Origin of the sequence: Haloarchaeobius marinus (genome assembly GCF_051207415.1) — an archaeon.
Taxonomy (GTDB): Archaea; Halobacteriota; Halobacteria; order Halobacteriales; family Natrialbaceae; genus Haloarchaeobius.
On the sequence record NZ_JBPKGD010000002.1, the window covers coordinates 379,250 to 434,558 of the forward strand.

General features: G+C 67.9%; 55 protein-coding genes and 1 pseudogene (2 of these 56 cut by a window edge). 31 read left to right on the forward strand and 25 right to left on the reverse strand.

All coding sequences use genetic code 11. The features are described 5' to 3' along the window. The 3 genes from ACSC1W_RS08055 to ACSC1W_RS08065 form a co-directional block, all read right to left on the reverse strand. Positions 1 to 606 carry the 5' portion of a beta-keto acid cleavage family enzyme gene (locus ACSC1W_RS08055; RefSeq protein WP_435346452.1) on the reverse strand. 231 nt of this gene lie to the left of the window's left edge, so 606 of the gene's 837 nt are visible here — the first part of the coding sequence; it begins with the start codon at positions 604 to 606; the stop codon falls past the left edge of the window. Positions 607 to 919: 313 nt separating this feature from the next. Beyond that, positions 920 to 1,129, reverse strand: coding sequence for a hypothetical protein (locus tag ACSC1W_RS08060; RefSeq protein ID WP_435346454.1), 210 nt, complete (start codon positions 1,127 to 1,129; stop codon positions 920 to 922). 1 nt (position 1,130) lies between these two features. After that, positions 1,131 to 2,963: a pectinesterase gene (locus ACSC1W_RS08065; protein ID WP_435346456.1), complete on the reverse strand. Its 1,833-nt coding sequence runs from the start codon at positions 2,961 to 2,963 to the stop codon at positions 1,131 to 1,133. A 371-nt stretch (positions 2,964 to 3,334) separates the two neighbouring features. Here ACSC1W_RS08065 and ACSC1W_RS08070 point away from each other — a divergent pair, with 371 nt between their 5' ends. Together ACSC1W_RS08070 and ACSC1W_RS08075 are read left to right on the forward strand one after the other, a co-directional pair. Next, positions 3,335 to 4,990, forward strand: coding sequence for an alkaline phosphatase family protein (locus ACSC1W_RS08070; protein ID WP_435346458.1), 1,656 nt, complete (start codon positions 3,335 to 3,337; stop codon positions 4,988 to 4,990). Beyond that, positions 4,987 to 5,991 (forward strand): lipid II:glycine glycyltransferase FemX, encoded by a 1,005-nt coding sequence (locus ACSC1W_RS08075; protein WP_435346460.1) that lies wholly within the window; start codon positions 4,987 to 4,989, stop codon positions 5,989 to 5,991. Before ACSC1W_RS08070 ends, ACSC1W_RS08075 begins: the two co-directional genes overlap by 4 nt. A gap of 27 nt (positions 5,992 to 6,018) precedes the next feature. Here the strand turns inward: ACSC1W_RS08075 and ACSC1W_RS08080 are convergent, their stop codons facing one another. Next, positions 6,019 to 6,423, reverse strand: a complete 405-nt coding sequence (locus tag ACSC1W_RS08080; protein ID WP_435346462.1) for a DUF5658 family protein — start codon at positions 6,421 to 6,423, stop codon at positions 6,019 to 6,021. 514 nt (positions 6,424 to 6,937) lie between these two features. Here ACSC1W_RS08080 and ACSC1W_RS08085 point away from each other — a divergent pair. The 3 genes from ACSC1W_RS08085 (at position 6,938) to ddfA (ending at position 8,283) form a co-directional block, all read left to right on the forward strand. After that, positions 6,938 to 7,432, forward strand: a complete 495-nt coding sequence (locus ACSC1W_RS08085) for an HTH domain-containing protein (protein WP_435346464.1) — start codon at positions 6,938 to 6,940, stop codon at positions 7,430 to 7,432. Between the two features lie 65 nt (positions 7,433 to 7,497). After that, positions 7,498 to 7,800 (forward strand): HalOD1 output domain-containing protein, encoded by a 303-nt coding sequence (locus ACSC1W_RS08090; protein WP_435346466.1) that lies wholly within the window; start codon positions 7,498 to 7,500, stop codon positions 7,798 to 7,800. Positions 7,801 to 7,983: 183 nt separating this feature from the next. Next, on the forward strand, positions 7,984 to 8,283 hold the full coding sequence (ddfA, locus tag ACSC1W_RS08095) for a DdfA family disk-determining factor (RefSeq protein ID WP_435346468.1): 300 nt from the start codon (positions 7,984 to 7,986) through the stop codon (positions 8,281 to 8,283). A 261-nt stretch (positions 8,284 to 8,544) separates the two neighbouring features. Here the strand turns inward: ddfA and ACSC1W_RS08100 are convergent. Together ACSC1W_RS08100 and ACSC1W_RS08105 are read right to left on the reverse strand one after the other, a co-directional pair. After that, positions 8,545 to 9,074, reverse strand: a pseudogene (locus ACSC1W_RS08100) (helix-turn-helix domain-containing protein); the annotation flags it as partial. Between the two features lie 197 nt (positions 9,075 to 9,271). After that, positions 9,272 to 9,883 (reverse strand): plastocyanin/azurin family copper-binding protein, encoded by a 612-nt coding sequence (locus ACSC1W_RS08105; RefSeq protein ID WP_435346470.1) that lies wholly within the window; start codon positions 9,881 to 9,883, stop codon positions 9,272 to 9,274. Between the two features lie 182 nt (positions 9,884 to 10,065). Here ACSC1W_RS08105 and ACSC1W_RS08110 point away from each other — a divergent pair, with 182 nt between their 5' ends. Further along, on the forward strand, positions 10,066 to 10,503 hold the full coding sequence (locus ACSC1W_RS08110; protein WP_435346472.1) for a hypothetical protein: 438 nt from the start codon (positions 10,066 to 10,068) through the stop codon (positions 10,501 to 10,503). 47 nt (positions 10,504 to 10,550) lie between these two features. Here the strand turns inward: ACSC1W_RS08110 and ACSC1W_RS08115 are convergent, their stop codons facing one another. Then, on the reverse strand, positions 10,551 to 12,512 hold the full coding sequence (locus ACSC1W_RS08115; protein ID WP_435346474.1) for an archaea-specific SMC-related protein: 1,962 nt from the start codon (positions 12,510 to 12,512) through the stop codon (positions 10,551 to 10,553). 53 nt (positions 12,513 to 12,565) lie between these two features. After that, complete coding sequence (gene rdfA / locus ACSC1W_RS08120; RefSeq protein WP_435346476.1) at positions 12,566 to 13,168, reverse strand: rod-determining factor RdfA; 603 nt, start codon at positions 13,166 to 13,168, stop codon at positions 12,566 to 12,568. A 1,305-nt stretch (positions 13,169 to 14,473) separates the two neighbouring features. Here rdfA and ACSC1W_RS08125 point away from each other — a divergent pair. Together ACSC1W_RS08125 and ACSC1W_RS08130 are read left to right on the forward strand one after the other, a co-directional pair. Continuing rightward, positions 14,474 to 14,725, forward strand: a complete 252-nt coding sequence (locus ACSC1W_RS08125) for a DUF8593 domain-containing protein (RefSeq protein ID WP_435346478.1) — start codon at positions 14,474 to 14,476, stop codon at positions 14,723 to 14,725. Positions 14,726 to 14,803: 78 nt separating this feature from the next. Further along, positions 14,804 to 15,091: a hypothetical protein gene (locus tag ACSC1W_RS08130; RefSeq protein ID WP_435346480.1), complete on the forward strand. Its 288-nt coding sequence runs from the start codon at positions 14,804 to 14,806 to the stop codon at positions 15,089 to 15,091. A 40-nt stretch (positions 15,092 to 15,131) separates the two neighbouring features. Here the strand turns inward: ACSC1W_RS08130 and ACSC1W_RS08135 are convergent, their stop codons facing one another. From ACSC1W_RS08135 to ACSC1W_RS08145, 3 genes are all read right to left on the reverse strand, one after another. Then, positions 15,132 to 15,491 (reverse strand): winged helix-turn-helix transcriptional regulator, encoded by a 360-nt coding sequence (locus ACSC1W_RS08135; RefSeq protein WP_435346482.1) that lies wholly within the window; start codon positions 15,489 to 15,491, stop codon positions 15,132 to 15,134. A 90-nt stretch (positions 15,492 to 15,581) separates the two neighbouring features. Further along, entirely contained in the window at positions 15,582 to 16,232 is a 651-nt protein-coding gene (locus ACSC1W_RS08140; RefSeq protein ID WP_435346484.1) for a cob(I)yrinic acid a,c-diamide adenosyltransferase, read from the reverse strand. Beyond that, positions 16,229 to 17,041 carry an MOSC domain-containing protein gene (locus ACSC1W_RS08145; RefSeq protein WP_435346486.1) on the reverse strand — a complete coding sequence of 271 codons (813 nt, stop codon included), beginning with the start codon at positions 17,039 to 17,041 and terminating at the stop codon, positions 16,229 to 16,231. The genes ACSC1W_RS08140 and ACSC1W_RS08145 overlap by 4 nt, the downstream gene beginning before the upstream one ends. An 86-nt stretch (positions 17,042 to 17,127) precedes the next feature. On the opposite strand from ACSC1W_RS08145, the gene ACSC1W_RS08150 reads away from it, so the two are divergent. The 8 genes from ACSC1W_RS08150 (at position 17,128) to ACSC1W_RS08185 (ending at position 23,886) form a co-directional block, all read left to right on the forward strand. Continuing rightward, entirely contained in the window at positions 17,128 to 18,033 is a 906-nt protein-coding gene (locus ACSC1W_RS08150; protein ID WP_435346487.1) for an alpha/beta fold hydrolase, read from the forward strand. Between the two features lie 21 nt (positions 18,034 to 18,054). Next, positions 18,055 to 18,870, forward strand: a complete 816-nt coding sequence (locus ACSC1W_RS08155) for a DUF7839 domain-containing protein (protein WP_435346489.1) — start codon at positions 18,055 to 18,057, stop codon at positions 18,868 to 18,870. A gap of 155 nt (positions 18,871 to 19,025) precedes the next feature. Continuing rightward, complete coding sequence (locus ACSC1W_RS08160; RefSeq protein ID WP_435346491.1) at positions 19,026 to 19,208, forward strand: hypothetical protein; 183 nt, start codon at positions 19,026 to 19,028, stop codon at positions 19,206 to 19,208. A gap of 571 nt (positions 19,209 to 19,779) precedes the next feature. Beyond that, a complete protein-coding gene (locus tag ACSC1W_RS08165) occupies positions 19,780 to 20,100 on the forward strand; it encodes a hypothetical protein (RefSeq protein WP_435346493.1) in 321 nt (106 codons plus the stop codon). A 302-nt stretch (positions 20,101 to 20,402) separates the two neighbouring features. Further along, positions 20,403 to 20,657, forward strand: a complete 255-nt coding sequence (locus tag ACSC1W_RS08170) for an MTH865 family protein (protein WP_435346494.1) — start codon at positions 20,403 to 20,405, stop codon at positions 20,655 to 20,657. Positions 20,658 to 20,799: 142 nt separating this feature from the next. After that, positions 20,800 to 21,666: an MBL fold metallo-hydrolase gene (locus ACSC1W_RS08175; protein ID WP_435346495.1), complete on the forward strand. Its 867-nt coding sequence runs from the start codon at positions 20,800 to 20,802 to the stop codon at positions 21,664 to 21,666. Positions 21,667 to 21,786: 120 nt separating this feature from the next. Next, positions 21,787 to 22,221, forward strand: coding sequence for a universal stress protein (locus ACSC1W_RS08180; protein WP_435346497.1), 435 nt, complete (start codon positions 21,787 to 21,789; stop codon positions 22,219 to 22,221). 87 nt (positions 22,222 to 22,308) lie between these two features. Next, entirely contained in the window at positions 22,309 to 23,886 is a 1,578-nt protein-coding gene (locus ACSC1W_RS08185; RefSeq protein WP_435346499.1) for a succinic semialdehyde dehydrogenase, read from the forward strand. A gap of 29 nt (positions 23,887 to 23,915) precedes the next feature. Here the strand turns inward: ACSC1W_RS08185 and ACSC1W_RS08190 are convergent, their stop codons facing one another. From ACSC1W_RS08190 to ACSC1W_RS08205, 4 genes are read right to left on the reverse strand one after another with little or no spacing between them, the layout of a single operon-like run. Continuing rightward, positions 23,916 to 25,514, reverse strand: a complete 1,599-nt coding sequence (locus ACSC1W_RS08190; protein WP_435346501.1) for a DUF7519 family protein — start codon at positions 25,512 to 25,514, stop codon at positions 23,916 to 23,918. Continuing rightward, the gene (locus tag ACSC1W_RS08195) at positions 25,511 to 26,839 is read right to left on the reverse strand and encodes a DUF58 domain-containing protein (protein WP_435346502.1); all 1,329 of its coding nucleotides are present in this window, start codon (positions 26,837 to 26,839) and stop codon (positions 25,511 to 25,513) included. The genes ACSC1W_RS08190 and ACSC1W_RS08195 overlap by 4 nt, the downstream gene beginning before the upstream one ends. Further along, positions 26,836 to 27,486 carry a DUF7269 family protein gene (locus tag ACSC1W_RS08200; RefSeq protein ID WP_435346503.1) on the reverse strand — a complete coding sequence of 217 codons (651 nt, stop codon included), beginning with the start codon at positions 27,484 to 27,486 and terminating at the stop codon, positions 26,836 to 26,838. Before ACSC1W_RS08200 ends, ACSC1W_RS08195 begins: the two co-directional genes overlap by 4 nt. Then, a complete protein-coding gene (locus ACSC1W_RS08205) occupies positions 27,483 to 28,598 on the reverse strand; it encodes a DUF4129 domain-containing protein (RefSeq protein WP_435346505.1) in 1,116 nt (371 codons plus the stop codon). Before ACSC1W_RS08205 ends, ACSC1W_RS08200 begins: the two co-directional genes overlap by 4 nt. A 158-nt stretch (positions 28,599 to 28,756) precedes the next feature. Between ACSC1W_RS08205 and ACSC1W_RS08210 the strand changes: the two genes are divergently transcribed. After that, entirely contained in the window at positions 28,757 to 29,809 is a 1,053-nt protein-coding gene (locus tag ACSC1W_RS08210) for a M48 family metalloprotease (protein ID WP_435346507.1), read from the forward strand. A gap of 14 nt (positions 29,810 to 29,823) precedes the next feature. Here the strand turns inward: ACSC1W_RS08210 and ACSC1W_RS08215 are convergent, their stop codons facing one another. The 3 genes from ACSC1W_RS08215 to hutH form a co-directional block, all read right to left on the reverse strand. Next, a complete protein-coding gene (locus ACSC1W_RS08215; RefSeq protein ID WP_435346509.1) occupies positions 29,824 to 30,600 on the reverse strand; it encodes an SDR family NAD(P)-dependent oxidoreductase in 777 nt (258 codons plus the stop codon). A 65-nt stretch (positions 30,601 to 30,665) separates the two neighbouring features. Beyond that, entirely contained in the window at positions 30,666 to 32,804 is a 2,139-nt protein-coding gene (locus tag ACSC1W_RS08220) for a DNA/RNA helicase (RefSeq protein WP_435346511.1), read from the reverse strand. 327 nt (positions 32,805 to 33,131) lie between these two features. Next, positions 33,132 to 34,700: a histidine ammonia-lyase gene (gene hutH, locus ACSC1W_RS08225; protein WP_435346512.1), complete on the reverse strand. Its 1,569-nt coding sequence runs from the start codon at positions 34,698 to 34,700 to the stop codon at positions 33,132 to 33,134. A 163-nt stretch (positions 34,701 to 34,863) separates the two neighbouring features. On the opposite strand from hutH, the gene ACSC1W_RS08230 reads away from it, so the two are divergent. After that, entirely contained in the window at positions 34,864 to 35,313 is a 450-nt protein-coding gene (locus ACSC1W_RS08230; protein ID WP_435346514.1) for a universal stress protein, read from the forward strand. A 54-nt stretch (positions 35,314 to 35,367) separates the two neighbouring features. On the opposite strand, the gene ACSC1W_RS08235 is transcribed toward ACSC1W_RS08230, so the two are convergent. Further along, complete coding sequence (locus tag ACSC1W_RS08235) at positions 35,368 to 36,183, reverse strand: DUF8054 domain-containing protein (RefSeq protein WP_435346517.1); 816 nt, start codon at positions 36,181 to 36,183, stop codon at positions 35,368 to 35,370. 112 nt (positions 36,184 to 36,295) lie between these two features. Between ACSC1W_RS08235 and ACSC1W_RS08240 the strand changes: the two genes are divergently transcribed. From ACSC1W_RS08240 to ACSC1W_RS08285, 10 genes are all read left to right on the forward strand, one after another. Further along, positions 36,296 to 37,375 carry a TrmB family transcriptional regulator gene (locus ACSC1W_RS08240; protein ID WP_435346519.1) on the forward strand — a complete coding sequence of 360 codons (1,080 nt, stop codon included), beginning with the start codon at positions 36,296 to 36,298 and terminating at the stop codon, positions 37,373 to 37,375. Positions 37,376 to 37,554: 179 nt separating this feature from the next. Further along, positions 37,555 to 39,060, forward strand: coding sequence for an extracellular solute-binding protein (locus tag ACSC1W_RS08245; RefSeq protein ID WP_435346521.1), 1,506 nt, complete (start codon positions 37,555 to 37,557; stop codon positions 39,058 to 39,060). A 12-nt stretch (positions 39,061 to 39,072) separates the two neighbouring features. Further along, positions 39,073 to 40,089: a carbohydrate ABC transporter permease gene (locus ACSC1W_RS08250; RefSeq protein ID WP_435346522.1), complete on the forward strand. Its 1,017-nt coding sequence runs from the start codon at positions 39,073 to 39,075 to the stop codon at positions 40,087 to 40,089. Next, positions 40,086 to 41,033, forward strand: coding sequence for a carbohydrate ABC transporter permease (locus tag ACSC1W_RS08255; RefSeq protein WP_435346524.1), 948 nt, complete (start codon positions 40,086 to 40,088; stop codon positions 41,031 to 41,033). The genes ACSC1W_RS08250 and ACSC1W_RS08255 overlap by 4 nt, the downstream gene beginning before the upstream one ends. A 2-nt stretch (positions 41,034 to 41,035) precedes the next feature. Next, positions 41,036 to 42,208: an ABC transporter ATP-binding protein gene (locus ACSC1W_RS08260; protein WP_435346526.1), complete on the forward strand. Its 1,173-nt coding sequence runs from the start codon at positions 41,036 to 41,038 to the stop codon at positions 42,206 to 42,208. Positions 42,209 to 42,210: 2 nt separating this feature from the next. Next, positions 42,211 to 42,414 carry a DUF8005 family protein gene (locus ACSC1W_RS08265; protein WP_435346528.1) on the forward strand — a complete coding sequence of 68 codons (204 nt, stop codon included), beginning with the start codon at positions 42,211 to 42,213 and terminating at the stop codon, positions 42,412 to 42,414. 75 nt (positions 42,415 to 42,489) lie between these two features. Then, positions 42,490 to 43,596 carry a Gfo/Idh/MocA family protein gene (locus tag ACSC1W_RS08270; RefSeq protein WP_435346530.1) on the forward strand — a complete coding sequence of 369 codons (1,107 nt, stop codon included), beginning with the start codon at positions 42,490 to 42,492 and terminating at the stop codon, positions 43,594 to 43,596. A 31-nt stretch (positions 43,597 to 43,627) separates the two neighbouring features. Next, positions 43,628 to 44,596 carry a sugar phosphate isomerase/epimerase family protein gene (locus tag ACSC1W_RS08275; protein WP_435346531.1) on the forward strand — a complete coding sequence of 323 codons (969 nt, stop codon included), beginning with the start codon at positions 43,628 to 43,630 and terminating at the stop codon, positions 44,594 to 44,596. Positions 44,597 to 44,598: 2 nt separating this feature from the next. After that, positions 44,599 to 45,714 (forward strand): Gfo/Idh/MocA family protein, encoded by a 1,116-nt coding sequence (locus ACSC1W_RS08280; protein WP_435346533.1) that lies wholly within the window; start codon positions 44,599 to 44,601, stop codon positions 45,712 to 45,714. Further along, positions 45,711 to 46,796: a M24 family metallopeptidase gene (locus ACSC1W_RS08285; RefSeq protein WP_435346535.1), complete on the forward strand. Its 1,086-nt coding sequence runs from the start codon at positions 45,711 to 45,713 to the stop codon at positions 46,794 to 46,796. Before ACSC1W_RS08280 ends, ACSC1W_RS08285 begins: the two co-directional genes overlap by 4 nt. On the opposite strand, the gene ACSC1W_RS08290 is transcribed toward ACSC1W_RS08285, so the two are convergent. Together ACSC1W_RS08290 and ACSC1W_RS08295 are read right to left on the reverse strand one after the other, a co-directional pair. Continuing rightward, on the reverse strand, positions 46,788 to 47,747 hold the full coding sequence (locus ACSC1W_RS08290) for a carbohydrate kinase family protein (RefSeq protein WP_435346537.1): 960 nt from the start codon (positions 47,745 to 47,747) through the stop codon (positions 46,788 to 46,790). The two genes, ACSC1W_RS08285 and ACSC1W_RS08290, sit on opposite strands and share 9 nt — an antisense overlap. Before the next feature lie 85 nt (positions 47,748 to 47,832). Then, positions 47,833 to 48,114 (reverse strand): DUF8152 family protein, encoded by a 282-nt coding sequence (locus ACSC1W_RS08295; protein WP_435346539.1) that lies wholly within the window; start codon positions 48,112 to 48,114, stop codon positions 47,833 to 47,835. Between the two features lie 82 nt (positions 48,115 to 48,196). Here ACSC1W_RS08295 and ACSC1W_RS08300 point away from each other — a divergent pair, with 82 nt between their 5' ends. Further along, entirely contained in the window at positions 48,197 to 49,642 is a 1,446-nt protein-coding gene (locus ACSC1W_RS08300) for an MATE family efflux transporter (protein WP_435346541.1), read from the forward strand. A 142-nt stretch (positions 49,643 to 49,784) separates the two neighbouring features. Continuing rightward, positions 49,785 to 50,042 (forward strand): hypothetical protein, encoded by a 258-nt coding sequence (locus ACSC1W_RS08305; protein ID WP_435346543.1) that lies wholly within the window; start codon positions 49,785 to 49,787, stop codon positions 50,040 to 50,042. Positions 50,043 to 50,107: 65 nt separating this feature from the next. Here ACSC1W_RS08305 and ACSC1W_RS08310 read toward each other — a convergent pair whose 3' ends face one another. Then, on the reverse strand, positions 50,108 to 50,836 hold the full coding sequence (locus ACSC1W_RS08310) for a DNA-directed RNA polymerase subunit epsilon (protein ID WP_435346545.1): 729 nt from the start codon (positions 50,834 to 50,836) through the stop codon (positions 50,108 to 50,110). A gap of 304 nt (positions 50,837 to 51,140) precedes the next feature. Here ACSC1W_RS08310 and ACSC1W_RS08315 point away from each other — a divergent pair, with 304 nt between their 5' ends. Further along, positions 51,141 to 51,413: a HalOD1 output domain-containing protein gene (locus ACSC1W_RS08315; RefSeq protein ID WP_435346547.1), complete on the forward strand. Its 273-nt coding sequence runs from the start codon at positions 51,141 to 51,143 to the stop codon at positions 51,411 to 51,413. 56 nt (positions 51,414 to 51,469) lie between these two features. On the opposite strand, the gene hutI is transcribed toward ACSC1W_RS08315, so the two are convergent. The 3 genes in view from hutI to hutU are tightly spaced (each overlapping or abutting the next) and all read right to left on the reverse strand, a layout consistent with a single transcriptional unit that may run on beyond the window. Then, positions 51,470 to 52,687 (reverse strand): imidazolonepropionase, encoded by a 1,218-nt coding sequence (gene hutI / locus ACSC1W_RS08320; RefSeq protein ID WP_435346548.1) that lies wholly within the window; start codon positions 52,685 to 52,687, stop codon positions 51,470 to 51,472. Next, on the reverse strand, positions 52,684 to 53,607 hold the full coding sequence (hutG, locus tag ACSC1W_RS08325; protein ID WP_435346550.1) for a formimidoylglutamase: 924 nt from the start codon (positions 53,605 to 53,607) through the stop codon (positions 52,684 to 52,686). Before hutG ends, hutI begins: the two co-directional genes overlap by 4 nt. Beyond that, a protein-coding gene (gene hutU, locus ACSC1W_RS08330) for a urocanate hydratase (RefSeq protein ID WP_435346552.1) crosses the window boundary here: on the reverse strand, positions 53,608 to 55,309 show its 3' portion. It continues 59 nt past the right edge of the window; the window shows 1,702 of its 1,761 coding nt (coding positions 60-1,761); its start codon lies off the right edge, out of view — the gene reads right to left on this strand; its stop codon occupies positions 53,608 to 53,610. It lies immediately after the preceding gene.

The window sequence follows — 55,309 nt, forward strand, 5'->3', positions numbered from 1 at the left end:
GTTCTCGGGGAGCGTGTCCACGAGTGCCTGCACCTGGCGGGGGTGTGGCGGCGTGAACACCTGTCCCCCGAAGATGATGTTGATGTAGTACGGCTCCTCGAGGTAGCCCTCGTCGATGAGCCGTTTCGCCTCCTGGAGCTGGCCGCTGTTGAAACACTCGAGTTCGGGCTTGATGCCTTTCTCCTGCATCTCCGTGGCCAGCTGGTCGATGTTGTACCGGGTGTGTTCGGTGATGATGTGCTGGTCGCGCTTGAACGGCCCGAGGTCCAGAGACGCCATCTCCGGCACGGGATTCGTCCGGATGCCCTTCACCCGTTCGGGGAACGTCGCCTGCCCGCCGGTCGTGTTCTGGACGATGATGTCGTCACACTGCTCCCTGATGGCGTCGTTCACCTCCTGGAGTCGGGCCGCGTTGTTCTCGCCGTGTTCGTCCCGCCCGTGTACGTGGACGATGGACGCGCCGAGACGCTCGCACTCGGCCACCTGTTCGGCGATCTCCTCGGGTTGCTCCGGAAGGTTCGGGTTCGCGTCCTTGCCGTGTACACCGCCTGTCGTCGCCACGGTGAGGATGAGTTTCTTCCCCGAGAGATAATCGTCGTAGGTCATGCTACTGCCCGGAGTCGAAGGGTTTGCACCGTTTTGTTTTGCAGTGTATACTGGCGACTGACGGTGGTATGCAGTGCTTGACGACCGACACTCCGTGTCCCGAAAATCGGGGGCTACGGCGACGGAACACGAGCGCAGAAGGGACGCCGACCGGCGGCCGCTGGTACGAGACGGGGCCGGTCGGGTCGCGAGCGTCGAGGGGAACCCGTATCCACGGCGGGTACGAGGGTCCGGGTGGCGGGACGTGGCCGGACCTGGTCGGGGAGCGGTGGTCCGACCCGTCACCGGTGGACGGGCCGGCAGCGGACCCCGGTCAGGTGTGTTCGCCGAGGTCGACGACCGCGTCCTCGTCGGCGACGATGAACGCGTCCTCCTTCAGCATCGTATCGTCGCTGGGCAACAGCAGCAGTTGCCCGTACTGCTCGGCGGTGACGACGTCGACGTCGAGCAGTCGATACTCGAGGTCGCGTTCGGGGTCCGGGTCGGCGGGAGCGTTCTCCCACTTGTTCTCGATGGACGCCATCCTAGACCCCCCAGAACGTGACGTCGGCGCTGCCGTCGAAGCTGACGGCGGTCACTTCGCCGGAGTACCGGAAGACGTCCGTGCCGTCGTGGACGACGCCGAGGACCTTCCCGTCGCGCGCGATGTCCTCCATGTCGTCGAAGTTGCCGCTGCCGGTACTGCTGGCATCGTCGCGTTCGATGTCGCCGGACACCGTCACCGTGTAGGTGGTGACCTCGTCTGCGTCTCGGCTGTCGACGACGAGTTCGTTCGGGAGGTCGCTACTGCTGCTACTGCTGCTGTCGGTGGACGATTCCTGACTGGTGCTGCCGTCGTCGCTGGTGGAGTCGTCGGTGGACGACTGGCTGGTGGAACCGTCGTCGGTCGAATCGGTGGAGCTGTCACCGCTCGACCCGTCGCCGACGAGTTCCCCCCACGTCGTCATCGACCCGTTCAGCGAGACGTCGACGACGTAGCCGTCGGTGACCGTGTAGTCGACGATCTCGCCGTCGAACATGTAGGAGTCGAGCGCGTCGGGGTCCAGACCGACGCTGGTGAGCGTCGTCGACCCGTCGTCGTTCGAGACGAGCTGGTCGGTGTCGGGTTCGGCCTCGTCGGCGAACTCGGCGTCGCCGGAGACGGTGACGGAGACGTCCAGGTTCTCGTCCGGGTTGTCGGGCGAGGCGTGGAGCGAGAGGACGTTCTCGTAGTCGTCGGGCGTGCTCGTGGTGGTCTCCTCGGTGCTGGTGTCCGTCGTCGTCTCGGACGTGCCCGCGTCGATGGGCGCGCCGAGGAACTCGGCGAAGTCGGTACGCGGCGCGTCCGCGCTGCTCCCGGTGACGACGGAGGAGGTGTCGACGCCCTCCATCTCGAGGTTACCGTCGCCGGAGAGGTGGACGTTCTCGACGCTCCAGTCTGCGTTGTCGCTCTTGTTGCGCACGACCGGCTGGTCGGTCTCGTTGAGGACGCGGCAGTTCCGCATCACGCCGGCGGTCTCCGACGCACGGAGTTCGACGGGCGACCCCGCACCGGAGACGCCCCGGTAGACGAAGTCACAGTTCTCGATGACGTGCGTCCCGGGTTCGCGGACCCGGATACCGCGACCGTTCGAGGAGTTCGCGCCGTCCGTCGGGGGCGTCTCGTCGATGATGATCAGCGAGTTGTAGACCTCGCTGTCGCCCGTCCCGATGCGGATGCCGGCGATGTTGTTGTTGTGGGCGACGCAGTTCTCGTAGATGACCCGACCGTTGTCGGTGTACGCGCCGTTGTTGGCGAAGCCCTGCCAGTAGCAGTTGCGGACGTAGGCGATGCCGGTGTGGTCGCGACTCGCGTAGAGGAAGCGGTCCTCCTCCTGGGTCGCGCCGTCGGGCGCACGGATGTGCTCGAAGCGGAGCGTGCCGCCGACCGAGAACTCGATACCAGCCTTGGGCGAGGGGTTCGAGCCCTTGAACGTGACGTTACGGAACAGGACCGTCCCGCTGTCGTGGCTGAAACTACCGCTTAACGTGTCGTTCACGTTGAAGACGACGTCCCCGATGTTGCCGTCACCGATGAGCGCGGCGTCGCCCGAACTCGGACCGTCGAGCGTGCCGTTCCACTGGTACTCGCCCGGAGGGATGTGCACCTCGTTCCCGCTCTGGAAGTGCTGGTCGATGTAGGGGTCGATTTCGTCGCCGGAACTCAGACCTTCTTCGCCGAGGTCGACGACCGTTCCGAACTCGCCCTCTGCTGCGGCGTTCCCACCGAGTACGCTCAGTGTACCGAGGGATAACGCTGCTGTACCGGCGAGTCGAAGCGAGTCGCGTCTACTGATTCCGTTCGAACCCGATTCATCGTCGGAGTGGCGTTCTGCCATGGCCGGTTAACCAGAAGCTACTGAAATAGTAATTTTCACCACTTCGGGACCCGAACGTACGGCATACCCCGAAGTTACTGACCAGGTACTTACCAGGTCCCGACCAGCTGGTACCAAGCACGGGTATGTTTCGACTACTGGCGACCGGAATCTTCACAGCGCAGGTAACGGGAATCTACGAACTGTCCGGGCGACCGGCAGGAAACGAAAATACGTCGCTACCCACGGTAAGGCGTCTTTACCACCAGCACAGGGCCGAAGCGAGGGATTCCACCGGCGGACGGACGACGGCCGTCGGCAGGTAGCTCACGGTTCATCGGCCCACAGTCGACCCTATAACAAAGGGTAGACACGCTGTCCCAGCAGGCATAATGGGTACCGAGACCGACGCAGGCGTCGATACGTTGCTCGTCGGCATCGACGCGGCCTGCCGTCCGATACTCGACAGGCTCTTCGACGCGAACGTGACGCCGAACCTGGCGTCGTTCTTCGCCGACGGTGCGACGGGGCCACTCGAGTCACAGTTGCCGCCGTGGACGCCGAGTGCGTGGCCGTCGCTGTACACCGGGGTCAACCCCGGGAAACACGGCGTGTTCGACTTCCTGCGGTTCGACGGGTACGACTGGGACATCGTGAACTACGACGACGTCCGGGAACGTGCACTCTGGGAACTGCTCGGCGAGCACGGTCTGACGAGCGTCGTCGTGAACGTGCCGGTCACGCATCCGGCACAGTCCTTCCCCGGTGCACTCGTCCCGGGGTACGTCGCCCCGGAGGGGCCGGCGTGTCACCCCGACGGCCTGCTCGACGAACTCAGGGACGAACTCGGCGGCTATCGCGTGTACCCGCGCGAGGGCGAGGACCGGGAGGACCAGCTCGCGGGCTACCGGGACTGCGTCCAGTCCCGGGCGGACGCCTTCACGTACCTCGCGGACAGGTTCGACCCGGACTTCGGGTTCGTCCAGTTTCAGGTGTGCGACACCGTCTTCCACGAACGTCCGGACGACTGGGGTGCGGTCGAGTCCGTCTACACGGCCGTCGACGACGCGTTCGCCCAGTTGCTGGACGAGTGTGACCCCGAGACGGTCGTCGTCGCCAGCGACCACGGCATCGGCGAGTACGACGGCTACGAGTTCCGGGTCAACGAGTTCCTCGCCGACCGCGGGTACGTCAAGTCGACCACCGACGGAACCGGGATGCCGTCGTGGTCGAGTCTCGCGCGCGAGCGATTCCGTGAGGGCGACGCCGACGAGGACGACGGCGATGCGTCCGAGAGTCCGACCATGGACGCGGCGGAACGCGCCGTCGCCACGGCCTCGAAGGTCGGACTCACCGCCGACCGGGTCTACGCCGTCCTGGACCGACTCGGGGTCGGTGAGTTCGTCGCCGACCGCATCCCGAACGACGTGGTGCGCGCCGGGACGCGCCGCGTCGACTTCGCGAACTCGACCGCGTTCATGCGTTCTCGAATCGAACTCGGCGTCAGACTCAACCTCGCCGGCCGGGAACCGAACGGGATCGTCTCGGAGAACGAGTACGACGCGGTCCGGGAGGAGGTTCGTGCCACGCTCGAACGCGCCCGGACGCCCGACGGCGACCCCGTGTTCGAGTCCGTCGTCCCTCGGGAGGTCGTCTACTACGGCCCCTACGTGGACGAGGCCCCGGACCTGCTAACCGTCCCGAACTCGTTCGACCAGTTCCTCTCGGCCTCGCTCCGGGGGGAGCAGTTCTCGGACCCTACAGAGCCGTGGAACCACAAGTCGACGGGCATCGTCGCCCTCGATGGCCCGGACGTCGGCAGCGGTCGACACATCGAGGCGGCGACCCTCCTCGACGTGGCCCCGACGCTCTGTTCGACGCTCGACGTCCCGGCCTCCGACCGGATGGACGGCGAGGCGCTCTCCGTGGTGCCCGAACCGGCCGTCGAGAGCTATCCCGAGTACGACCCGGACCGTCGGTCGCGGACCGTCTCCGGCGACGTGGAGCAGCGCCTCGCCGACATCGGTTACCTGGAGGGCGACGAATGAGCTACGAGATCGTCGAACTCGGTCCCGAAGAGCGCGACCGGTGGAACGACCTCGTACGGATGGCCCCGCACGGCACGCCGTTTCACCTCTACGAGTCCCTGGAGGTGCTCGCCGACCACTCGGGGACGCAACTGCACGCGTTGCTGTCCCAGAAGGGGCAAGAACCCGTCGGGCTCTTCCCGTTCTTCGAGCGGTCGGTCGGACCGGTGCCGGTTGCGTTCTCCCCACCCCCTGACCTCAAGGTAGAGTACCTCGGTCCGGTCCTCACGTGCCGGCAACCGCTCAAGCGCCGGAAACGCGAGAACCGCCTCCGTCACCTCGTCGACGACGCCATCGACTGGCTGGACGAACACGTCTCCCCGCGCTTCGTCAACGTCCGTACCGGCGCGACGTTCGACGACCCGCGACCGTTCGTCTGGAACGGCTGGACGGTCGTCCCTCGTCACACCTACGTCGTCGACCTGACCCAGGACGAGGACGACCTGCTCATGGCGTTCAGCAGCGACGCGAGGAACAACATCCGCGCCGCGGACAAGTACGACGTCTCCGTCTACGAGGGTGCTCACGAGGCCATCGACGACACGGTCGAACTCGTCCGACGGCGCCACGCCGAACAGGGACTCGACTACCCCCTCTCGGCCGAGACCGTCCGTGCGCTGTACGACGCCGTCCCGGACGGCGTGTTGCGACCGTACGTCTGCGAACTCGACGGCCAGTTCGTCGGCGGTTGCGTCACGCTGGAACTCGGTGACACCATCCTCGTCTGGCTCGGCACGGCCGAGAACGACGTCCCCATCGACCCCAACGACATCCTCGACTGGCACGCCATGTGCGAGGGGCGAGCGCGCGGCGCCGAACGCTGCGACCTCGTCGGCGCGAACAACGAACGGATATCGGACTACAAGGCGAAGTTCGCGCCCGAACTGGAGACGTACTACCGGCTCCAGCGCACGAGCAAACCCGCCAGCGTGGCGGCGAACCTCTACCAGCGACTCCGGTGACCGGAGTCCCGTGACAGGCGATACAGGTTACAGCAACGAGACGCCGGAGAGCAGTAAGGTGAGGTTATTCACGCCAGCGACGACCGAGACCGCAGACGGGATGCCGTATCCGAGGTAGCGGACGGTCGTCCTCGACGGCTCCGGGTTGGGGTACCAGTACGTGAGCACGACGGCGAGTTCCGTAAGGAGCGTTATGCCCACCAGGACGACCGCCGAGACGAGGACGACGCCGACGAGCACGCCCGTCTGTCGGAAGACGGCCCGGACGACGGGGTTCCCCTCGACGACGCCCGGCACGAAGGTCAACCCGACGAGCGTCGTGACCGCGTCGAGCGTGGTCGTCAGCGCGACGGCGGCGACACCCTGTCTGATGGTCGGCCCGCGGGAGAGCGTGACGTCGGTCCCCGACGGTGTCGAGTCGGTCGTGGCCATCGGTAGCGAGGTTTCGACAGACCCTCTTTGTTAGCGAGTGACTCCCACGGTCGAACCGGCACGTCCGTGCGAACCGCGAGCAACGACCTTCACCCTCTCGACGGTCGGACGCCGTCCCGGGGGGCCCACGGCCTTACTACGGTAATTCGTTGCTTACCCCGGTGTAGTACGTCTGTAACAAAGACGGTGGGAATCGTTCGGATTCGCCGTGTCGCGCAGTTCGGACGGGATGGCTACTCAGGTCGGTCGGTGTCCGCGGTTGGCGACAGAACGTGTTCGTCGACAACGGGCACGACGTCGGGTGTCGGCGGTGGGCAGACTGTCCCTCGTGTGAGGGCGTCGTACACCCCTTCGACGACCGAGCGGACTCGTCGGGTCGACGCCAGCGACGACGCGTGGGAACGGAAGGGCGATTTCCCACGACGCGTTGCTATCCCCGAGAACAGCGGTACGCGCGGCTGCGGGCGGAATCTGACGGACATCGGGTACGCCGATGGTAGACTATCAGACCACAATGAATAAATTCGAACCGCAAATCACGGGGAACACCATCCGGATAGAGCTCTACGTCTGTGCGTCGATGCACGGCACGTACGAGAAACAGTGCGACGCCATCGACGAGATCGAGTCCCTCGTCGACGCCGGCACGGTCGACGAGTTCGAACGACACGTCTGGGCGCACCGGCTGACACCGGCCGCGGACGACGAGTGGTGCAGCCGCGCCCGCCAGAAGTACCGCGAGTACGACCAGTGGGCCAGGTCCTCCGGCTGGTCGCTGAGTCCTGCCTTCTCGAAGCGGACAGTCACGAACGAGTTCGTCGGCGAGGAGTACGAGGTCATCCAGTTCCCGGTCATCAGCGTGGCCATCTACGCCGACGACCAGCTCGTGCGTGTCGCGCCCGCAATCTACGGCGAGGAACACTACAGCGTCGAGGACTGCCTCGAAGAACTGACTTCGCTAGAACAGACGTCGAGTCAACCGGTGCCGGTCGGGGTCGACTCGAACTAGGGCCAGTTCGGAACCGGTGCTTCGTACACGAGGTCGGGAGCCGAACGGAACGACCGTCCGAACGTATGAACTCACACGAGAGTCCGACGTACGACCCCGCGGCCGACGTCTACCGGGCCCGATACCGGTGGTCTCGTGACACGCCACCGAGCGTCGCCGTGGTCGAGATCGTCTCCGAAGTTCTCGGCGTCGGCCCGCTAGAACTCGACCCGCTGGACTCGACCGTCGATGCGGACAGTCTCGACGCCCTCCTCACGCCACCGCTCACGAAGGACGCTCCGCCGCTTCGGGTTACGTTCGAGTACGAGGGCTGTCGAGTCGTCGTCTCCAGGACGGGACTGGTCGAGGTCGAAGTCGAGACGGTCTGACCCCCCGGGGGTCGCTTCTCTGGACCGACCGAACCCGAAGACGCCGCGGCTTTTCGACCGGTACGTCACAGAAACGTTATGTGCGTCCATGTCATACGACCACAATGAGGCTGCTGGAAACGGGCGGTACGTCCGTGGTGGGACGACACGGGGCGGGAGTCCGAACGACCAGTCCGATGCATCATGACCGACAACGATTCCGAACCAGACGACGGTGACGGCTCCGGTGAGCGTCGAGTCGTCCGATGGCGAGAGTACGACCGACCGACTACCGCGGTCGTCAGCGCGGTCGCCGACATGACTGGACGTGACGAACTGGAGTTACCGGTCCTGGCGGACGCCGTCGACACCGACGCACTCGACGCTATCTTCGACCACGCCGCCGCGCATGGACGGGCACCCGTCACCGTCTCGTTCGAGTACGCCGGCGTCTCGGTGACGGTCGACAGCGACGGCGAACTCGTCGTGGAGCGGGAAGCGTAACGCGGCCTCGCAGTCGGTCGCCCACCGGCGTCGACGCACGGAGTTCTCGTTAGAAGTCGTTACTCGCGACCGCCAGGAAGATACGTCACTTCTCGTCGACCCGGTTCCGATTCCTGTAAGCGTTCGATATATAACAGATACTTTTTCATTACTGCCTCCCCAGCCTCCGACGTGTCCTCGGTCCGGTCTTCCCCGGTCGCACTCGCCAGAAACGGCCAGTCAGCGTGTCCAGAACGGCCGACGGTGGCCACCCGTGGGGGGCTGGTCGCTGCGGACTACTCGGGGGTCCATCTCCAGTCGGTACGTCCGCGCTCGTCGCGAGAATCGGTCGAGCCGTCTTCGGCGGGCGTCCGGGGTGACTTCCGGTACCGCAGTCCAGCCTCCCTCAGCAACCGCCGACAGCTCGGTATCGAGTACTCGACGTCGTGTGTCTCCCGGAGATACTGCTGGACGAGTGCTGGCGTCCACGCCGGAGCGTCCAGACCGACGTTCGTCGGCGACTCGTGGACTGCCCGTTCGAACGCTTCTTGCTCTGCCTCCGAGAGCTTTCGCTTCCGTCCAGTTCGACTAGCATCGGTGACGGCCCGTTCGAGGGGGTCGTCGGTATCGAGTCGCCGGAGCCAGCTGTATATCGTCCGTCGTTCGACGCCGTACCACTCGGCCAGTTCGGTCTGGGTCACACCGTTCTTGTACGCGATCGCCGCCAGCAGTCGCTGGGTGGGCTTCTTCCCGGCGACGTCGTCGAGGGCCGCTTGCAGGTCTTCGACGGCGATATCGTCGAGATGCTCCATCGGACGCTACGACGGACTGTGAGTAAAAAGTTCTGACGCTCGACGTGGTCGGTCGGGAGAACGCTCGCCGTCCACACTCGAAGACTTCGAGGTGGTCCTCGGCGACGCTAACGGGTGATTCGGTCGGGGTCACCTCCGGACGATAGGTGGTAATCCGTCCTTACATCGCTCGGGACGACCGGTCGGCGCTCGGGTCGTCAGCCGGACTCCTCGTCCTCGGCCGTCGGGCCGTAGTCCCCGCCGTACTTGATGAACAGGTAGGCGGCGCCGAGGACGCTCAGGAACGCGACGGTGACGGCGACCCCCAGGGTGAGCGCCGACTCGGGCAACGAGGGGATGGCAGCCCCGTCCTCGCCGCCACCACCGGTCGAGACTTCGACGGTCCCGACCATCCCGACGCCCTCGTGGGGGATGCAGAAGTAGTCGTAGGTACCCTCCACGTCGAACGTGTACGAGTAGGCTTCCCCGCCGGGGATGTCGCCTTCGGGGTAGCCGTTGCGGGCCGCGCTCTCGGAGTTGAACCCGCCGCTCGCGAAGAACTCCGCCTCTTCCGGAATCTGGTCCTCGTACGCAGTCACGGAGTGACCGATGTTCCCGACGTTCACCCATCGCACCGTCTCGCCCGGCGCGACGGTCACCTCGTCCGGGTCGAAGACGAGGCTGTCGGTCATGTCGACGGTGGTCTGTTGCTGTCCCGACGCCGACCCTGCTGTCGCACCGGCGGCAGCCCCCGCACCGACCGCCGTCCGCAGGAACCCCCGTCGGGTAACCGCCGTCGTTCGAGGGGCCGTTGACTGGACTCGTTTCATGGGACGGTAGTGACTTCCAGATTGGTCGTCTCGGTGCAAAGTTAGAAGTGTCGTACCGGAAGAAATGAAGTCCTACCTGCCGGCGGCGGCGGCCGACGCCCCGTTTTTAGGTCTGCCTAAGAATCGAAACGCTCTCGTGTTTTTAGGCGAGCCGAAAACCATGGTCGACGACTCCGGACGACGTGACGGGGTATCGCGACGGACGTACCTCGGACGAGGGGCGCTCCTCCTCGGTGCAGGTGGTCTCGCCGGCTGCCTCGGTGGCGAAGACGACGGACCACCGGCTCGCACTCGGCTACCCCGTGCCGGTCGCCGACCACTGGGACTGGATACGGCGCGCGTCCGAACTCGACGGCGACTCCGACGGCGGGGAGCGCTGGTGCGCCTGGTTCGATGAACGACTCTCGGACGACCCCGACCACCGACTGATAGAACTGCGCGAATGGGACGTCGACCGCATGTCCGGGACGTACGTGGAACCGGAGACTGTGGACGAACGGACGGCCCGCGGCGTCAGACGACTGGTCGAAGTGGTCGGCCCCGACCGGGTCCTCGACGCCCTGGCCGACGACCGCATCCGCGAATACGTCGCTGCGCAGGACGGACGGGCGACCGAGTGACCGAAGTGGGTGCCCTGTCGGTGCTGCAACGGGAACCGGGTCCCCGGTTAAATCTCGGAGACTACCTCGTGGTCGGTCTCGATGGCGTTCGCGTCCTCCGGGAGGAGCGCGACGACGAGGAAGTCGGCGTGGCCGCCGAGGTAGTCGAGGAGTCGGGAGATGCGCTCGGAGTCGATGGCCTCCAGTGAGTCCATCAGCATGACCGGGACCGACTCGTACACGTCGTGGACGAGGTACCCCGCGAGCGCGAAGACGAGTCCCGTGACCTCGCGTTCGCTCTCGCTCAGGTGGTCGACGGTGTCCTCGTAGGTCTGTCCGTCGTCGGTCGTCCGGATGATGTGCAGGTCGAAGCGCTGCCTGTCGACCTTCTGGCGACCCTCGCGGACACGCTGTTCGGTCCGTTCGATCCAGATGCGCTCGATGTTCTCGTACTCGAGGATGTCGAGGACCTGTTCCATGTGGGTGTTGAATGCCTCGACGGCCTCCTGTTCGAGTCGGTCGATACGGTTCCGGAGTTCCTCTAACTGCTCGGTGATCTGCTCGCGTCGCTCCTCGTACTCGCTCCGTTCGTCAAGCAGGGACTCGATCTCTGCGATCTCGGACTCGACGGTCTCGAGTTCGTCCTCCTTCTGCTCGAGTTCGAACTCGGCCTCGTTGGCGTCCTTGTGCAGGGAGAGGAGTTCGCTGTAGTCGGTCGTCTCCTTCTGTTCGACCTCGGCCTCCAGTTCGGTGACCGACTCCCGAAGCTCCTCGCGGCGGTCCTCCAGGTCCTCGATGCGGTCGCGCTTTCGCTCTATCTCGACGTCTATCTCGGAGAGGCGGGCGTTGATGTCGTCGAGTTCGCCTCGGGTCTGCTCGTACTCCGAGACCTGCTCTTTCGTCTCCTCGATGTCGCGCTTGACGGACTGTCGTTCGCTCATCTTGTCCTTCCGGAACGACTTCAGTCGGTCCAGCGTGTCGGCGACCTCGCCCCGGTCGACCTCGGACCCGCACGTCCAGCAGACGACCGTCTCCTGGTCCTCCAGCAACTTGTCGGTGACCGTCCCGTCGTTGCGCTCCGAGGTGCCGTCGTCGCGGAGCACCTCGGCTATCTCGCTGTCCGTGCCCGAGAGCATGTCCTGGTTGAAGTCGACGATGCTCTGGAGTTCGCGAACCTGCGCGTCGAGACGGCGCTTTCGCTCGCGCAGGTCGTCGAGGTCGCCCCGGAGTTCGGCGACGTCGACGTCCGGGTCGACCGAGAGGTCGCTCCGGGCGGCCTGCTTCTCCTCGCGTTCGTTCTCCAGGGAGTCGATGGTCTCTCGCGTCGTCTCGATCTGGAACCTGACGTCGTCGAGGTCCGACCTGAGCGATTTCAACTCGTCGAGTTGCTCCTCCATCTCGGCCGTCTCGCCGCGAGACTCCTCGATGTCGGCGTCGGTGTTCGATATCTCGTCCTCGAGGTCGGCGAGGCGCTCGCGGCGGTCCGCGATCTCCTCCTCGAGTCGAGTCCGGCGCTGTTCGAGGCCGACGAGGTCGCGTTCGCGTTCGTCGACGGTCTCTATCTTCTCGTCGACCTGTCGCTTCTCCGCCTCAAGCATCGTGATCTCGGCGTTTATCTCGTCGGTGTCGATGGGGCGGGTGATTATCTCCCGGAGGTCGTCACCGCGTGCGACCGCGCGTCGAGCCTCGTTCTCTTCGAGGAGGAACGCGAACAGGTCGGCGAGTTCGGGGTCGTCGAGGTAGCCCTCGCCGTGGCTCTGGACGACGCCGTTGCGTCGGTCGAACTCCCGCTCGACGACCGTCTCGCCGAGGGTGAGGCGAACCGACCCGTGGTCGGCGTCGCCCTTGAGGCTGAACCGGTCGCTCCCCATCGCCGCCATCAGCGACTGCAGGAAGGAGGTCCGATTCGTGGCGTTCCGTCCCTTGAGAACGGAGATGCCCCTCGTGAGGTCGACGGTCGTCTCGTCGATACCACCGATGTTCTCGACGTCTATCTGAAGGGTGTCCCCTACTGTCTGGGCCGAGGTCATAGTTGGAGTTTCACCGTCCCGGCAATAATTCTTTTCATAAGCCGTACCGGTTCTCAGTCGCCGCCACAGTCGCATCCGTCACCGATGGCGGTGTCGAAGTCCATCGAACGGCCACAGTCCGAACAGACCACCTGCAGGTCGAGGACGACGTCGACGTCTCCGACGTCGGCGATGTCCGCGGACCGGAGACTCTCGACCGTCGACTGCGTCACCAGTTCGGTTCGCTGGCGCAACGAGTAGACCGTGTCGCGCGCGTTCTGCTTTCGCTCCTCCGGTGTCACGGTGTCGGTCTTCGAGGCGCCGAGGCACTCGGTGAGGTGCCGATAGACCGACTGGTGCGACACCAGGTCCGACGACAGTTCGTCGACGTCGACGCCGGCACGTTCGAGTTCGCGCTCTATCTCGATGGTCTCGGTCTCGCTCAGTTCGTCCGTCCGGAGGGCCTCGTAGACGGGCGTTCGACTCCACTCTATCTGCCCGACGTTCGCGGCGGTGAGGGCGGCACCGATGGCGTCCTTGTTGACCTCCTCGGTCAGGCGACGAACGCTCTTGTCGGTTCGCCACTCCTCGGCCAGTCGCGCGTCCAGGTCCTCGAGGTCGTACCGGTCGCCCAGACGGCCGACCTTGCACGTACACTCGTCTTGTTTCCCAGCCATCGTTTTACGACTGTCTCTTACACCTCTATGCTTGTAACGCTTTTCACCGCCCGCGACGGGCAGTATCGCGCCCCAGAGTGGCTGAAACGCTCGTTTTCCAGCGCCCGGCTCGAATCCCGACGGACCGACGGACGAAGTAAAAGATATCCATCATACTCGATTCCGCGACCACGATTCGGGCCCGGACGACGCGACCCCCGTCTCTACCGTGGCACCGGGAGTCGCAACCGGCCCCGGGTGCCGACGGGTCCCGTCCGGCACTGGGTCGGAGACCGCCGCGGGACGGCCGAACGGAGGAATGATAGAAATATTAGATACCAATACAGTCGTCACGTATTTCTTCATCGGCTTAGGTCCGGTATCGAACCCGTTGGCGGGAATCTGAGGGAAACGCGGATAGAGGGGTGCTTCGGGCGTTGTAGGGGCGTCTCCGGCACGTTGGAGCGACGTCCCGTCCGTTCGGGTTCCATCGGGGCGGTGGCGACAGCCGGCCGATACCGGACGAGGGCAGATACCCGTCCAGTAGCTCTCAGAACTCGGGTTACGAGCTTCTCAGGAACGGCACGACGTGACCGATCGGGCGGCTGAGCCACGACTTGTTCGAACCTCCTGATAAACATATGGAAGTAAATAATAGTGCAGTAGTATATTCTAACTTATTATTTCTGTGCACCACCGGTTCCGTTCGAGCGCGCACCGGTCGCGCTCACAGGGTCGACCTGTCCGGCACCTCCGGTCGCAGTGGCGACTGGGCGTGGAACGTGTCGCTGGTAAGTGGTGATTTCTCGACAGATGCCGGAACGCAGGCGCCGAATCGTCGCCGGTGAATCGCCCGTGGCGACGGGTCGGTAGCGATGGGTCGGAGACGGTTACGGAACGTCGAGGAGAACGCCCCGTCCTTCAGGGCGGGGCCGAACCCAGCACGTCCCTCCCGACCACGTTCGGCGCGCCGAACCGGTGGTTCAGGCGGTACTCGACCGCGGTACTGGTCGACCGGGGCGGGCCACCCGCCCACGTAGTCGGACGATATCGGGACGTCCCGGTTCCGAGCAGAAGATACCCCTTCTGTTGCGGAACCGGGGTGTGGTACGCGAACGAATCTCCGAATCCCGTGGCGGGATGGGAAACGGCCGGGTAGCACGGACAGTAATCGCCCACTCCGGGTTGGTGCAGACCGTACCCCGCCCGACTCAGCGGTGCGGTGCAGCGCCGTGGGAATCCTCGCCCGTCACGGCGGGTCGGACGTCGGGCGAGTACACTGGCGATAACAAAGACGGACGGTCGCCCACTGTCCCAAGTGCCACCATGGCAAAACGAATCACAGAGGAGGACGAGGGGAAGAAGGTCGTCAACTCCGCCGGCGACACCGTCGGCGTCATCTCCGGCTTCCGAGGCGGGACGGCGTACGTCGACCCGGACCCGGGACTCACCGACAAACTCCGGGCGAGACTCGGCTGGGAACACATCGACGAGGACGACTACCCCCTCGACGAGACGAAGGTCGAAACGGTAACGGACGACGAGATACGGCTCAAATCCGACCTGCAGGAGATGTGACCGTCGTCGGGACGTCACTCCGCGTCCCGACCCGTCGTCTTCGAACCATTTACGACACCGGACGTACAAGTCGGGGCCATGGCCGAGGAGACACCGCAGGAAGTCGCCGCACTCGTCGAGAAGATGGCCACCGAATACGTACAGTCGGAGTACGAGATCGCCCGGGCCCTCGCATCGGCGGAGGGACCGCTGTCGATAGACGACCTCGTCGAAGAGACGGGGTACACCGACAGGACCGTCGAGAAGCGCGTCGACACGCTCGAACAACGACTGGGCGGCGAACCGCTGTTCCAGCGCGACGAGGAGGACCGACCGATGCTCCACCCGGTCCTCGCCAGGGCCGTCCGGGACGAGACCGAGGACTGAACGCGGGTCACGCGAGGCCCCGCCGAACGACAGCGCCCGCTCAGTCGTCCGGTTCGACGAGGTGTCTACTCCCCCAGTCCGCCATCGCTGCGATGACGGGTTCGAGCGACTCGCCGCGGTCGGTGAGGGAGTACCGGACGCGGAACGGTTTCTCGCTGACGACCGCCCGGTCGACGAGCGTCTTCTCTTCGAGGTCGTCGAGGCTGTCCGAGAGGACCTTCGACGAGATACCGTCGACCTCGTCCTTGAGCGCGTTGAACCCGAGTGGTCCGTCGTCCAGGAGGCGGTGGACGATGACGGGGTGCCACTTCTTGCCGATGAGCATCGCGGTGGTGGTGACCGGGCACCAGTCCTCGCCGGTGCACCAGACCTCGATCCGCCCGTCGTCTCTCACGTCCATGGCTCCGATTACAGCGGCGACCGGGAAGTACATTACCCACAGCCGAGGGCGTGACGGTCGAACGGGGGTGATTCGGGCAGGCCGGGCCGGTCAGTACTCGGTCCCCTTCCGGGCGGACTGTCCCCGGTCCATGGGGTGTGACTCCTTCCGGACGTCGGTGACGAGGTCGGCCTCGTCGACGAGCCACGCCGGGCGCTCGTGGCCGCCGGTGAGGACGAGTTCCAGTCCGGGGGGGCTGTCCGCGAGCAGGTCGAGCACGTCGTCGGGGTCGACCAGGCCACGGTTCGCGGCGTACACCACCTCGTCGAGAATCAGCATGTGGACGCCGTCGACCGGGTCGCCGTCGTGGTCGAACGGGGTGGTCAGGTCGGCGTCCCGGCACCCGGCGACCGTCGCACGGGCGCGTTCGAGACCGCCGGCGGCCTGGGCGGCGTGTTCGTCGTCGTCGGACCCGTCGAGGAAGCCGTGCCAGCCGTAGTGCCCGGTGTGCTCGTAGCTGAACCCGGGGACGGCGTCGATGGCGGCGTACTCGCCACGGACGTCTTCGACGCTGTCGGCACCGCCCTTCATGAACTGGAGCATGTGGACGCGGTAGCCGTGGCCGGCGGCCCGGAAGCCCATCCCCATCGCGGCGGTGGTCTTGCCCTTCCCGTCCCCCCAGAACACCTGCACGAGTCCGAACTCGTCGGGTGCGGCCGGTTCGATGGAGTCTCCGGAGGCCGGCGTCTCCCCGTCCGTCATCGGTCGGGCCCCTGCCCGGCGAGCACCTCGACCTCGCCCAGTTCCACCCGGTCGCCGACGGCGAGTTCCGAACCCCACGACGACTCCGGAATCCGCGTGTTCACCATCACGCGGTAGTGGTGGTCGAACCGGTCCCGGTTCGCCCAGTCCGGCAGGGTGGCAGCGCGGCGTTCGATGAACCGTTCGCGGAACCCGGGGGTCTCCTCGCCGGTGTCGGGTTCGCGGGTCGGGACGACGCACCGCTGACACGGGCCGACGCCGTGGAACTCGACGTCCCCGATGGAGAACGCCCGGACCGACTCCCGGTCGGCGTAGAGGCGGTCCTCCCAGAACGGTTCGCCGGCGTCCACGACGACGTTCGGCCGGAGGCGACGAAGCACCTCGTCGGCGTCGACGCCGTCGTACCAGTCGGCAACGCGCTCGACGGTCTCCCGGGCGATGACCGTCGGCCCGCTGGCGTCGGTGTCGTCGGGCATCCCGCCGGCGGCGTCGCGGACGACGCTCACGGGATAGCCCAGGAACTCCGAGAGCCAGGCGTTCAGACGCCCGCGTTCGGCGTCCATGCTGAACGTGGTCCACGCGTCGGCGTCGTGCTCGCGGACCGAGAGTTCGCGTCGCCCCGGGTCGTACCGCGACCGGACCCGGTGGAGCGCCGGTTCACGCTTCCCGGTGACGAACTCGCGGTCCCCGTCGACGATGGCGTACTCCCGGTCGTGCCTGAGCGCACCGGCGTTGACCTGGACGGTATCGACGTCGACGGGGTCGAGCGACTTCACCGGGTAGACGCGGAGACGGGCGACGGACGGCATAGGCCCGGCTAGGGGCGGGGGTCGCTCAAGGATTGCGGTCTGGTCTCGCCCGACCCTTTAACCGACCACCCGGCGAAGGGTCGAGCATGCCGACGGTCGCCGTCGAGGGCCACGAGATATCGTACGTCGAGGAGGGCGAGGGACCACCGCTGGTGCTCCTGCACGGCGGCATCATCGACGCCGGCCCCGTCTCGTGGGGCGAGGTCGTCGACCCCCTCTCGACGGAGTTCACGGTCTACGCCCCGGACCTGCTGGGCTACGGCGACAGCGACGTGCCGGACGTGGCCTACACGGTCGACAGGCACGTCGAGACGATGGCTGGCTTCGTCGACGCACTCGACCTCGACCGACCGTCCGTGTGTGGCCTCTCGCTGGGTGGGGCCGTCGCACTCGGACTCGCCCTCGACACCGACGTCGACGTGCGACGACTCGTCGCGATCAGTTGCTTCGGCCTCGGGCGGGAACTCCCACACGGGACCCTCTCCTACGTCCTGTCGCGGCTTCCGATACTGAACCGCGTCGCAGTCGCGCTGTTCCGCCGGAGTCGCCGGTTCACGAGGGCCGGTCTGGGTGGCATCGTCCACGACGTCGATTCGCTCTCGCCGGAGAGCGTCGACGCGGTCCAGGAGTACGCCGGAAAGCCAAACGCCTGCGTCGCGTTCAGGGACTTCCGGACGCACGAGATGCGTCGCGGCGGGTACGTGACGGACTTCCTGCCGCGACTCGACGGCCTCGACGTTCCGACGCTGTTCGTCCACGGACGCCACGACGAGGTGGTCCCGGTCGAACGGGCCCGGCAGGCCGCCGAGCGAGCACCGAATGCGCGACTGACGGTCCTCGAGAACTACGCACACTGGCCGCCACGGGAGGACCCCGAGGCAGTCGTCGAACTGCTTGTGGCGACGGCTGACCGCACCGAACGGGGTGTGGCGAGGACCGCCCTCGTCGGCCGTTCACAAGCCCGGTCGTCGACAGTGCAAAGCTACTTGTAATCGACAGCCGAAGGTACGATAATGGTGCCCGACACCGACCCCGAGGAGGAACAGAGCGTCCTCCGGAGCAAGCGCAACGCGACGCGCTATCAGATCCTCTCCCAGATCGCCGAGCGCCAGCCGGCGGTGAGCCAGCAGGAGATCGCAGACGAGATCGGTGTCACCGCCCAGGCCGTCAGCGACTACCTGCAGGACCTGGTCGAGCGCGACTACGTCCGGAAACTCGGTCGGGGACGGTACGAGGTGACGAACGAGGGCGTCGACTGGCTCATCTCTCGAACCGAGGACCTGCGGGAGTACATCACGCACGTCTCCGAGGACGTCATCGGACAGGTCGACGCGGAGACGGCCATCGCCGACGAGGCCATCGAGGAGGGCGAGCGTGTCACGGTGTCGATGCGCGACGGCATCCTCCGGGCGTCGACGGGCGACGGCGGGAACGCGAGAGCCGTCGCCGTGACGAGTGCGACGGCCGGCCAGGACGTCGGCATCACGGACTTCGAGGGCGTCCTTGAGTACGACCTCGGGACGGTCACGGTCGTCTCCATCCCCCGGGTGCAAGACGGCGGGTCGGCCACCGTCGACGCACGGGCGTTCGCGGACCACGCCGCGGGCCACGACCTGCTCGCCGCGGCCGGCACCGAGGCGCTCGTGACCTGCTACCGGGCGGACCTCGAACCCGACGTGCGGTTCGGCACCGCCGACGCCGTGACCGAGGCGGCGACGAAGGGGCTGACCGTCCTGCTGGCCGTCGTCACCGACGAGCTCTCGCGGCACACCGACAGCCTCCGCGACGGGAACATCGGCTACGAGGTCGTCGACGCCGCGGACCTGTAGCCCGACCGGTCGCGGACCTCGACGGTACATTACTCGGGCGAATCTGTGACCCGTCCGAAGGAGGAGGTAGTAATAACGGAGATTTTAAGTGATGGTCGAAAATACGTAGGCACACTCCAACCCTGACGTATCCGTCAGGTGAGGGGTGACCGACGATGACCCGCATCACGTTCACCATTCCGGCGTACGCCACCCCGAAGAGTGGCAACGCCACCGTCGACGTCGAGGGGGGCTACCCCGTCGTCGACTACCGCCGCGGCGCTGGCGGCTCTGGTGAACCGAGTGCGAGGGCGTCCGGTCGCCCCGCCGTTCGGTTCGTCTCTGCCGGCGCCGCGTAAGGCCGCGTCGCGGCCCACGGGGCGGTTCTCTCGACCGTAACAGGTTGTAGCGACCGCTCCCCGTGCCGGCAGTCACGGACCGAACGGCCGACTCCGTTCTCCGGTGACTGACCCCGGCAGGGTCGCTGCGCACTCGCGACGTCGACGGTGACGAACCTTCGAGTGCCGACCGTCGCGGTCGGGCACGCTCTGCGTGTCCGCCGGACGACGCACGAGAGAGAGACCGCCCGGGTGACTCACGTCGCAGGAACCGGCTACCGGCCGGGGAGGGTTCGACTCCCTCGCCGGGCGCTCGCCCCATCCGGGGTTCGATGCTCGCTGCCGGGGCTCGCGCCTCGTCGCAGAGAGGCATCGCTGTCCGCCGGGGGTACCAGCGACGGTACTCCCGCGAGTCGGCCGGGTCGTCGCCGCCACCGACGACCTGGACCGTGGCGGGACGGCCGCCACGCGGTCGGCGGACCGGTCGTCCGACTCGCGACGCACGCCCCCGGGCCGACTGCGCTCCCGATGGTTCCGGCCTCCACCGGCGCCCCGCGCCGGCAACCGCGTTCGACTCGCGGCGGGAGCCGTTATGGCCCAGACCCGTCTCGGCCCCGAGACCGAAGCGACGGCCCATCTGCGCGTTCGCGTGCCCGACGGCGCGTCCGGCGACCTGCTCGCCGGCGCCGCGACCGTCGTCGCACGCATCGACGCACTGGACGCCGTCGACGTCGAGCAGATAACCGGCATCACGCCGAACCTCAACGCGATCGTCGTCGACGTTCGCGTCACCGTCGCGCTGGTCTCGGCGGCCACCGACGACAGCACCGTCCGAGCCGACCTCGAACGCGGTACCGGCATCGAAGCCGTCCACGAGGTCGCGCTCTCGAACCGCGAACCCGCAACGGCCTGACCCGTCGCGGCGACGTCCCCGCCGACACCCGCCCGGGTCAGCCAGGGACCGACCGTGGCATGCTCCCCGGAGACCGGGGGAAGTGCCAGCACTGAAGGCCGCCGGCAGTGACCGGGCACTCGACGCCAGACCGGTCGCCGTACGGCGACGAGTTCCACGACTTCCCTCCCGGGAGTTTTTACCGGTGGGGGTCGTGCGTCCGGTCGGTACGCGGATTCTCACCGCCTCCACAGCGTTGCCGACCCCCTCGCGCTCGACCAACTACCTCAAAATTTATTATTTATCCGTTTGAATGGGGGGACATGGCAGACGAAGAAGAACTCAGAGAGCAGATGATAGACGCCTTCGGCGGCGCCGACTACCCCATCTCCAGCCCGATGGACCTCGTACCCGCGCTCCCGAACGGCCCAGGCACCCGCTTCGAGTCCGGCGACTTCTCGATGACCGCCATGGAACTCCAGACGAAACTCCCCGGCGGCGACTTCCCGTACGACGACGTGGAGTCCTTCGTCGACGACATCATGGAGAACCTCCGCGAAGAAGGCCACCTCGACTAGCCACGGACCACGACGCAGTTCTCACGCCCGGCCGCGGCACGCGTTGCCCGGCCGGTCGCACGCCGTTCGACGAGTGCCGTCGGTGTCACACCGTTCGGCCTCCATCTCGAGCACTTTTCACACCCTGTCCCGAAGGCCGACCATGGCTACCCACGTCACCGACGACACCTACGCGCTCGACGCCCGGATGCTCGGGATGCCGGGTGCGATGTCGCCGTACGTCGTCGACGCCGACGAGCCGGTCGTCGTCGACCCCGGCCCGGCCGCCGGGGTCGAGCACGTCCGCGAGGGACTGGCGGAGGTCGGCGTCGACCCCGACGACGTCGCCTACCTGTTGTCGACGCACGTCCACCTCGACCACGCCGGTGCGGTCGGCGACCTGCTCGCGTCCTGCCCGAACGCGACGGTCGTCGTCCACGAACGCGGCGTCGAGTACCTGACCGACCCGGTGCGTCGGGACCGACTGTTCGAGAGCGCCCGCCGGGCGGTCGGCGACGACGTCGCCTCGGGGTACGGCGAACCCGGACTCGTCCCCCGGGAGCGCTGTCGCGTCGTCACCGGCGGGGAGCGACTCGACTGTGGCGACCGGACGCTGGAACTGGTGCACGCACCCGGGCACGCGCCCCACCAGGTGTGTGCGTGGGACGACCGGACCGGCGCGGTCTTCGCCGGCGACGCCGCCGGGATGTGGCTGTTCGACACCCTGTTGCCGACGACGCCGGCACCCGACTTCGACCTCGACGCCAGCCTCGACACCGTCGAGGCGCTCCGCGACCTCGACCCCGAACTCGTCTGTTACGGGCACTACGGGGCCAGGGCGGACGCGAACGCCGCCCTCGACGAGTACACGGAGGTGCTGCCGGAGTGGGTCGACGCTGTCGAACGCGCTGCCGCCGAGTACGACGATGCGGACGAGATAGTCGACGCGCTCTCGCGGTCGTGGCACTCGCCGACCATCGAGCGGGACGTACAGGGCGTGTTGCGGACGCTGGAGGGCGACGCCGACTGAACCGCACCTGCCCGCGTGAGGGCATGGCAAGCCCGGGGAACGTACTCGTCGAGTTCGACGCCGAGGAGGCGACCTGACCGCGGGGAACGTTTTAAGCACTCTTCGGGTGACGATTCACACATGGCAGACCGGATACTGGTCCCGTACGACGAGTCCGAACAGGCGAAGGTGGCCCTGAAGCACGCCCTCGAGAAGTTCCCGGAGGACGACGTCGTCCTCCTGCACGTCATCGACATGATGGAGGCGAGCTACAGCGGGAACATCGACGGCACCCTCCCCGGGTACTGGGAGGAGTGGTACGAGATGGAGGAGGAGGCGACCGACGCCCTGTTCGAGGACGCACAGTCCATCGCCGACGAGTACGAGGTCGAACTCGAGACCGAGTCGACGGTCGGGCGACCAGCACGGTCCATCAACGAGTACGCCGAGGACCACGACGTCGACCACATCGTCATCGGGAGCCACGGTCGGACCGGCGTGGGTCGAATCCTGCTCGGGAGCGTCGCCGAGACCGTCGTCCGGCGCGCCCCCTGCCCGGTGACGGTCGTCCGCTGACGGTCCCGCACCGCGGGGCGTGGAACCACGACGGGGAGACGGCGATGCTCGAACACGGTTTTGGTGCTCTACTTCGAAGCACCGGCTATGACCGACGCGGATCCCACCCTGCCACCGCGACTCTCGACGGCGACGTTCGACCGATTGAACGGACTGGTCACGCGGGCCGAGGACCGGTCCGACGACCGCGCCGTCACCGAGACGTTCACCGGAACCGAGGTGTCTCGCGTCCCCGAGTGCGCACCCGCCGACGTGACCCTGGCCGTCGAACGTGCCCGCGACGCCCAGGACCGGTGGGCGGAGCGGTCGGTCGACGAGCGCGAGCGCGTCGTCCGACGCTTCCACGACGTCGTCCTCGACAGGCAGGACGAACTGCTGGACCTGGCCCAGCTCGAGAGCGGGAAGTCCCGGGCGCACGCCTTCGACGAGGTCATGGACGTCACGCTCACGAGTCGCTACTACGGCTACCGTGCGGCCGACGTGCTCTCGACCGAGCGACGGCGTCCAGCGGTCCCGTTGCTCTCGTCGCCCGCCGAGGTGGTCAGACACCCCGTCGGCGTCGTCGGCATCATCTCGCCGTGGAACTACCCCATCACGCTGGCGGTCTCGGACGCCGTCCCCGCCCTCCTCGCGGGGAACGCCGTCGTCCTGAAACCCGCGGAGACGACGCCGTACACAGCGCTGTTGCTTGTCGAACTGCTCCGTGAGGCGGGCGTTCCCCGCGACCTCGTGCAGGTGGTGACCGGCGACGGGGCGACGCTCGGCCCGCCACTGGTCGACGACGTCGACTACGTCTCCTTCACCGGGTCGACCGAGACGGGCCGCGAGGTGGCCGCCGCTGCGGGACGCAACCTCGTGGACTGCTCGATGGAACTCGGTGGGAAGAACCCCCTCCTCGTCCTCGACGACGCGGACCTCGACGCGGCCGTCGAGGGCGCCGTGGGGGCGTGCTTCACGAACGCCGGACAGCTCTGCATCGGCACCGAACGCGTCTACGTCGACGAGTCGCTGTACGACGAGTTCCGCGACCGGTTCGTCGAGGCCGTGTCGGACCTGACGCTCGGGACGGACTACGACTACGGCGTCGACGTCGGGTCGCTCGCCTCGGCCGACCAGCTGGAGACCGTCCGCGAACACGTCGCCGACGCCAGAGACCGCGGCGCGACCGTCCACTGCGGCGGGGAGCCCCGACCCGACGTCGGCCCGTACTTCTACGACCCGACCGTCCTGACCGACCTCCCCGTGGACGCCGAGGCGGCCTGCGAGGAGACGTTCGGTCCGGTCGTCAGTCTGCGTCCGGTCTCGGGCGAGCGCGAGGCCGTCGACCGGGCCAACGACACCCGGTACGGACTCAACGCGAGCGTCTGGACGGAGAACCGGGAGCGAGGCCGTGCGGTCGCACGCGAGGTCGAGGCCGGGACCGTCACGATAAACGGCGGTTACGTCGAGACCTGGGCGGCCATCGACGCGCCGATGGGCGGGATGAAGGAGTCCGGCATCGGTCGTCGCCACGGTCCGGAAGGGCTGCTCCGGTACACCGAGTCCCAGACCGTGGCGGCCAGACGGCGGGCCATCACGCACCCCGTGGGCGTCCAGGACGGCCTGGAGGCCCGTGCGCTGACCGTGGCGCTACGGCTCTGGAGGCGTCTCCCCTTCCTGCGATAGTCTGGTCGGACCGGGGTGGCGACGACGCCTCAGTCGTCGCCGGTCCCCGGCGTTCCACGAGGGTTCCGGTCCGCCGTCGCGTCGGCCGACGCCGACCCCGTGTCGCCGGGTTCGTCGTCCCTCGTCGCCAGCCGGGCGAACGCGACGAGGGAGACGAGCAACAGCGACACCGCCCCGACCGCGCGCCACTTCGGCACGTCGACCGTCAGCGCCGTGGCGCCGAGCAACTCGACGCCGAGCGACGGCACGAGCAGCGCGACGAGGCCGACGGCGAGGACGCCGGCGGCGTGGATGACCTCGCCCCGGCGGGTCTCTGCGGCCCGTCCGACCTCGCGGCCGACGAGGACGCCGTTCAGTCCGAGGTCCCACACCGCGAGCGCCGCGGCGACGCCGACGAACACCGCGACTGGGGCGGCCCCGACGAGTCCAGCGGTCACGCTGGCGACGAGCAACGACGCCGCGCCGAGGCCGAACCCGCCGGCGTCCTCCGGGACGAACCAGAGCGTGAGGACGAACATCCCGACGGGGACCACGACGAGCAACGCGACGAGCGCCCCCGTGGTCAGTCCGAGGACAGTGGCGCCGACGCCGTAGGTGGTGAACGCCTGGCCGATGGCCGTCTCCGGCGGGACCAGGCTGGTGGCGAGCCACACCACCGGCGGCAACGCGGTGACGACGCCGACGACCACCGAGACGACCACGCCGCCGGCGGAGTACGCCATCGTCTTCGGTGGCCTCCGGCCGACCCACGTAACGAACACCTGCTGGACGACCCGCAGGAAGACGATACCACCGAACAGGAGGATGCCCACCCAGAGCAGGGCGTGGGGAATCGGAGACTGGAGGACCGTTCGGACGGCGTGCCCGAACAGGCCGGTGAGGTCCAGCAGTCGCTCGAACTGTCCGTTGACCCACATCGGGAACAGCACGACGAACACGAGCAGTGCGTAGACCCCTCTCGGGACGTCGCCCGGTGCGATGCCGAAGCTCTGGAGGGACGTCTCCCGGGCATCGAACTGCTGCCGTGGTAACCAGACGTCGAGCGCCTCGACGGCGCGTTCGAGCAGCAACGAGAGTGCGAACGCTTCCAGTACGAGGACGACGAGGCTGGACAGCGGATTCGCCATCGTGACGAGGCCGTATCCCGCGAGGAGGACGAGTCCCGAGGCGACGAACACGCCGCTGTGGACGCCCCAGGCGACGATGGTCGCGGCCAGCAACACGACCATCGACCGCGACACTGCGGCGCCGAGCGACCGGATGACCGCCTCGTCGATGCCGACGAAGGCGTCGGTGGCGACGAAGACGACGGCCACGATCGCACAGAACGCGACCACGGCGCCTCCGAGCGTGGGTTTGGGTTCCCAGAGGGCCCCGACGATGGCCACGGACCCGACGACGAACCAGACGCTTCCGGCGGCGCGCGTACGGGTCACCTCGGTTGTGAGCAGACGCATCCCCCTGACGGCCCCCGCCGCCCCGGCGAGACCGAGGAGCACGGGCACTGCCTGACCGAACGGTCCGGGGCCGGTGGCGAGCGCGAGGACGACCGTGGCGACGACACAGACCCCGACCGCGAGTCGCACGCTGAATCGTGCCGGGTCGTCGTCGAACTCGTAGGCGCTCATCGCGACCACCGCCTCGTTGCCCGCTCGATGGCGGCGAACAGCGGTTCGTCCGGGGACCACTCGATGACCTTGGTGGTGCGCCCCCGGAGGAGGGAGAGGCGCGAGTCGCGCTGGACGCGTTCGATGGTACTCCCCGGACTCTCCGTCGAGGTCACGTTCGGCGAGACCACCCGCAGGGAGTGTCCCGCCGCCCGGAGGCGTCGCAGGGCGTGTAACGGCCCGTCGTCGAGCAGGGGCGAGACGAACACCACCTGCGCACCGTTGGGGATGCGTCGTCGAAGCCAGTCGATTCGCCAGCCCCCGTCAGTCGCGGTCGGGCGGCCGTCGCCGGCAGACCCGTCGTCGCCGGCGGCAGGCGTGTGTCCGCCGGCGTCCGGGCCGTCGTCCCCGACCGGTATCGACGTGGCCGCGTGGACGCTCAGGTTCTCCCGGATGCGTGCGGCCTGCTCGTCGCCGGTCCCCGGCCGGAGGTACGCGAAGGAACTGCCGTAGCGTGCCAGTCCGACCCGGTTCCCGTCGTCGAGCAGGTGGCCGCAGATGCGGCCGGCGGCGTAGGTCGCCAGTTCGACGGCGTCCGGTTCCTGCGGGCGCCGGGAGACGCGCGATTCGTAGCGCGTGTCGACGACGACCACGACGGTCGCCGCCTGGTCCTTCCGGAACTCGACGGTCCGCAGTTCGCCCGTCCGTGCGAATCGCTTCCAGTCGATGCGGTTCATCGGGTCCGAGTGGTGGTACTTCCGGATGGAGTGGAACTCGATGCCCTCGCCCGTCGCGTCGGTGTCGACGCGCCCGGGATACGGGATGGTCTGGTCCGAGAGCGGGAGCGAGTCCACGAGCGCGTGACAGGAGACTCGACTCCCGACGGAGACCGTCTCACGGCACTCGACGCTCCCGCTGACGTTCCGGGTGACGACCGTCGCGTCGCCGAACTCGTGGACGCCACGGCGCGCCCTGACGGTGTACTCGAACGACTCGGTCTCGTCGGGTTGCAGGCCGGTCATGTGCCTGGGTGACCCGTCGACGACGCCCAGCGTCTCGGGGACGCCGTCGACGACGCGCACGTCGGCGAGGGGCCGGTCGGAGGCGTTCCTGACCGTGACCGTCACGTCGACGTCGCTCCCGGGCATGGGGGAGGTCTCGGACACCTCGCGGTCGACCTCGACGTCGACGGGCGGTGGACGCGTCACGTACCCGTACGCGGCGTAGGTGAGTCCCACCGCCGCGGCGGTGAACACCGCCGCGTTCTGGGCGAACAGGCCGACGGCACCGGTCACGAGCGCCACCGTCAGGCCGACGTTCCACCGGCCGGTGTCTCGACGCGTCATTCCGTCTCGACCTCCTGCAGGTCGGCCCGTGCGGCTATCTCGTCGACCGTGTGCCGGACGTGACGCTCGTACGCCTCGCCCGACAGCCAGTCGTAGAACTGCATCCTGAGGGGAAGTTCCGGGACGGTATTGCCGCCGAGGAAGTTCGCGGCGCGGACGTCGTCCGTCCACTCGCCGCGTTTGACTCTCCGCTGTGCCTCATTCCGCGTGAGGTTCTCGGTGCGGACGAGCACGTCGATGGCGAGCGTCTGGACGGTCTCCTCGACGTCCCACCGTTCGTGCATGACCCACCAGTCCGTCGTCTTCGAGTCCGGGAGGGCGCCGAGTTCCTCGACGGTGTCGTCGATGTCGGCACCCGTGGACTCGCGGGCGTTGTAGGTCGCCGCTTCGGGCGTGTCGGAGACGGCCGCGGTCCCGGGCGACTCCTGGCGCGTCCCGTAGAGGTGCCAGAGGCCGATGCCGCCGCCGACGATGCCCAGCAGGAACACCGCGACCTCGTTCGCCAGCACGGCGACGTACGGCCGAACCGGGGTGAGGGGGACCGGGAGGAACGCGAGCAGGACGGCCGCGACGAACGCGGCGGTCCCGACGGTCGCCAGCACGGTACGCGTCGGGAACCGCGGACTGTCGAGTATCGGGACCCTCATCCGTCGCCCTCCAGTCGGCGCCTGATCTGGTCGATGGCGTCGCGGGCGACGTGGGTCCGGTCGTCCGACGGCGGGTAGTCGCCGTAGCGCACCTGGCGGAACACGGCCGTCAGTCGCCGGACCGGTTCGGACGGGAGGCCGTTCTCGATGGCCGCGCGTGCGTGCTCGGCGGGCGTCCGGGCGCTCGGACGGCCGAGTGGCACCTCCTCTACCATGGCGGCCCACGCCTCCTCGATGGTCATCGGCCCCGTGTCCTCGGGGCCTTCCTCGGCCGACTCGGCGGCCGTTCCGGACCGCGGGTCCGCCGGTTTGTCCCGGCGTCTGCTGAGCCAGTTGCGTGCCGAGATGCCCTCGGTGATGGCGCCCATGCCGAGCGAGAGCGAACCGAACCCGCCGGCCAGTCCGCGTGGAATGGATACGAACCCCCTGGCCAGTGCGGTCGGGACGCCGACGGCGAGCGCGCTCGTCGCCGACCCGAGGCCGGACGCGAGGGCGTCGAGTCCGGAGAAGACGTTGCTGGTCGTCTCGCCGATGCCGTCGAGCACCCGTGGCGCGGACGCGGTGAGGCCGACGAGGAAGGCCATCGTCCCCTGAGGTACTGCGAGGAACGACGCCCTGACGCGGAACGTCGGCAGGCCGGGAATGTCGACGACCCACCCGTCGAACCCGTCCGGGTCGGACGACTCTATCCGTTCGACCTCGGCGATAATCAGCAGGAAGAGGGCGACGGCGCCGAGGGTCACGAAGCCGAGGACCACCGTCAACACGAACTGGCCGGCGTCGAAGTCGCCGCCGCCGGTGTTCACGTCGTTCGCGGCACTCGAATCGGTCTCCGTCGCTGTCGCTGTCGTCGTCTCGCTGGACCGGGTTGTCGTGCTGGCCCGCGTTGTTATCTCGCCGGACTGGGAGCCACTCTCGGACGGGGTTGCCGTGGGCACACTGTCGTCACCTCCGAGGTCGCCGAACCCTGCCGGGGAACCGGGGTCGGCCGCACCGTCGCTCACCGAACCGGGGTACGCACCGAACCCCGAGGCGGGAAAGAGCGACGCTGCCAGGAGGACCGCGAACACGGAGACGCAAACGACGGCGGCGCGACTCAGGTCGTATCCCACGTTTACTGAACATTCCCAGTCCGTAATATGTATTGTCATTCTATCGGTGCCAGCACGCGTGAATGCAACTCGTTTCCCCCGTAGACGGCCGCGGTCGCCAGGGATTCGTCACGTCAATCCGGAAATATTTTTGTTTCCCGGGACGCGATGTCGGAGTGATGGAACGGGACTCCGACCTGACGTGGCGAATCCTCCTGACGCTCGGCACGATACTCGTCGTCGACGTCGTCCTGGTCGCCGTCGTCGCATATCTCCTCGCACCGTGGCTCTCGGCCGTCCAGGTGGCCGTGGCGCGCGCACTCGGACTGGAAGGGACGTCCCCGTACGCGTGGGCGGCGGTGGTCGTCCTCCCCGTCGCCGTCGCGTTCGTCTGGGCGCAGTTGCGCTACACCCGACACGAACTCCTCGCGGAGGTGGACGCGAGCGTCCCGGAGGGCGACGAGTACGCCGACGTGGAGGGACGCCTCCAGCGACTCGCGGCACAGGCCGACGTGACGCCACCGAGGCTGGCCGTCGCGGAGACCGACGTCCCCAACAGTTTCGCGGTCGGGCGACTGACCGACGCGACCGTCGTCGTCAGCACCGGCCTGCTGGAGGCGCTGGACGACGACGAACTCGACGCCGTCCTCGCACACGAACTCGCACACGTCCGGAACCGTGACGCGCTGGTCATGACGCTCGCCTCGTTCGTCCCTGCACTCGTCAGCGACGAGTACAGTGCGTTCGGGTCCCTTTCGCTCGGCCCGGTGTTCTGGGTCGGCCTGCTCGTCGTGGGCTACCTGCTGGGCGCGGCGTTCGTCGACCAGCCGCTGTTCACCGTCGGGTACACCGTCTCGTTCGCGTTCCTGGCGGCCGTCTCCGTCCTGCTGGGCGGTGTGTTCCTCGGCGTCGCCGGTGCCGTCGTCCTCCTCGTGGGGCGGCACCTCTCGACGTACCGCGAGTTCGTCGCCGACCGGTCCGGTGCTATCCTCGCCGGCGACCCCGCCGCGATGGTGACGGCGCTCACGAAACTCGACGAGGAGGTCGGCGCCCCGACCGTCGACAAGCGTCGCCAGTACGCGGGCGTCGAGGGACTCTGTTTTCTCCCGCACGGGTTCTCCGACGACGGGTCGGCCGGGGACGCCGACGAGTTCACCGTCGAGACGCGGTCGCACCCGTCGACTGCGCAGCGAATCGAACGACTGCGGGCCGTAGAACGCGAGTTCGCCTGACCGGCCGCCGCGACTCAGGTCGAGAGGAGGTCCGCCCCGCCGGTGATGCCGATGACCTGTCCGGTGACGTACCGGGCCTGCTCGCTGGCGAGGTAGCAGACCATCGGTGCCACGTCGTCCTCTCGCCCGAGCTCTCCCATCGGCGTCGCCTGTCTCACGCGCTCGAACGACGGTTCGAACTGCTCCAGGGTCTCGGGGTCCATCTCGGCGAGTTCCTTCACGACGATGCTCGGGGCGAGCACGTTCGAGGTGACGCCGTCCGTCGCACCCTCCAGCGCCAGCGTCTTGCCGAACCCGACGAGGCCCGACTTCGTCGTCGAGTACGATAGCTGACCGAAACTGCCGTGGGTGCCGGCGATGGAGGCCATCGTTATCACCCGGCCCCACCCTCGTTCGCGCATCCGGGGGAACACCTCGCGGGTGACGTTGTACGCCCCGGTCAGGTTGAGTTCGAGGTCCCTGTCCCAGAGGTCGTCGGGGAACTCCCCGACGCGGGAGACGGCGTCGACGAACCCCGCGTTGTTCACGAGTACGTCGACGCCGCCCGTCTCGTCGCGGACGTCGGCCATCGTCTCGCGGACGTCGTCGCGGTCGGTCAGGTCGCAGGTCACGGCGAGGGCGTCGCCGCCGTCCTCGCGTATCTCGTCGACGACTCGTTCGGCGCCGGGTTCGTCCACGTCGAGCACGACGACCGTGGCGCCCTCGCGTGCGAGGTGGCGGGCGTCTTCGCTTCCGAGGCGGCCCGCACCGCCGGTCACCAGTGCAGTCCTGTCGTCCAGTCCGAGGTCCATGCGACGACGCACAGACGCGGGAGTGATAGTCGTTCGCATCGGCACGGCCCCGCCGGGACGGTCGCTCAGAACGCGTCGAGCGTCGCGTCGACCATCGTCCGCCGGAGTTCGTCCGGTTCCGGTGCCGGGAAGGTGACGACGGGGTCGCGGGCGGTCACCTGCGCGACCACCTCGTCGAGTTCGTCGAACAGCGGGTCGGTCTGGACGTCCCCCCGATGGACGCCGGTGACGGTACACCACGCCTGGGTCCGGGTGAGGGCGACGAACGCCTCGTTGCGACGCTGGACCAGGTCAGCCGACCGACTCGCGTCCGCGACCGTGTCGAGGCCGACGACGTACACCTGGGCCGCCTGGTTCCCCTTCGCACGGTTGATGCGAGAGACGGTGACCGACCCCGGTTCGTCGAAGACGTCCGGGTCGCCCTCCCAGACGAGGTTCGTGGAGACGTCGCGACGTCGGAGTCGGTCCCGCAGGCCCTCGCCGGCGTTCCGGGATTCGCCGACCGCGCCGAGGGGGACGACCACGATGCGTTCGGGGTCCAGGTCGTGGTATCGGACGTCGCGTTCGACGGCGTCGGCCACGGCGTCGAGTTCCGCCCCACGGTCCGGGAACTGCTCGGTCCTGACGAACGGCCGGGCCGCGTCGACGTCCCCGAGGGGATGCGGCGAGTGTTCGCGCGGCCGACGGAGCGTCACCGGCGACCCGTACTTCCGGAAGTCGCCGTCCACCTCGTAGCCGATGTCTTCCCACCCGGACTGCGTCGTGAGCGCCTGGACGGCCCCGCGTTCCCGGAGCAGGCCCATCCCGAAGACGTGCGCGAGGACGAGGACCGGCCGGGGCGTCCGGTACGCCGTCCGCATGATGTGGCTCTTCTGCACGCCGCCCTCGTAACTCCCCCGCAGGTCGACGCGCGGGTCGCCGTCCTCGTCGGTCCCGAACAGGTCGACGGGTCGGGGCGCCGAGAGCGTCTGGAGGCTCTGTGCCTCGTCGTACGCCCAGACGAGTCGCTTCGGCGGGCGCAGGATGGCGTGACAGAGGCGGAAGAACGCCGGTTCGAAGTCCTGGGCCTCGTCGACGAGTATCGCGTCGTAGCGCTCCTGTGGCTGGCCCGTCTCGAGGACCTCCGCACAGCACTGGGTCAACAGGTCCCCCTCGTCCTGGTCGAACGCGGACCGGGCGTCACCGAACGTCCTGGGTTCGACGCCGGCGGCCGTGGCCGCCTCGTAGTACAGGCCGCGTCTCGTCCGGCCGCCCCACCCGTGGAGTACCTGCAACTGGTTCCAGTCGGGTTCCGTCCCCGCGTAGTGCTCGTGGAACCGGCGGATGGTCTCCGTCATCGTCGGGTAGAGCGAGCGCGTCTGGAACGTCACCGCGATGCGCCACTCCGGGTGCCGGGCGTGCATCTGGGCCGCCTTCTGGGCGAGCAGGACCGACTTCCCGGACCCGGCGATGCCACGGATCTGCTGGGGACCGTTCGGTATCTGGATGCCGACCTCCTCCTGTTTCTCGTCGAGGCGCTTCAGGCCGCCCTCGACGTGTTCGAACAACCCGCGCTTCGTGTCGGCGTCGGCCGGCGGGTTCTCCTCCGAGTCGGTGCGGTCCTCGCTGATGGGTTGGCCGCCACTGAGCACCGCCCGGGCCACCTCGTAGGTCTCCCGGTCGAGTGCCTCGCCCGGCAGCGACGTGAGGCGGTCCCGGAGCGCGCCGGGCGTCAACTCGTCGACGGTCAGCGTCGGTGGGGCGGACGGCAGGCGGCCGAACCGCTCGTCCCACGCGTCGCGCTCGACGTTCGGGAGGGCCACGAGGAAGTTCGCCGGGACCGTCGCGTTGCCGCGACCGTCAGTCAGCACCGACTCCCTCGTGAGGTGGTTCAGTAGCCGGAACCCGTGGTCCCTGGCCTGCGAGTACGGCGTCGCGGTCGACTGGTGGGTCCCCTGGAGTCGCCAGCGGTCGCCCTCGATGGCGGCCACGTGGTCGACCTCGTAGCCCTTGCACTCCACGACGACGAGGCCGACGTCCCGGTGAAGGAGGACGAAGTCGGCCTCGCGGTCGAACGCGTCACCACCGGGGTCGACGATGGGATACCGCCAGTACGCGACGCCCTCGTCGCCAGGACCGAACGCCCGGGTGATAGCCGTCCAGACGGCCTGTTCGGCGTCACCCCCGGCGTGGCCCCGAGAATCGCCCGACGCGATGAACTTCATGCGCCCCGACTGGTTCCGCCTGCCGCATAAGCGTGTCGAGGTACGCGCCGGACCGTCGTCGCGTTCGTCGCCGGGTCACCGGCGGTCGAGCGTACAGAATCGCACGACGATATCCACATCTGATTACCAGCGACGATAAATAATTATTCCGAAGTCTCCGGTTGTGCAAGATTTAAGTGGGGGTGGTTCGATTGAACTCCTGCGACGCGGCGTGCAGTGTCGGAGGCACCTCTCCCCAACTCCCCCTTTCGAAACCCCATGGGTGTCGTCGGCGGGTGCGACCGCGTCACCAGCTTTCTCCCCCTCGACACGGCCGACGAGTGCCGACTATTCCAGCGACTCCGAGAGCGCCCCGTCCACTGCCGCTTCGAGCACGCCGCCGACGACCAGGGAACTCGCACGCTCGAGTTCCGGTGCGAGTTCGCGGTCCGCGGTGAGCGGTTCGGCGACCTCCCGGACCGCGTCGTACGCCGCGGTGGTGCCTCGACCTGCCGCCAGCTGGTCGTCGACGAACTCCATTGCCTGGGCACCACAGAGCAGTTCGACCCCGACGACGGTCGCCGCGTGGTCGACGGCAGTCCGTGCGTGATGGCTCGACTGGGCGGACATGCTGACGTGGTCCTCCTGTCCCCCCGAGACCGGCGTGTTGTCGGTGGCGGGGCGGCCGAGAGAGCGACACTCGTTGACCAGCGCGGCGGCGGTGTACTGGGCGATCATGTACCCCGACCGGAGTCCGCTCTCGGCCGTCAGGAACGGCGGCAGGTGTGGCTCCTGGAGGTTCGGGTTGACCATCCGGTCGACCCGGCGCTCGCAGATGGCGGCGAGGTCGGTCATCGCAGCGGTCAGGTAGTCGAGGCGATGTGCGAGGGGAGCACCGTGGAAGTTCCCGCCCGAGAGCACCGTCGCCTCGTCGGTGCCGGAGGCCCGGGCGTCGAAGGCGTCGCCCGCGAACACCAGCGGGTTGTCCGTCGCGCTGTTGAGTTCGACCTCGACAGCCTCTCGCAGGTGCGAGACGGCGTCGCGGACTGCCCCGTGGACCTGCGGGAGACACCGGATGCTGTAGGCGTCCTGCACCCGGTCACAGTTGCGGTGTGACTCGACGATCTCGGAGTCGGCACAGAGCCGTCGCACGTTCCGTGCGCTCTCGGCCTGCCCCTCGTGCGGGCGCACGTCCTGGATTATCGCCGCACTGCTGGCGGTCGTCCCCATGGTCACCTCGGTGGTGAGGGCACCGGCGACGTCGGCGGCGCGCACGGTACGTTCGGCGTCCACGACCGCCAGGGCCGCCTTGCCGACGGTCAGTTGCGTCCCGTTGATGAGTGCGAGGCCTTCCTTGGCCTCGAGTGCGAGGGGGTCGAGGCCGACGGCCGCCAGTGCCTCGTCGCCCGGCAGTCGGTCGCCCCCGTAGTCTGCCTCACCCTCGCCGAGCAGGACGAGCGCGAGGTGTGCCAGGGGAGCGAGGTCACCGCTCGCGCCGAGGCTCCCGCGCGAGCGGACGACGGGGTGGACGCCCTCGTTCAGCATCGTCACGAGGTGGTCGACGACCACCTCGCGCACGCCGGAGTAGCCCTTGACCAGCGCGTTGATGCGGGTGGCGAGCATGGCGCGCACCTCGTCCTGCGAACACTCCCGCCCGGCCCCGGCCGCGTGACTCCGGAGGAGGTTGGTCTGGAGGTCCGCGACCCGTTCCGGCGGAATGCGCTCGTTCACCAGTTCGCCGAACCCCGTGTTCAGCCCGTAGACGGCCTCGCCGGAGTCGAGGACGTCCAGCACCCGCTCTCGCGCCCGGCGGACGCGCGTTCGTGCCTCCGGCGGGACCGACACCGGTTCCTGGTCGCGGACGACGGCAGCGACGCCGGTCGGTGTCAACCCCTCGCCGTCGAGCGCGACCGTCACCGGCGGTCACCTCTCGTGTCCGGTTTCGTCATGGTCGAACTCTGTCGGGCGGGCGCTTTGGCCTTTCGACGTGGTAGCCAGGCGACCGGAGACGACGACCTTTACACGGATACGAGTAAATCACCCTGCAACTTTATGGCAACCGCCGTCGTAGCGACCGGAAATGGCACTCGACACAGTTCTACTGGCCGTCGGCCAGGGGGACGCCGACAGGATCGAAGCGCTCACCGAGACGGTGGTCGACATCGCGGGCCCGGCCGGGGCGGAGGTCGTCCTCGCACACGTCTTCACCGACGAGGAGTACGACGACACCCGGGAGAAACTGGACATCGACGCGAACGCGGAGGTGACGCCGGACGACGTGGCCGAACGCTACTCCTCGGTCCGCGAGATACGGTCCATGCTCGACGACGCGGGCGTCGACCACGTGGTCCGGGGGCGCGTCGGCGACTACGGCGACATGATAGTCGAACTCGCGGGCGAGGAGGCGGCGGACCTGGTCGTCGTCGGCGGCCGGAGTCGCTCGCCCACCGGCAAGGCGGTGTTCGGGTCGACGGCGCAGTCGGTCATGCTGAACGCGCCGTGTCCAGTCACGTTCGTCCGCGGAAGCTGATTCTCGGGACCCGGTCGTCGGCGGAGTGACCGCCGCGTCCGGGCAGGCTCGTTCTCACTCCGGAAACGTGAACAGGCGGCTACCGCACTCGGTGCACGCCAGCACGTGGTCGGGTTCCGCGGCGGTTCCGGCGGGGCCGCCACAGCAGTCGACGGTCGTCGTCTCCTCCACCCGCCCGCCGCAGTCCGGGCACTCCTCCAGGAACGAGCGGAGCGGCTGGACCGCCGCGAGGCGGGCCTCCCTGTCGAGGCCGGCCCCACCCAGCGCGTGAACGCCGGCGATCTCGGCGATGACGACGGGTCTGGTGAGCCACGCGTCGTGAATCACGTTCCCGTCTGGTGCGGCGACGACGACGTACGCCCCGCGCTCGTTCTGCTCGGCGCGCACGTCGGCGTCCTCGCGGATGCCCCTGACCCCGTCGGCGAGCTGTTCGGGCGTCGCGTCACGGAGCGGTTCCATCGCGTCCCGCCAGCGCGTTCGGAACGAGTCGGTGAGGTAGAGACCGGCCTCGTCCTCGGCCAGCACGCCGGCCTCGAGGAGGACGTCGACGACCGCCTCGGGGTCCGCGTCTATCCCGAGCGAGCCGGTCGCGGCCCCCTCCGGGGGTGACGCGGCGTGGCCGAAGCGGTCGCCGACCCCGAGCGCCGCGGCCAGTCGCGGGGCGAAACGGGGCGTGTACGGCACGACGTACCCCCGGGCCCAGACGGCGAGCAGGCCGACGGCAGCGACGACCCCCGCGACGATTGGGTACCCCACCAGGTAGGCGACGGCCGCCACGGCGGCGACGATGGCCACGTTGACGACCGTACACGGCCAGCACCGGTTCTCGCCGGTGTACTCCGGTCGCAGTATCGCGTCGAGTGCAGTCACGCACCGAACTGGTCGGTGCTCCAGCCTAAACCTGTCGTCGTCGGCCAGTCCGGCCCGTGGCGCGTGTATCCGCGAGGAAAGCCTTTACCTCCCCTGCTGCGACCCATCAGACATGGAGTCCGAAGAACTGCGCGACGTTCTGGAGGAGGCTGGCCTCTCCCCCTACCAGGCGAACGCCTACGTCGCCCTGTTGGACCTCGGGACCGCGTCCGCACGCGAGCTCGTCGAGGCGAGCGACGTCCCGGACCCGCGGATTTACGACGTGGTTCGGTCGCTGGAGGACAGGGGGTACGTCGAGACCTACCAGAACGACAACTTGCGCGCACGGGCGCACAGCCCCGCGGACGTGCTCGACGACCTGACCTCGCGGGCCGACCGGCTGGAGGACGCGGCCAGCGAGATCGAAGAACGGTGGGAGCAGCCCGAACTCGACCGCCACTCGGCGAGCATCGTCAAGCGGTTCGAGACCGTCGTCGACCGGGCCCGGATGTTCATCGAGGAGGCGGAGAACCAGATACAGGTCTCGGCGAGTCCGGAGCAGTTCGAGCAACTCGAGGACGCCCTGGCCGACGCGATAGACCGGGGCGTCTACGTCCAGTTGTGCATCTACACCGACGTCGACGGTGCCGACGAGGTCCCCGGGAGAGACCGATTGATGGCAACCTCCACCGAGGCCCGGCACCGCCCGCTCCCCTCGGCGTTCGTCGCCCTCGTCGACCGACAGAAGGCGTGCTTCGCGCCGCACGAGGACACGCTGAACGAGTACGGCGTCCTCGTCGACGACAGACTCCACGAGTACGTGTTCCACTGGTACTACGTCGGCTGCCTCTGGGAGATCTGCGACGAACTGTACTCCGCCCGGAGCGACGGCCCGCCCGTCGAGTACATCGACATCCGTGAGTTCATTCGCGACGTCGAACCGCTCCTGATGGACGGGGCGACCATCCACGTCAGCGTCGAGGGCAAGGAGATCGCCGGCGGTGACCCCGTCACTGTCACCGGAACGGTCGCAGACCTCTTCTACGAGGGCGACTCCGGGACCGACGGTCGCAAGACGCCACTCGCCCAGCTGGCGGGCCGGGCGTCGGTGACGGTCGATACGGGCGACGCTCGCTACACCGTCGGCGGGGAGGGTGCGATGCTCGAAGAGATAGAGGCCATGCGACTCACTATCACGGGGCTCGACGACTGAACTGCGGGAAGCATACGATACTAGACTATACTGGTCATAATCGCTGGTAGGAACCTCGTAACCAGGCCCAGGAATCAGGTACCTAGGATGGAGAAATGAGAACATAACATAAGATAGTTTACCACAACGGGGGTAGTACGTTCGCTAATTATAAATTAAAAACCCCCATTGATAGACTCATGCCTGTGAATGAATCGCAGGGGGCACGTAGTTCGGGTCGACGAGTATCACGACGAGTCTTCGTCAAAGCCGCGGGCGCATCGGGCGTCGGTGCGACACTCGCCGGTTGTCTGGGCGGGGGTGGCGGCGGTGGAGACGACCAGGGTGGTCGAACGGACACCCCGATAGACACGGAGGCGCCAAGCGAGGACGTCACCATCCAGTGGGCCGCCGACGACAACTTCGCCGGCGCACAGGGCGAGATCATGTCCTCGCTGCGCGAGGCCGGGTTGCCGGACAACGTCAACCTCGAGATAATCGCCGGGTCGTTCACCACCGGTGACCGTCGGAACCAGTACAACAACATCCTCAACGCCGGCCAGTCGGAGCCGACCCTGCTGATGGTCGACAACGGCTGGGCGATTCCGTTCATGGTCCGTGGGCAGCTCATGAACCTCAGCGACGCACTGCCCGACGACATGGTCAGCACGGTCAAGGAGGACTACTTCTCGGCCAGCGTCTCGACGGCCACACTGAACGGCGACCTGTACGCCATCCCGCTGTTCGCCGACTTCCCGACCATCCAGTACCGCAAGGACCTGGTCGAGCAGGCGGGCTACGACCCCGAGGGCGAGAACTGGGCCGAGGAGTCCATGACCTGGCAGCGGTTCTCCGAGATAACCGCCGACGTCGCCCAGCAGAACAACATGGAGGGGTTCACCTTCCAGGGCGACAACTACGAGGGCCTCTCGTGCTGTGACTTCAACGAGTTCATGTCCAGCATGGGCGGCGCGTACTTCGGGTCCCACGACAACCTGTTCGGTCCCGTCGGGGACCGGCCCATCACCGTCGACGAACAGCCGGTCATCGATGCCATCAGGCTGATGCGGACGTTCGTCAACGGCAACAGCGACGAATACGCACTGGAGGGCATCACGGGCGACATCTCGCCCGAAGCCGTCGTCCAGTACACGGAGGAACCGTCCCGCGAACCCTTCACGGCGGGCAACGTGGTGATGCACCGCAACTGGCCGTACTCCATCACCATCAACGGCTCCCAGGAGAACTTCGGCGAGAACCTCGGCGTCATGCCCATCCCGTACGGCGTCACGCCCGAGGAAGCCCAGTACGATGGCACCGGCGGTCCAGTCGCCGCACTCGGTGGCTGGCACCTCGCCATCAACCCGAACGCCTCGGACGAGAAGAAGTCCGCGGCGCTGCAGGTCCTCCGGGCCATCATGGACGAGCAGACCCAGCTCGACCGCTTCGGCATCGGTGGCTGGGCGCCGCCCGTTCCGGGCCTCATCGACAGCCAGGCCGCGCGCAACCTCGACGTCATCGGACGCTACACGACCCAGCTCCGGGTCGCCGGCGAGAACGCCATCCCGCGCCCGGTCACGCCCGTCTGGCCCCAGGAGTCCTCGCAGATAGCGAGCGAAGTCAACGGCTCGCTCCGGCAGGAGAAACCGCCGGAGCAGGCGATGACGGACCTGAAGGCTTCGCTCGAACAGATAGAGAGCTCGTAACGATACCAGACCATGGCAACGGAATCCGAAACGCGACACGGGGCCGGCACCGAGCGGGGTAGCTCCGGTGCCTCGTCGGTCGTTACGACGTGGCTCGAGAACCTCAGCGAGGAGCAGTTCGCGTACCTGCTGTTGACACCAGCGTTCGTACTGCTCGCGATCATCGCGCTGTGGCCGTTGCTGACGACGATGCAGATGTCGCTGTTCGCTGACAACCTCGGTGCCGGCCGTATCGGTGACTTCGTCGCGATCCAGAACTACGTCGAGTTGTTCACCGGCCAGAAGGACGCGCTGATGCCGTCGCCGTTCCTGCCGTCCGACCTGAGCGTCGAGGCGTTCTTCAACAGCGCGCTCACGGTGACGCTCATCTTCACCGTCGTCGCCGTGACGTTCGAGACGATAATCGGCTTCGGCCAGGCGCTCGTGCTCGACCAGGAGTTCCCGGGACGGCGCTGGGTCCGCGTCGCCATCATCATCCCGTGGGCCGTGCCCATCGTCGTGCAGGGGATGATATTCTACCTGCTGTTCAACCCGAACATCGGGCTGCTCGTCGGCGACGCGCAGAACCCGACGTTCCTGCAGCGCATCGGCGTCTTCTCGCTCACGCCGCTGGCGAACGCGGTGGACGCGACGATGATCGTCATCGTGGCCGACATCTGGAAGACGTCGGCGTTCATGGCCCTGCTCATCCTGGCGGGCCTGCAGAGCATCGACCGTAACCTCTACGACGTGGCACGGGTCTCGGGCGCGTCACCCTGGCAGCGGTTCCGGTACATCACCCTGCCCCTCGTGTTCCCGACCGTGCTCATCGCGATGCTGTTCCGGACCATCCAGTCGATGCGCGTGTTCGGCATCATCGAGTCGACGGCCGGTTGTACGACCGTGCCGTCGCTGTCGTGTCTCGTCGTCACGACGTTCAACAACAACCTGATCGGCACGTCGGCAGCCGTCGCGGTCGTGACGGCCGGCATCATCGCCATCGGCGTGACCGTGTACATCATCGGGTACGCCCGGGAGGAGATGGTATGAGTACAGACGGAACCCCGTTCGACGGCGAGGAACGTGAGCTGAATCGCGGCCCCTTCCAGCAGTGGGTCGAGAACTCGATACAGAACCCCGAGAAGGTGTATCGCGCGATGCTGTACGTCGTCACGATATTCTTCGTCGTGACGACCCTGTTCCCGTTCTACTGGCTGCTCGTCCTGGCGCTCACGCCCCGGGACAGCATCTCCGAGGCGGGCCTGTTCCCCGCCGGGTTCAACCCCGAGACGTTCATCACGGTGTTCGAGCAGGTGCCGTTCCTGCGGTACATGTTCAACAGCATCTTCCTCGCGGTGACCACGACCATCATCGTGCTGTTACTGGCGAGTCTGGCCGGCTACGTCTTCGGTCGGCTGGAGTTCCGCGGGCGACGCCCGCTGATGCTGCTCATCCTCGCCATCTCGTACTTCCCGCCGGCGGCGTTCTTCCTGCCCCTGTGGGACCTGTTCAACGGGAACGTCGCCATCTTCGGCGTCAGCAGTCCGAGCCTCTACAACACGCCGTTCTCGATGCTGTTGCCCTTCAGTGCGCTGTTCATGCCGCTGTCGATATTCATCCTGACGACGTTCTACGCCCAGATTCCGGACGGGCTGGAGGACGCCGCGAGGATAGAGGGGACGACCCGACTCGGCGCGCTGTTCCGGGTCATCATCCCGCTGTCGGCACCCGGCGTGGCGACGGCCGGCGTCCTCACGTTCATCGCCGTCTACAACGAGTTCTTCTTCTCGTTCCTGATGACGGACGGACGCGCACAGAACTGGGCCCCCATCGTTGGCGGCATCCTCCAGTTCCAGCGCGCAGGACAGTTCCAGACGACCTACAACGCGATGGCGGCCGCGAGCATCTGGGCGGTGCTCCCGGTCACCATCCTCGTGGTCGTCGCACAGGAGAAGATCGTCAGCGGACTCACCAGCGGAGCACTCAAGGAGTAACCATGGCCAGCGTAACACTCGACGACGTCGTCAAGCAGTACAGTGACGTCACGGCAGTAGACAACATGAACCTCGACATCCGGGACGGCGAGTTCGTCACGCTCGTCGGCCCGTCGGGGTGTGGGAAGTCCACGACGATGGAGACCATCGCCGGACTGACCACCGTGACGAGCGGGGAGGTCTACATCGGCGACCGGGAGGTGACGAACCTCCCGCCGAAGGACCGCGGCATCGCGATGGTCTTCCAGAACATCGCGCTGTTCCCGCACATGGACGTGTTCGAGAACATCAGCTTCGGGTTGCGACTGCGTAACTACGAGACCGACGAGATAGAGGACCGCGTCGAGCACGCGGCCGAAGTCGTCCAGCTCGAGGGGATGCTCGAACGGAACCCGGACGAACTGTCCGGTGGGCAGCGCCAGCGCGTCGCCATCGCCCGTGCCATCGTCCGCAACCCGGACGTGTTCCTGATGGACGAACCGCTGGCGAACCTGGACGCGAAGCTCCGGGTCCACATGCGGACGGAACTCCAGCGCCTGCACAAGCAACTGGGGACGACCATCATCTACGTCACCCACGACCAGGCGGAGGCGATGACGATGTCCGACCGCATCGCGGTCATCGACGGCGGACAGCTCCAGCAGATCGCGCCGCCGCTGACCTGCTACAACGAACCGGCGAACCTGTTCGTCGCGGGCTTCATCGGGTCGCCCTCGATGAACTTCGTCGAGGGAGAGGTCACGTCGGACGGCTTCACCTCGAAGCACTTCGACGTTCCCTTCGACCCCTCGGCGTACGACATCACGCCCGGGCAGTCCATCACGCTCGGCGTCAGGCCGGAAGACGTGTACCGGAGTACGGACGCGACCGGCCTCGCCGACGCCTCCGGGCCAATCTCCGTTCGGACGGACGTCCTCGAACCGATGGGCGACGAGATATTCGTCTACCTGCTGCTCGGCGAGGACGTCGGCGCGATGGACGACCCCGAGGAGGCCGAGCAACTGCTCATGAGCGTCGACCCGGACGCCGACGTCTCGGAGGATACCGACCTGGAGGTCGTCCTCGACCGGTCGAAGATACACCTCTTCGACACCGAGAGCGGGAACGCGCTCGTTCACGGCCTGACCGCCGAGTCGCGAACCAGTTCCGCCGACGCGGAAGCGAGTGGTGACTGACGATGGTGAACGAGTTCGCACTCCTCTACTTCGGCGGTGGCACGCTGCTGTTCTTCTTCTGGGTGTACGGCATCGTGTCGTTCGTCAGGGACCTCCGGCGGACGTACGTCCCGGCGGTCAGGAAGATCGTGGCAAACCGTCGCGAACAGCGACGAGAGCGAGAAGAACAAGAGCAGCGAGAACGACGAGAGAAACAATTGTACTGAAGGGTCGCCTCGGCGGAACCCTTCGGACGCGGTATCGCGGAACGTACAGCAGACGAACGACAGAGACAACAACAGATGACAGGAAACCAAACAGTACGTATCGGAATCATCGGACTCGGCGGCATCGGTCGCGTCCACGCCGACCACCTCGGGGCCCTCGCCAGCACAGAGGGCATCGCGGCCGAACTGGCCGGCGGGATGGACATCTCGCCGGACGCGCGACGAACGTTCGCACAGGAGTACGGCGTCGAGACGGTCAGCGAGGCCGAGGCACTGTACGAACGCGTCGACGCCGTCATCGTGACGACGCCGAACCGGTTCCACGAGGAGTACGTCGTCGGGGCACTCGACGCCGGACTGGACGTCCTCGTGGAGAAACCGCTCGCACACACCCTCGAGAGCGCCGAACGCATCGCCGAGGCTGCCGAGCGCTCCGACCAGATATGCATGGTCGGGTTCCACAACCGGTTCGCCCCGCGCGTCCAGGTCCTCAAGGAAGCCGTCGACTCGGGCCGGTTCGGTTCGGTGACCCACGTCGACGCGACGTACGTGCGCCGCCGGGGAATCCCCGGCCGCGGGTCGTGGTTCACCGACGAGGCCGTCGCCGGCGGCGGCGCACTCATCGACATCGGTGCACACGCCATCGACCTCGCTCTCTACTTCATGAACTTCCCCGAGATAGTGGAGGTGTCGGGCGTCGCACGCTCCTCCTTCGGGGTGAACGAGGAGTACACCTACCTCGAGATGTGGGGCGAGGACGGCGACGGCGAGTTCACCGTCGACGACTCGGCCAACGCGATGCTCCGCTGTGCGGACGGACAGACCATCGTCCTCGACACGGCGTGGGCGTCGAACCGTCCCTCCGAGAACACGTATCGCGTCCGTGGGACCGAGGCCGGTGCCGACCTCGACCGGAAGGAGGACGAACTGACCATCTACGAGGTCGGCGACGCGGGCGGCCCGCACTTCTCCGATGCGACGATAACGACGCGCCAGCAGTCGGCCCACCGGAACGAACAGCGGGCGTTCCTCCACGCCGTCTCGTCCGGCGAGGAACCGGGCACGAACACCGTCGAGGAGGCACTGACGGTCCAGCGCGTCCTGGAAGCGATCTACGAGTCCTCCGAGACGGGAGAAGCGGTCTCCTTTCGAGAGTCACCCCCGCTGACACGGGGCGATTGAAACCACGTTAGCACGAACCAGTTACCACACCATGGACATCGGCGTACTCACAGTTCCGCTCGGAGACGAACCGCTCGAAGACGCACTCGCGTACCTCGACGACATCGGCGTCGACGCGGTCGAACTCGGTTGCGGGGGACACCCCGACACCGACCACCTCGACCGGGTCGAACTCCTCGACGACGAGGGGGCCCAGGAGTCGTTCCTGGAAACCGTCGACGAACACGGCATGCGCATCAGCGCGCTCGCGACCCACAACAACCCCCTCCATCCCGACGACGAACGGGCCGGGACCGCCGACCGGGAACTCCGCGAGACCATCGAACTGGCCGGCCAGCTCGACGTCGACGCGGTGACGTGTTTCTCCGGGCTTCCGGCCGGGAGTCCCGAGGGCGCGGTCCCGAACTGGATAACGGCACCCTGGCCGCCCGAACACGCCGAGGCGCTGGCCTACCAGTGGGACGAGGCGATAGACTACTGGAGCGACGTGGCCGACCACGCCACCGAACACGACGTGAACGTGGCCATCGAGATGCACCCCAACATGCTGGTGTACGAACCGCACTCGATGGCTCGCCTCCGCGAGGCGACCGGCGAGCGCATCGGGGCGAACTTCGACCCGTCGCACCTGTACTGGCAGGGCATCGACGTGCTGGAGGCCATCCGGTTCCTCGGCGACCGGGACGCCATCCACCACTTCCACGCGAAGGACACCCGCGTCTACGACCACCACGCCCGCGTCAAGGGCGTCCTCGACACGACCGACTACGCCGAGACGGCGGAGCGGTCGTGGCTGTTCCGGTCCATCGGCTACGGTCACGGCGAGGAACACTGGAAGGACGTGGTCAGCACGCTCCGGATGGTCGGCTACGAGGGGGCGCTGAGCATCGAACACGAGGACGCGCTGACGAGTTCCCGGGAGGGCCTGGAGAAGGCCGTCGACGTGCTCTCGCGCGCCGTCTTCGAGACGCAACCCGGGGACGCCTACTGGGCGGAGTGAGCATGACGGACGAACCCCTCTCGGTCGGCTTCCTCGGGTACCGGTTCATGGGCAAGGCGCACGCGAACGCGCTGGCCCGACTGCCCATGTTCTTCCCCGACGCACCCGCTGTCGAACGCGACGTGCTCGTCGGCACCGACGAGGAGGCGCTCGCCGAGGCGAAGGAGCGACTCGGGTTCGCCCGCACCGCCACCGACTGGCGGGAGGTGGTCGACGAGGTGGACGTGTTCTACAACCTCGGTCCGAACTTCCTGCACGTCGACCCGTCCGTGGCGGCGCTGGAGGCCGGGACGCACGTCCTCTGTGAGAAACCGCTCGCCCCGACGACGGAGGGCGCACGGCGCATGGTCGAGGCGGCACGCGACAGCAGCGCCGTCGCCGGGTGTGCGTTCAACTACCGGTTCGTCCCGGCACTGCGGTACGCGAAGCGCCTCATCGAGTCGGGCGAACTCGGGGAGATACGCCAGTTCCGGGGTCGGTACCTGCAGGACTGGCTGGTCGACCCCGACGCGCCGTGGAGCTGGCGCAACGACGCGGAACTAGCCGGGTCCGGCGCGCTCGGCGACCTGGGTGCGCACACGGTCGACCTGGCGAACTTCCTCCTCGACGACCGCATCACCCGGGTCAGCGGCCACCTCCGGACGTTCGTCGACGAGCGACCCGTCCCCGGGTCCGACGAGACGAAACCGGTCACCGTCGACGACGCCTACAGCGCACAGGCCGAGTTCGAGAGCGGTGCGATGGGCACGTTCGAGGCGTCCCGGTTCGCCACCGGCCACAAGAACGACCACCACGTCGCCGTCCACGGCTCGAAGGGGAGTCTCCGGTTCTCGCTCGAACGCCTGAACGAACTCGAACTCCTGCGGGAGGCCGACAGGGGCTACGAGACCATTCTCGTCACGGACGAGGACGACCCGTACGTCGACCACTGGTGGCCGCCGGGCCACGTCATCGGCTGGGAGCACACCTTCGTCCACGAGAACTACGAGTTCCTCTCGTGCGTGGCGGCGGGCGAGTCGTACTCGCCGGACTTCGAGGACGCGATGGCAGTCCAGCGCGTCCTCGACGCCATCGCGGAGAGCGACGAGACGGGAGCCTGGGTGAGCGTCGACGGATGACCGTCTCGGACGAGAAGCTGGCACGGCTGGACGCACTCCTCGAGGCCCGAGACCTAGAAGCCGTGTGGTTCGCCCGTCCGAACTCGTTCGCGTGGCTGACCGGCGGCGACAACGTCGTCGACCGCGCCGGTGACGTGGGCGTCGCAGCAGTCGGCTACGACGGCACGGCCCGCCGCGTCGTCACGAACGACATCGAGGCGGAACGACTCGCCGACGAGGAACTGGACGACGTTCCGGTCCGTCCGTACCCGTGGCACGAGCACACGCTCGCCGAGGCCGTCGCGGCCGACAGTGCCGGCCCTGCGGCCGCCGACTTCGACGTGCCGGGGTTCGAGGACGTCGACGCGAGTGCCCTGCGCCAGCCGTTGACCGAAGCCGACGTCGACCGGTACCGCGAACTCGGGGCCGAGGTCGCCGGTGCGGTCGAGACGGTCTGTCGCGGGTGCACCCGGACGGACTCCGAACTGGCCGTCGCCGCCCGACTCAGGGCGGAACTGACCGGGCGGGGCATCGACTCGCCCGTCGTCCTCGTGGGCGGCGAGCGCCGGGCGCAGCGATACCGTCACTACACGCCGACGGAGGCGACCCTCGACGGCTACGCGCTCGTCTCCGTCACGGCGACGAGGGGCGGCCTCGCGGCGAGTTGCACCCGGACGGTCGCGTTCGACGAACCCGAGTGGCTGGCCGACCGTCACGAGGCCGCCGCTCGCGTCGAGACGACCGCGCTGGCGGCCACGCGTGCCGTCGGCACCGGCGGCGGCACCGCCGGGGACGTCTTCGACGACGTCGTCGGGGCGTACGACGCGGTCGGCTACCCGGACGAGTGGCGCAACCACCACCAGGGAGGTGCCGCCGGGTTCGCCGGCCGCGAGTGGATCGCCACGCCCGGGAGCCAGGACGCCGTCGTGCTTCCCCAGGGCTACGCCTGGAACCCGACGGTCCGCGGTGCGAAGAGCGAGGACACGGTCCTCGTCACCGGGGACGGGTTCGAGGTACTGACCGGGACCGATGACTGGCCGACCAGAGAACACGATGCGGTCGGCCACGAGGTCAGCCTGTCACGGCCGGACCCGTTACGCTGAGTCCTGAAACGCCACCACAGCTTCGCGTGATGGAAGCGCGGCCATCGCCCCCGCGGCGGTGGTCGCGACGGCCGCCACCGCGTTGGCGAACGCGAGCACCGATTCTACCGACTCGACGCCGTCGAGCGTCGCCGTTATCGCGCCCGCGAAGAACGCGTCGCCGGCACCGGTCGCGTCGACGGCGTCGACGGGATAGCCGCCGTGTTCGACGGTCGCCGACCCCCACGGCGCGTCCGGCGTCGAGTGCGCGAGCGCGCCCTCGCTCCCCCGCGTCACGAGGACCGTGTGCGGGCCGCGGTCGGTCGCCGCGGCGGCGAGTGCCCGTGGCGACTCGCCCTCGAACCCGAGTTCGCGCAGTTCGTCCTCGGTCGCCTTCAGCACGGAGACGTCGTCGAGCACGTCGCCGACGACCGGTGCGAAGTCGTCCGCCGGCCAGAGTTCCGGCCGGTAGTTGGGGTCGAACCACGTCTCGGCGTCGGCCGCCGCCGCCCGGTCGAGCAGGTCGCGGGTCGCCGCCCGGGAGCGCCCAGACGCGAGCGTCACGCCGCCACAGACGACCTGGTCGACCGCGGCCACCGTCTCGTCGGGCACCGTCCCCGGTTCGAGGCGCGTGTCGGCGGTGTCGTCGCGGTAGAAGGTGAACGTGCGGTCGGCGTCCTCGTCGTGGGTGACGAACGCGAGCGTCGTCCTGGCGTCGTCGTCCCGTTCGACGAACTGGCGAGGGATGCCCTCGGCGTCGAGCGTGTCGGCGAGGAACCCACCGAAGGGGTCGCCCCCGACCCGGGTCCAGAACAGCGGCGTCGTTCCCAGTCGCGAGAGTGCGACCGCCACGTTCGCCGGCGCGCCGCCGGGCCGTCGGTCGAACCGCGAGACCTCGGACAGGGGTCCAGGTCGCTCGGGCAGGAAATCGACGAGCGTCTCCCCGGCGACGAGCACTCTCCGGTCGTCCATGTCGTGGTGCTTCTCGACCGGGGCACCTAAACGCTCCTCTCCACGTCAGTCTCGCCGGGGGACGACGCGACGTGGCGCGGTCGGGTCACGCCGCGTCCAACGCGGCGAGGGCGTCGTCGGTCAGCGACTTCGCACGGGCGACGTGTTCGTCCGCCTCGGGCGACCCCGTCTCGTCGACGTTCGACAGCAGCGACTCGACGTGACCGAGTCGCTCGACGACGACCTCGTCCGGCAGGTCCGACGCGGCGAGGTCGCCCGCGACCGCCTCGGCCTCGCCGAGCCAGCGATTCGCCGTCCGGTCGACCGGGTAGGAATCGGTCGCCGTGAGTTCCGCCGCGAGTTCGTCGAGGGTGTCGTCGACCGTCACGTGTGGCGTGTCGGCCCGGAGGGCAATCAACGTGGTCGTCCCAAGACGGAACCCATTTGTTTCGGTTCGAAATAGATACGGTGTGATGCGTCTTCCGAACCCAGTCCGGTTACTCATCCTCGGAATCGGGCTCGCACTTGCCCGCGTCGGACTGGTGTCACGGGAGAACGTCCGACGGACCACCGAGCTGTCGTGGCCCCGCATCGTCACCGGTCTCGCCCGGATGTCGAAGAACGCCGTCGACGTGGCGATGGTCGGCATCGCGTCGGGCCGGTTCGCCATCGCTGGCGTCGGGTTCGCCACGCCGTTCTGGGGACTGGCGTTCTCCATCGGCGGCGGGTTCGCCGGCGGGACCATCGCGCTGGTCTCCCAGCGCTACGGTGCCGAGGCGTACGACGAACTCGGGCAGGCGGTCCGGTCGAGCGCTGCGCTGGTCGTCGCCGTGACCGTCCCGGTGACGGCACTGTTCTACCTGTACCCGGTCGAACTCGTCTCGCTGATGACCGGCCACGCCCGGACCGTCGGGTTCGGCTCGGACTACCTCCGGGTGCTGGCCTTCGGCGTCCCCTTCGCCGCGTTGAACCTCATCGGCAGTCGAATCTACATCGGCGTCGACGACGCCTGGACGCCGATGGTCCTGCGCGCGGGCGGTGCGGCGACCAACGTCGTCCTCAGCGCGCTGTTCATCTTCGGTCTCGGTATGGGCGTCGTCGGGGCGGCGCTCGGGACGGTGCTCTCGAACGTCGTCGTGACGGCCGCGTTCGCCACCGCGCTCGTCGCCGGCCGGTTGCCCGTACTCGGGGCGCTCCCGGTGCAGGTGTCCCCTCTCGACGGCTACCTCCACCTCGGCACGCTCCGCGACGTCGTCCGGATCGGACTGCCAGTCGTCGGCCGCAACGGCGTCTGGACCGCCGCCAAGTTCCCCATGCTCGCCATCGTCGGCCTGTTCGGCCCGACGGTCTTCGCGGCCTACGTCATCAGCCGTCGCATCTGGGGCCTGATGAACACGCCAGGCTGGGGCTTCGGGCTGGCGGCGAGCAGCCTCGTCGGGCAGGAACTCGGTGCCGGCGACGAGGCCGAGGCCGAGCGCTACGCGTACGACGTCATCCTGTTCTCGGTGACGACGTACGCCGTCGCTGCCGTCCTCGTCGGTACGTTCGCCGAACCCATCGTCCGCTCGTTCGTCGACTCCCCGACCGACCCGTCGATACCGGTCGCCGTCTCCCTGGTCTACGCCGCCTGCGTCGCCGTGGTCGCACAGGGCGTCAAGGCCGCGACGGCCGGCCCACTCGACGCCAGTGGCGACACCCGGTGGCCATTCTACAGCCAGTTCGTCGGGATGTTCCTGTTCGCCCTCCCGCTCGCCTACCTCGGTGCCACGACCGAACTCTACGTCGTCGGCCTCTACCTGTCGTTCGCCGCCGAGACGTTCGTTCCGGCGGCCATCAACTACTACCGCTTCTCGACGGGGAAGTGGAAGGCGATAAGCCGGGAGTTCCGTCCCGACGCCCCGGTCGCCGACGACTGAGGCTGCGCCGGCGTCGTCCAGAGTGTGAACCACGGACGTCGTCGGGGTCACGAACGTCGCCTGGCCAACGAACGTCGTCAGATACCCGCGACGGTCGACAGGAAGCCACAGAGTTACCCGCCCGGTCGTCGTACCGAATCCCATGGGAGACCGACCAGCCGACGGCGCGGACGGCGCGGCACGGATGGTACTCGAACCCGACGCCTGGCACGAGGGCGACGACGGGCGCTATCTCGACTGCCCGGAGTGTGGGTCCCCGGCGTTCGTCGGTGACATCGTGACGACGGGCCGATGCACCGGCTACCAGGGCGAGGACGTCGAACGGGAGGACGCCGAGGACGTCGGTGCCTTCTGCACCGCCAAACTCTCGCTGGAACTGGTGTGGACGGACGAGCCCTGACCGGGACCCGTCCCCCCGGCACGACCATCCGGAACCGGATATGATAGTCGAGTCCGTGCGAGCCGTCAGTCGTCGTCGGCCGGCGGTTCGCTCCGGATGGCCGGCATGCTCGGGTCGCGGTACGGGGACCGACCGAGCGCCGCCGCTCCGAGGTCCTGCTCGTCCAGCTGCTCCCGGAGCGTCCGGCCGAGGCGGTTCACGCTCGTCACGTCTAGCCCGTGTCGGTCCAGCAGGTCGCGGTACCGGTCGTCCGCCTTCAGCGACTCGAAGCGTTCCGAGAGCGACTGCAACTCGTCGGGCGAGCGCTCGGCGACCCACTCGTCGTCGTGGAGTCCCAGCCGTCGCTTTCGCTCGTCGTCCACGACGTGCTGGATGACGACGAGTGCCACCTTCGGGATGGCCCGCTGGCTGCCGAAGACGGTCATGTCGAGGTCGACGACGATGCCAAGCGCCCGGTCGCGCTCCCAGGGGGTCAGCGACAGCGTGTTGCAGAAGGCGTGGGTGATGCGGGCCTTCTCGAGGCGGTGCATCCGGGCGCTGTGTCCCTGCATCGCCGGGTGCTGCTCGTCGTGGAGGCGACGGAGGTTCTCGCTCACGTCTGCGGTGGGGTCGCTGGTCCGGCCGATGAGCGTCGCACTCGGGGTCACGATGTCCCACCGCCGGATCCGTTCGTCCTTGACCGCGTCCAGTCGGGACAGCGCGCCGTCGCCCGGTGCTGTGCTCACGTCGCGGTCGAACCGTGGGTCTCCCTGACCGTCCGCCGGCGGTTCGCTCGACGCGGGTGAACGAGTCATCTCGACCCCAGTTGGACCTCCTCACATTAGAAAGCCCTGCCTTCGGGGGGCGAACGTGTAGAACGAGTGATGAATCCCGCGTCGGCCCCGCGACGTCGTCCCTCGGTTCGGGACGCACTCGAGGATGGTGGCGGGCACCGACCTCGTCCGGACGCTCACAAAAAACCTTTACCAGATGCCCCCCATTGTGGCCGTGTAGCAAACAAACTCGGGCAGGCGACGGTGTGAGACGTGTCGTGATATGTCGAGTGGGTGACCTGCCCGACCGACTCCGAGTATGAGTAAGGAAGAAGACACTCCGGTGGTGGACGAATCGGACGTAGGAAGGGAGGGTATCGCGTCACGGTCGAACTGGCACGAGTTCGACTTTCCGAGTACGGCGGTCGCAGAGGCCGTCGCAGAGGTGACGGACCAGGACGCGATGGCGCTCACACCGCTACACGAGTACGTGGACGCCGACGGCCTCGACTCGCTTCTCACGAACAGTACCCCCGGCACGTTTATCGAGGTCTCCTTCGACTACGAAGGGCTTCAGGTGACGGTCAGGAGCGACGGCAGCCTCGAAGTGCAGGCGTAGGAATCGTCGCCCACCGTCCCTCCGCACTCTCATCGCCCCCAGCGAACGCGCTCCGGTCAATCGACCACGCGTTCGCCGGCCTTCACGACCGTATCGACCAGGTTGACGCCGTACTGGTACGGCACGTGGACGAACGAGGTGGCGTCGAGGACGACGAAGTCCGCCGGCGTCCCCTCCCGGAGCGTTCCTCGTCCGTCCTGCAGGTCCAGCGCCCGGGCGGCGTTCGCCGTCCCGGCCACGAGTGCCTGGGCGGGCGTCATCCCCATGCCGACGCAGGCCAGTGACGTGGCAAAGCCCATGCTGTGGCTGTGGCAGTTCGGGTTGAAGTCGGTCGCGATGGCGACCGGCGCGCCACGGTCGAGCATCGTCCCGGCGTCGGCGTACTCGGCGCCGAGGCCGAACGCGGTCCCGGGGAGGAGGACGGGCACGACGCCGGCGTCGACGAGCGCGTCCACGTCGTCGGGCGTGGCGTGGAGCAGGTGGTCCGCACTCGCCGCGCCCACCTCGGCCGCCAGTCTCGTCCCGCCGAGGTGGGACAACTCCTCGGCGTGGACCTTCGGGGTCAGCCCGTGGTCGAGTCCCGCTTCGAGGACCCGGCGCGACTGCTCGACGGAGAAGACGCCCTCCTCGCAGAACACGTCGCAGAACTCGGCGATGCCCTGCTCGGCGACGGCCGGAAGTTGCTCCTCGACGACCTCGTCGACGTACTCGTCGGCGTCGGTACCCTCGGGGACGGCGTGTGCGCCCATGAACGTCGGCACCACGTCGACCGGGTGCTGTTCGTCGGCGCGACGGCCGACCCTGAGCATCTCGAGTTCAGTCTCGGTGTCGAGTCCGTAACCGGACTTCACCTCGACGGTGGTGGTGCCGTGTTCGAGCATCACGTCGAGGTGGGACAGCAGGTTCGCCAGCAGCGTGTCCTCGTCGGCGCGCCTGACGGCCCTGACCGTCCGGAGGATTCCACCACCGTCTGCCAGTATCTCCTGGTAGGTCTTCCCCCGTAACCTGGCCTCGAACTCGTCGGACCGGTCCCCCGCGAACAGCGCGTGGGTGTGCGGGTCGACGAAGCCGGGGACGACGGCCTGCCCGGCGGCGTCGATGGTCCCGTCGGCCGCCGACGGCGGGTGGTCGCTCGTCACCTCGTCGGTGTCGCCGACCGCGACGACCTCGCCGTCCTCGACGGCGATGGCCGCGTTCTCGACGACCTCTACCACTTCGCCCGTCCCCGGACCGACCACGAGTTCGTCGATGTCGTAGACGACGAGGTCGGTCACGCCGACCACCCCGCGAGGAAGTGGGCGACGGCACGGGCGGCCGCGTCGACGGTCGTGCCGTCCCGGTCGAGCGACGGTGCGGTCTCGACCACCTCGAACCCGGCCACGCGGTCGTCGCTGGCCGCCACCCGGAGCATCCGGTAGCATTCGCGGGTCGTGATTCCACCCGGGGTGGGCGCGCTCACGCCGGGCGCGAAGGCGGCGTCGAGCACGTCCACGTCGACGGAGACGTACACGCGGTCGACGTCCCCGAGCGATTCGAGTGCGCCGTCAACCGTGGCGACCGGGTCGTCGCCCACCTCCTCGGCGACCCGGACCTCGGCCCCGCGCTCGCGGACGAAGTCGTCGTACGCGCTGGAGGTCTCGAAGTGACGCGCCCCGACGCAGGCGTAGGCGTCGAGTCCGGCCTCGAACAGCTGGCGGTAGGGCGTCCCGCTGGTCGGGCCGTCGTCGGGCACCTCCCGGCAGTCGAGGTGTGCGTCGAAGTTGAGGACGCCGACCGACCCGGCGTCGAGCAGGGGCCGGACGTTCGGGACCGTCAGCGAGTTGTCGCCGCCGAGGAACACGGGGAGCGCGTCGGTGGCGTGGACCGCCGCCGTCGTCTCGGCGACGGCGTCCTGCACTGCTTCGACGCCGCCGGCGGCCGGGAGGGCGACGTCTCCCAGGTCACCGACGCCCCGGACGGGCCCGGCGTCGAAGTGGTGGGTCTTCACGCCGGCGAGCGACTCCCGTATCGCTGTCGGCCCGTCGGCCGCGCCAGTGCGTCCGATGACCGCGCCGTCGTACGGTTCACCGACGAGGACCGCGTCGTACTCGTCCGCCGTCTCCAGCGTGGCCCCCTCGACGACGTCGCCGAACTGTTCGTCGTTCGGGTCCGTGGACGTGCCCGTCCACTCGGGCGGGTCGGTGAACGTCGGCATCTACTCGCGCCCTCCGGTCGCGTCGGCGTCCCGCATGGGAACCCGGACGTTCGACGCCCGTGCCTCGTCGAGCGCCGCCTCGTAGCCGGCGTCGGCGTGCCTGACGACGCCCATCCCGGGGTCGGTGGTGAACACCCGGCGGGCCTTCTCGGCGGCCAGGTCGGACCCGTCGAGGACGACGTGGTTGTTCGCGTGCAGCGAGTTGCCGATGCCGACGCCGCCACCGTCGTGGACCGACACGATGTCCGCACCGGCGGCCGTGTTCAGCAGCGCGTTCAGGATGGGCCAGTCCGCGACGGCGTCGGACCCGTCGCGCATCGCCTCCGTCTCCCGGTTCGGCGACGCGACCGACCCGGCGTCGAGGTGGTCGCGGGTGACCACGACTGGCGCCGATATCTCGCCCGCTGCGACGAGTTCGTTGATGCGCAGCGCGAACGTCGCGCGCTCGGTGAGTCCGTCCTCGTCCGCCGAGTAGCCGAGCCAGCAGACACGACTCGGCAACCCCTGGAAGTGGACCTGCTCCTGTGCCAGGTCGATCCACCGGTGCAGGTGCTCCTTCTCGGGGAACAACTCCGTGACCGCCTCGTCGGTCCGGTAGATGTCCTCGGGGTCACCCGAGAGGGCGGCCCACCGGAACGGCCCCTTCCCGCGACAGAACAGCGGTCGGATGTACGCCGGGACGAACCCGGGGAAGTCGAACGCGTCCTCGAACCCGCGGTGCTCTCTCACCTGCCCCCGGATGTTGTTCCCGTACTCGAAGGCGATGGCCCCCGCGTCCTGGACGTCGAGGATGCCCTCCACGTGTCGGACCATCGTGTCGAGGCTCTCCTCGACGTACTGCTCCGGGTCCGTCTCGCGCAACTCGTCGGCCTCCTCGACCGTGTACCCGGAGGGGTAGTACCCCTCCAGTTCGTCGTGGGCGGACGTCTGGTCGGTGACGATGTCGGGGACGAACCCGCGCTCGCGGAGGCCGTCGAACATGTCGGCGGCGTTGATGTGGACGCCGACGGAGTACGGGTCGCCGTTCTCGGCCGCCTCCCTGGCCCGGTCGATAGCCTCGTCGAGGTCGTCGGTCTTCTCCATGCAGTATCCCGTCTCGATGCGACGGTCGATGCGCCGTTCGTCGACCTCGGCCGCGATGCAGACGCCGTGGTTCATCGTCACGGCGAGCGGTTGTGCGCCACCCATCCCCCCGAGGCCACCGGTCACGACGACCTTCCCGCGTAACCCGTCGTTCCCCGGGTAGTGCTGGGCCGCGAGTTCGGCCAGCGTCTCGTAGGTGCCCTGGATGATGCCCTGCGTGCCGATGTACGCCCACGACCCGGCAGTCATCTGGCCGTACATGATGAGCCCCTTCGCCTCCAGTTCGTGGAAGTGCTCCCAGTCGTCCCACTTCCCGACGAGGTTCGAGTTGGCGATGAGGACCCGCGGTGCACGTTCGTGCGTCGGGAACACGCCGACGGGCTTGCCGGACTGGACGAGCAGCGTCTCGTCGTCGGCGAGCGACCGCAACTCGTCGAGGATGGCGTCGTAGGCGTCCCAGCTACGGGCGGCCCGGCCGGTACCGCCGTAGACGACGAGTTCCTCGGGTTTCTCGGCCACCTCCGGGTCGAGGTTGTTGTTCAGCATGCGAAGGGCGGCCTCCTGTCGCCAGCCCTCGCACTCGATGTCGGTGCCGGTCGGTGCGCCCTGGTACGCTCGC

What these genes read in the sequence shown, in the direction of transcription:
- ACSC1W_RS08165 (WP_435346493.1), top strand. Translation starts at nt 19,780, where the DNA reads ATGGCCCAGACCCGTCTCGGCCCCGAGACCGAAGCGACGGCCCATCTG.
- ACSC1W_RS08240 (WP_435346519.1), top strand. Translation starts at nt 36,296, where the DNA reads ATGGAGTCCGAAGAACTGCGCGACGTTCTGGAGGAGGCTGGCCTCTCC.
- ACSC1W_RS08145 (WP_435346486.1), bottom strand. Translation starts at nt 17,041, where the DNA reads ATGCCGTCCGTCGCCCGTCTCCGCGTCTACCCGGTGAAGTCGCTCGAC.
- ACSC1W_RS08075 (WP_435346460.1), top strand. Translation starts at nt 4,987, where the DNA reads ATGAGCTACGAGATCGTCGAACTCGGTCCCGAAGAGCGCGACCGGTGG.
- ACSC1W_RS08310 (WP_435346545.1), bottom strand. Translation starts at nt 50,836, where the DNA reads ATGACTCGTTCACCCGCGTCGAGCGAACCGCCGGCGGACGGTCAGGGA.
- ACSC1W_RS08105 (WP_435346470.1), bottom strand. Translation starts at nt 9,883, where the DNA reads ATGAAACGAGTCCAGTCAACGGCCCCTCGAACGACGGCGGTTACCCGA.
- ACSC1W_RS08170 (WP_435346494.1), top strand. Translation starts at nt 20,403, where the DNA reads ATGGCAGACGAAGAAGAACTCAGAGAGCAGATGATAGACGCCTTCGGC.
- ACSC1W_RS08255 (WP_435346524.1), top strand. Translation starts at nt 40,086, where the DNA reads ATGAGTACAGACGGAACCCCGTTCGACGGCGAGGAACGTGAGCTGAAT.
- ACSC1W_RS08220 (WP_435346511.1), bottom strand. Translation starts at nt 32,804, where the DNA reads ATGAAGTTCATCGCGTCGGGCGATTCTCGGGGCCACGCCGGGGGTGAC.
- ACSC1W_RS08140 (WP_435346484.1), bottom strand. Translation starts at nt 16,232, where the DNA reads ATGACGGACGGGGAGACGCCGGCCTCCGGAGACTCCATCGAACCGGCC.
- ACSC1W_RS08245 (WP_435346521.1), top strand. Translation starts at nt 37,555, where the DNA reads ATGCCTGTGAATGAATCGCAGGGGGCACGTAGTTCGGGTCGACGAGTA.
- ACSC1W_RS08090 (WP_435346466.1), top strand. Translation starts at nt 7,498, where the DNA reads ATGAACTCACACGAGAGTCCGACGTACGACCCCGCGGCCGACGTCTAC.
- ACSC1W_RS08200 (WP_435346503.1), bottom strand. Translation starts at nt 27,486, where the DNA reads ATGAGGGTCCCGATACTCGACAGTCCGCGGTTCCCGACGCGTACCGTG.
- ACSC1W_RS08290 (WP_435346537.1), bottom strand. Translation starts at nt 47,747, where the DNA reads ATGGACGACCGGAGAGTGCTCGTCGCCGGGGAGACGCTCGTCGATTTC.
- ACSC1W_RS08060 (WP_435346454.1), bottom strand. Translation starts at nt 1,129, where the DNA reads ATGGCGTCCATCGAGAACAAGTGGGAGAACGCTCCCGCCGACCCGGAC.
- ddfA (WP_435346468.1), top strand. Translation starts at nt 7,984, where the DNA reads ATGACCGACAACGATTCCGAACCAGACGACGGTGACGGCTCCGGTGAG.
- ACSC1W_RS08130 (WP_435346480.1), top strand. Translation starts at nt 14,804, where the DNA reads ATGGCCGAGGAGACACCGCAGGAAGTCGCCGCACTCGTCGAGAAGATG.
- ACSC1W_RS08230 (WP_435346514.1), top strand. Translation starts at nt 34,864, where the DNA reads ATGGCACTCGACACAGTTCTACTGGCCGTCGGCCAGGGGGACGCCGAC.
- ACSC1W_RS08215 (WP_435346509.1), bottom strand. Translation starts at nt 30,600, where the DNA reads ATGGACCTCGGACTGGACGACAGGACTGCACTGGTGACCGGCGGTGCG.
- ACSC1W_RS08175 (WP_435346495.1), top strand. Translation starts at nt 20,800, where the DNA reads ATGGCTACCCACGTCACCGACGACACCTACGCGCTCGACGCCCGGATG.
- ACSC1W_RS08155 (WP_435346489.1), top strand. Translation starts at nt 18,055, where the DNA reads ATGGTGCCCGACACCGACCCCGAGGAGGAACAGAGCGTCCTCCGGAGC.
- ACSC1W_RS08115 (WP_435346474.1), bottom strand. Translation starts at nt 12,512, where the DNA reads ATGACCTCGGCCCAGACAGTAGGGGACACCCTTCAGATAGACGTCGAG.
- ACSC1W_RS08080 (WP_435346462.1), bottom strand. Translation starts at nt 6,423, where the DNA reads ATGGCCACGACCGACTCGACACCGTCGGGGACCGACGTCACGCTCTCC.
- ACSC1W_RS08265 (WP_435346528.1), top strand. Translation starts at nt 42,211, where the DNA reads ATGGTGAACGAGTTCGCACTCCTCTACTTCGGCGGTGGCACGCTGCTG.
- rdfA (WP_435346476.1), bottom strand. Translation starts at nt 13,168, where the DNA reads ATGGCTGGGAAACAAGACGAGTGTACGTGCAAGGTCGGCCGTCTGGGC.
- ACSC1W_RS08160 (WP_435346491.1), top strand. Translation starts at nt 19,026, where the DNA reads ATGACCCGCATCACGTTCACCATTCCGGCGTACGCCACCCCGAAGAGT.
- ACSC1W_RS08260 (WP_435346526.1), top strand. Translation starts at nt 41,036, where the DNA reads ATGGCCAGCGTAACACTCGACGACGTCGTCAAGCAGTACAGTGACGTC.
- ACSC1W_RS08085 (WP_435346464.1), top strand. Translation starts at nt 6,938, where the DNA reads ATGAATAAATTCGAACCGCAAATCACGGGGAACACCATCCGGATAGAG.
- ACSC1W_RS08285 (WP_435346535.1), top strand. Translation starts at nt 45,711, where the DNA reads ATGACCGTCTCGGACGAGAAGCTGGCACGGCTGGACGCACTCCTCGAG.
- ACSC1W_RS08070 (WP_435346458.1), top strand. Translation starts at nt 3,335, where the DNA reads ATGGGTACCGAGACCGACGCAGGCGTCGATACGTTGCTCGTCGGCATC.
- ACSC1W_RS08210 (WP_435346507.1), top strand. Translation starts at nt 28,757, where the DNA reads ATGGAACGGGACTCCGACCTGACGTGGCGAATCCTCCTGACGCTCGGC.
- ACSC1W_RS08270 (WP_435346530.1), top strand. Translation starts at nt 42,490, where the DNA reads ATGACAGGAAACCAAACAGTACGTATCGGAATCATCGGACTCGGCGGC.
- ACSC1W_RS08250 (WP_435346522.1), top strand. Translation starts at nt 39,073, where the DNA reads ATGGCAACGGAATCCGAAACGCGACACGGGGCCGGCACCGAGCGGGGT.
- ACSC1W_RS08280 (WP_435346533.1), top strand. Translation starts at nt 44,599, where the DNA reads ATGACGGACGAACCCCTCTCGGTCGGCTTCCTCGGGTACCGGTTCATG.
- ACSC1W_RS08305 (WP_435346543.1), top strand. Translation starts at nt 49,785, where the DNA reads ATGGGAGACCGACCAGCCGACGGCGCGGACGGCGCGGCACGGATGGTA.
- ACSC1W_RS08125 (WP_435346478.1), top strand. Translation starts at nt 14,474, where the DNA reads ATGGCAAAACGAATCACAGAGGAGGACGAGGGGAAGAAGGTCGTCAAC.
- hutG (WP_435346550.1), bottom strand. Translation starts at nt 53,607, where the DNA reads ATGCCGACGTTCACCGACCCGCCCGAGTGGACGGGCACGTCCACGGAC.
- ACSC1W_RS08275 (WP_435346531.1), top strand. Translation starts at nt 43,628, where the DNA reads ATGGACATCGGCGTACTCACAGTTCCGCTCGGAGACGAACCGCTCGAA.
- ACSC1W_RS08065 (WP_435346456.1), bottom strand. Translation starts at nt 2,963, where the DNA reads ATGGCAGAACGCCACTCCGACGATGAATCGGGTTCGAACGGAATCAGT.
- ACSC1W_RS08190 (WP_435346501.1), bottom strand. Translation starts at nt 25,514, where the DNA reads ATGAGCGCCTACGAGTTCGACGACGACCCGGCACGATTCAGCGTGCGA.
- ACSC1W_RS08185 (WP_435346499.1), top strand. Translation starts at nt 22,309, where the DNA reads ATGACCGACGCGGATCCCACCCTGCCACCGCGACTCTCGACGGCGACG.
- ACSC1W_RS08195 (WP_435346502.1), bottom strand. Translation starts at nt 26,839, where the DNA reads ATGACGCGTCGAGACACCGGCCGGTGGAACGTCGGCCTGACGGTGGCG.
- ACSC1W_RS08180 (WP_435346497.1), top strand. Translation starts at nt 21,787, where the DNA reads ATGGCAGACCGGATACTGGTCCCGTACGACGAGTCCGAACAGGCGAAG.
- ACSC1W_RS08150 (WP_435346487.1), top strand. Translation starts at nt 17,128, where the DNA reads ATGCCGACGGTCGCCGTCGAGGGCCACGAGATATCGTACGTCGAGGAG.
- ACSC1W_RS08135 (WP_435346482.1), bottom strand. Translation starts at nt 15,491, where the DNA reads ATGGACGTGAGAGACGACGGGCGGATCGAGGTCTGGTGCACCGGCGAG.